We start from the raw sequence: 57,671 nt of genomic DNA, 5'->3' as shown, positions 1-57,671 counted from the left end.
ATTTCCACGGAAGGCAACTACTACGACAGCAAGGAAGGCAAGGTGTGCCCCAACAGTTCCTACGGGCTGGTGACATTCGTCGATTTGCAGCCCCATGTGCAGGTGTCCAGCCGGAACAATATCGTGCTGACCACGGTACAGGGACGGGACTATACCCGCAAGGAATACGTTTCCGGCGGCGACCTGGAAATCTCCGTGTCAGGCAAGATCACCTCCAAATACCCGGATGTCTATCCGGAAGCCGAGGTGTCGAAATTTCTGAAGCTGATGCAGTTCAAGGGTGTCCTGGACTGTGACAACACCATACTCCGCCAGTTCAACATCACCCGCCTGATCGTGCTGGGCTATACGTTCCTGCCGTCCGACTGCCGGAACATACAGCCCTACAGCCTTTCCTGCGTGGCGGTGGAGCCTTCGGAGAGCGTGGAGCTGAAACTTGCCGGGCAGGAGAAGGTGGACGAGGCAATCAAGCACACCAACAAATGGATCAAGTATGTCAAATTCGGCACGGAGGTCGTTGACCCGTCCTCCCTGCTCAAGATTACCCGCCTGTGGTTATGACAACGATGGACGTGCTCTGTTGCCGCATCACTATCGGAGACCCCGACCCCGGAAACCCGATGCGGATCATGAACGGGATTGAAATCGACGAGGTGCAGGAGTTGGAAATCAACGAGAGCTACAAGAAACTGGTCGGAACGGCACGCTTCAGGTTCCCGAAAGGGACAGTCTGTCGCGGCACCGTTATCGGCAACGGGACTCCGGAAGGCAAGGATGTCTCGCGCATCACGGCGGAGGTCATGCAGGACGGCGTCATCATCGAGAAGCGGCAGAGCCAGAATGTCCTCGACGCCACCACGTTCAAGGTCGGTCAGCGCATCAATGCCAAACTGGGCTACAACGGGGTATTGAAGAACATGTTCGACGGGTATATCACGGGGTACAACTCGGACGGCCTGCTGGAGTTGCAGTGCGAGAACATGGCGTACAAGCTGAAACTGGTGCAGGCGCCCATGTTCGAGACTCCCGTCACGGGAACGACAGTCAAGGATGTACTCGAAGGCAAGTACAATATATTGAAGGACACGGGGTTCAAGCTCCACAGCGACACGCGCAAGTATGACATACAGATCGGAAAGGTCAAGGTAACGGACAATTTCACCGTTGCCGACATCCTTTCCGAGTGGTCCCGCTACAAGGTCTATTGCTTCCTGAAATATGACGCGGAGGACGAGGGGGCCATGCCGTCCATTGCCGTGGGACGTCCGTATTCTTCCAGTAAGGGACAGCCGGTTTTCCCCGAAGACGATTCGACGGGACCGTACAAGCTGCTGTTCGATTACCATGTGGCCGGAAACGACCTGAAAGTAGTCCGGACAGACCCCAAGTTCCTCGCGGTAACGGGCAAGGCATTGGGGATCGACCAGAAATTTTTCGAGGTGACAGTACGCATGAACCCGGAATATGACCCGTCCACACCGGGAAGCAAGGAGTTCCAGACCGTCAATGCCACGCAGATTTCCAAGAAAACCCACAAGGTGACGGGCAATACTACCGCCAAAGGTGCCGATACCCGTACAAAGGTCGATTTGAGTACCTATACCATCGTGCCTTACATGTCGCCGCACATCGGCATCTCCTCCGATGACCTGGTGGCGGAAACGACCGAGTATTTCCGGAACTATAACCTGAACGGCATCACGGGGACCGTAACCATTTTCGGGGACTACGGCCTTTTCCCGGCCGTGCAGGTGGAACTGGCGGACAACCGGAACCCGTCCAAGAACGGGGTCTATCTCGTGGAAGAGGTGACGACGACGTTCGGGGTGAACGGTTACCGGCAGAAACTGTCTATTCCGTACAGGATACGGTAAGGAAGGTTTACGATTAATAGTTGAAACCGAAATGCCAGAGCGGGATGATGTTCCGGTACCCGTATTCTATGTCGTCTTTCACGATATAGGCATCGTTCATTCCCTGTATCTGCTTCTGCTGTTTGTTCTTTCCTCCTATTTCGAAAGTGTACTTGTCTATCTGAAAATCCGATTTGTCGGAAGAGAGGACCTCGTTGTTCACTTTCATCTGCGAGAGGAAGAATGTTTCCCTGATATTCCCGATATCCGGTCTGTTGTCCGAAAGCGCGTATGCCAGGTTGGTGTTGTCCAGGTATGTTTTCTCCACTTTCCCCAACTGCCGGATGCCTTCGGTCGTTCCCCTGAGTTGCGCCACGATACCGGCTTTCTCCAAATAGAAAAGAAAATCCGTCACCTGGTTGCGGTGCAGGTCGATCATCTGCCCGATTTTGGAGAAATTGGGCTTGAACGGTACGCTTTGTGCGATGACGTACAGCAGCTGGCGCATCTTCTTGGTGGAAGCCGCATTCAGGTTGGCATAAATCGGTATGTCGTTTTCCACGGTCAGGTTGACCACGTTGCGCAGCCTCATATCGTAACCGGGATCATTGAAGAACGGGTAATATCCTTTTGTCAGATATTCCTTGAACAGCACCAGCGGACGTTCCGTTCCCGGCATCTCCACCTTATGGGCCAGTACCTCCTGCAAGGAGTAAACCGGCAATCGGATGTCTTTTGCCAGAATAAGGTATTCCCTGAAAGACAATCCGGGAAGAAAATAGCTGAGTACCCGGCGGCTCAAGTCCGCATTGCCCTTATAGATTTCCAGAATGGAGGAGCCTGTAAAGACGACCTGGAAGTCGGGATAGTAGTCGTAAACCATTTTAAGCTCCTTCGACCAGTCCTGGTATTTATGAACCTCGTCGATAAACAGGTGCTTTCCCCCGTTCTTGTAGAAATCCGATGCAAGGTCGAACAGGCGGTGTTCCGCAAAATAAATGTCGTCGGCATTGACAAAAAGCGTATCGTCCGTGGAGTGATGCAGCTTGATGTGTTGCAGCAACATCGTGGTCTTTCCCACACCTCTTGCCCCCACTATCCCCACCATCCGGGCAGACCAGTCTATCTGGTCGTGCAGGTATCTGACATAAGACGTGTCGGTGATCCTGAGCAGTCTTCTGAAAAGTTCTATAAGTTGTTCCATATTCTATCTGACATTAAGTTTCTTTGAAGACAAAGATACGCAAAATGCCGAATAAAATCAGCACTTTTCCCATAAAATGCACTTTTAAATTTGCATATTCATATATTGCCTGCACTTTTAAACCGATATCTTCTTTAATCAATCCGTTTCCGCATTGCCTATTCTTGGGATATGGAAACAAAGAAACTGGCAGCAGACAACAGCCGTTACCTGATCCGGGAAGCCATCCGCAAGATAGCCCTCGGACGCAGCATGGAACGCATCAACATGGCTCCCGGCGGTATGTCCGGCATAGGAACGGCACGTATGATACATGGCTATGTGGCGAAGATACACGATGACCCCTCGGACGAGGAGTTCGGGGAATACGGCGGCACCATCGACGTGGGCGAATACCCGGATGAAACGGCATCGCCCGAGCCGGTCGTCCACAAAGGCGTGCTGCTTGCGGCGGCAGCCAGCAACGAAGGCGGCTTCCTGCTTGTCCCGACCCTGTTTTCCGATGTGACCATTTTCATGGACGCAGCAATCCGCCACGCATACGTCGTGAACTTTTCCCATGTGGGTATCCTGCAACTCTCCGCCCACAAGGAAACAAGCATCGGCGTGAGGGAAACGGAAGAACTTGATACGGAAAGTGACTCCTCGCCGGACTACGATGAACTGGAGGCGACCGGGAACGAAGCCTTTACCCGCTATACGGCAGAAGGTGTGAACACCACGGTCAGGAACAAGGACGGCAAGGAAGCCTCCGCCGTGATAGATGCGGAAAGCATCACGCAAACAGTGGACAAGTCGGAAAGCACACAGACGGCAGACAAAATCCGGCAAAAGGTAAACTCTACGAGCGTTACCGTTGCCGACAAGAAAGTGACGCTGGGCGATGAGAACGCCACCGAGCCTCTGGTGCTCGGCAACGAGCTGGCACAGCTCATGCTGGACTTTATGACCGAATGCTCCAAGATTATGACACCCACGCTGATGGGAACCATGCAGCCCCTGAACTTCCCGAACTTCATTTCCCTCAGCTCACGCATCCAGAAATTCCTGTCTAAAACCTCCTATACGAAATGAGCATACAACTGCATCCCGACATCGAGAAACTGGACAAGGACAGCCTCTGCTATTCCATTTATTCCAACCTTTACCTCACTTTCTTCAATGCCCAGGAGAAAAAGAGCGGGGACAATCCCTATGGTATTGAGGAAGGCGACGATACCAGTATCCGCCTGAAGAACACGGCCTACGGTTTCGCCTCTGCCATTGCCGGGGCGGTCGGCGGGGATGAAGGCACCGAAGGCGGCATCCTGCTGGATTACCTGAAACTTTCCGGCGGCAATATGGCCGGTATGCTCCGGGCGAACTACGGCTTTGAAGCAGGTACGGGGAATACCCGTGTGCTGGAAACTTTCTCTGAAAACATGACGGATGAGGAAGGCGTGGTGACCGCCGTCCGGTACGGCATCCGTGTAACCGGTGATCTGGAAGTCGGCGGACGGAATTTCTATTTGGGCGGGAAACGGGTATTGGCTTATGACAGCCTGTCCGATACCGTTTCATGGAATGCCTCGGTGCTGAATTTCGAGGATACTTCCCTGCGTTCTTCAGGGGAACTGCTGTTCGGCAGCGAGAGGGAGAAAGGCATCCTTATCTCCCCTTCACATCTGCTGGTACACGGGCATGAGGCTTATCACGCCGGTAACGCGAACCTTTCCACTGTCGGCTGGAGGATGAAGGATGCCGATGTCTCCGGGACACTTGCGGTACAGGGGGAAACCTCTCTGCACGGCAGACTCTCCGCGCTTTATGGCGTGCTGTTGGGGGACAAGGGGGAATGTCTGCTTTCGCTTTCCGGCGATGAAGTGATTTTAAGCGGTTTCCTGTCGTTCGGTGAAGGATACGGCATCAAGATAGGCGGCAAACCGGTGCTTTTGCGTGCCGACGACAAGCAGGTACAGTTGGGAAGTATCGGGGACGATTTGCTTTTGGGAAGCGATGCCACCCCCAAGATACGTCTGCTCTCCGGGATAGCCGATGTGGACGGGGAATATTTGCTTTTGTCCCCTTACGGGCACGCCGTGTTTCCGGGCTCCTTGTCGGTAAGGCACGATTACGGGGAAACGCTTCTTTCCTCCTATCGGGTGGACGCTTCGGACGAGGGTGTCATTATCCACAAGCGGCTCCGCATGGGAAGCGCAGACGGTTTTCTCCTTACAGGCGACAGGCAATCGGTGTCCTTTTCCGGCAAGGTGCAGTATGACAAGGACGGGACGCAGACCATCCTGAACTATTCCCTGCGGTTGGGTTTTCGGACTTCCACCAGCCATTATGCCCCGCAGAACCGCTATTCGGACACGTTCCGTATGGATACGGATGCGGATTTTATCGCTTTCGGCGTGCCGTTGGAGGCTTCGGGGCATGTGGGAATCGACGGTTCCGCCACCCGGTTGGCGGACGGTGTTCTATACTTGAATGAAGATTTGCGCCTGCAAGCCGTCACGGACGGCATCAAGCATTACGGCAACAGCGTTTTCTGCGGCAGCCTCTCGTCGGAGAACTTCTCTTCGGGACTGGCCGGAACCGGCTGGGGCATTCTTCAGAACAGGACTACGGGGAGCATTTCCGCCACCTTCGATGAACTGACCGTCCGCCGCCGTATGCGCGTCTATGAACTGGAGGTGCAGAAACAGTCGGTAACGAACGGTTCCCTTTGGGTAAGCGATTCCTGCTCCGGCGATACCGTAGAAAAACTTTGATTGCATGGCTGTATATAGATATTCCACTTATAAGATACGCATTGCTCCCGACTCGCACAAGACACAGGGTTTGCGGGCGGGAGATATTGTCCGCCGGCAGTATTTCGACCGTAACAAGGTGATTTATTCCCTGATGTGCGTGCTGGAAACGGGCGTGGACTCGATAGAAGGCAAGGATTCCGCTTATTTCACCGCCGCCCTGCTCGACGGTGACGAACCGCAGAACGGCGAACTGCTCGACTTTGCCCGTATCACCCACCTGTTCGATACCCGGCGCGGCGGGGCGTTGTATCTGACCGCGTCCGATGACGAAGCCCCCTATATGGACGTAATCGACGGTGCGGGATTCGAGCGTTCCCTCTGCTACCCGGTCATGGGAGAAGGGTCGGCGGACATTCCCGACAAGACGAAATACGCCTGTTTCGGTGGCGGGCATGTCACCGCTTTCTACAAGGACAAGGATAACGGAGCGGAACGTATCTTCCGTGTTGCCAGAAACGGTGTTCCTGCTGAAGTCAAGAGCAAATGGGGCATCAAACAGACTTTGGAAGCTCCGGTTGAACATCCTGAAAGATTACTTGTATCGTTGAAGATACGTTCTTCCAAAACTTTATCCAAGATTCCTATATCCTTCGGCTATACCAATGGAGAAAAGACAGACGCGGAAGACACCTTGTCTGCTACGCCCGAATGGTCGTACCGGCTCTGGGTGTTGACCGTGGAATACCCGAAGAAGTATAGCCGCAGCCTGACGCTTGACCTGACGGATTGCCTGAGAGCGGAAAACGACTGGTTAGAGATAGCCGACCTGAATATCGTCCGCCTTTCCGATGTGGCAGCCTTTTCCAACGCCACCAAAGGACGTGTGGGCAAGATAAGCGGTGTGACAGACCCGGTGTTCGGTCTGCTGGACGGTTACGGGGCCTATTTTCAGAATTTGTACGCCACCCGGAACGTGAACATTGCCGGAACACTGACCGCCAGGGACGAGAACGGCTTTTCCTCCACATTCTATGTGGGCAAGATACACAAGAACGTGATACCCGATTCCCTGTCCTGCCTTTTCTCCGGCGGTATGCCGGTGGAAGGAAACACGCCTGTGGGTATCGGAGAGGTGAAAGAGATTAAAGGAGATTGCCGTCTGGCCGTACAGAGTGCCGCATGGCGAAAGGAGCATTTCGGGAAGCCGCATTGCTTTTCCCTTTGGATAAAATCGGAAACGGCGGGGAACGTCGCCGTCTATCAGGACGAGTACCTCGTAGGCACATGGGAAATCACGGAAGCCGGTGTTTGGCAAAGGTACAAGACCGCTTTCCTTGTCAAGCCGTCCGATGCAGCCGATATGACGGTCGGACTGTCCACGACAAACAGCATGGAAGTGACCGCTCCCCAGTTGGAAGCAGGAAAGAACGCAACACCCTACCAGGCGACGGACAGTACACTTTCCTACACGGAGGATTACGGGGCATGGTTTAACAAGGGCGGTATCGGTGGGACCATCCAGAACCCTTTGCTACGCTTGAACGAGGACGGTTCCATCGCTTCACGGAACGGCTCTTTCGTCATCAATCCCGATGGTACGGGACATTTCGCATCCGGGCGGTTCAAATGGACGAAAGATACGATTGAACTCCGGGATGTGACTATCCGCTGGGAAGATTTCGATGAAGAAGCGAAAGAACAGCTCAAGCCCCGTTCCGTTTCCCTGACCGGAGGCACTACGTTTCGTTTTACCGACAAATGGGACACGGCAGGAGATCCCGGACAGATAGATATAGTGGCTACCGAGTACAACTTTACCGGTGAAAGACGGGCATGGGAATACCTTGCATCGGACGGAAGCTGGAAAGATGCCGGAGGACACGGCACGCTGTTTACCCTGCGGGCAGACTTTCACGGCTGGGAAGAGCGGGATGTGCTGACCTTGCGTTTCACGTCCTTTATCGGGGACAAATCTTACGCGGCAACCCATACTTTGTTCAAACTATATGACGGCGAGGCTTCCTATGCTGTCTATGTTGAATCGGATAACGGTACTGTCTTCCGTAACGGCATAATCTGTACCGTCCTTCGTGCCAGGGTGTATAAAGGCGGTACGGAGATAACCGGACGCATACCCGAAGACTGTTTCCACTGGAAACGTACCAGCAAGGATGCGGAGGGTGATTCCCTTTGGAATGCGGAAAAGCATGAAGGGAAGGAACTTACGGTTACGGAAGATGATGTCTGGCATAAGGCCGTATTCAGTTGCGAGGTTGAGATACATTGACAAATTCACTAACATTTTAAACAAGATAGATTTATGGCAATTAAAGTAGCACGCGGACAGGTCACTATCATCGACCAGAACGACGCAGTATCCATTCAGGCGTTTATCGGCTCCAACCAGCCGCTGACGCAGGTGTACAACAAGGACAACAACGCCTATGCCCCCTCGTGGACGGCTTCTCCCTACCTGGTTCTTACTCCTTCGCTGTTTGTCAGCGGCAAGGGGGCTACCGACCAGATTACTTCCGTAGGTAACGCTTCCAACCTGACACCCGGTGTGAAAGCCGGTACTGCCAAGTGGTACAAGAACGGGACGGTCATTACAAGCGGGCAAGACAGTTGCACGATCGGTGCGGCTTCCGCCAAATACGCTTTGACGGTGAAGGCCAACCACATGACGGTTTCCGCCCCGCAGGTACGTTATTCTTTCGAGGCGGTCTATATCGACTCCAACGGGCTGGAAATCCCTTTTCGTTCCGAAATCCAGTTTACCCAGCACCTGAATGCCGGTGCCATGATTGCCGCCGTGTGTTACGCGCCGGACGGCATCGTGTTCAAGAACGATGAGGTAGCCACGCTCAAGGCGCATTGCGACCTCTGGCGCGGGGCGGCCATCGACACGACCAATGTCTCCTATGCCTGGGGTATCAGGGATTCGTCCGTGTTTGCCCCCACCACACTGACAGCGGAGGCCGCACAGGGTGCGAATACCGTTACAGTGGCCTCCGTTTCCAACATGGAAGCGGGCGGAAAAATCACCATCGGCTCCGCGCAGTACACCATTTCATCCGTCAACACCTCGACCAAAGTCGTGACACTGACCTCCGCTTTGAGTGCAAAGGCAGCTTCGGGAGCGACTGTTTCCTGCCCGTACTACAATTCCATGCTGGGTATCGGCTGGGCATGTCTGACTTCTTCCAATCCGCGAGGTGTGACAGCCGGGTGGACGACCAATGAAATCACCATTACCGCCGATGCCGTGCTGAACTTCGAGACGTTCAAATGCGCCATCAAGGACACGGACACATCATCGGGAAACGCTTCCGCCAACAAGGTGGTGTGCGACATCATCTCCTTTACCGACATGTCCGACCCGATTACCGTCGATCTGGTCAGCCAGAAAGGTTTTACCATCAAGAATAACGCAAACGATGTGGACGTGAAGGCTGTCCTGTACCGTAACGGTGCGGAACTGGATGCGGCAGGAACAGCCTATACTTACACGTGGAAACTCTGGAATGCCGCCGGGACTTCCGTCGTGAAGACCTACACGGGAAAATCCATCGTGGTGGCAAAGACGGATGTAACGGGGAAAGGCGTGCTGATGTGCGAGGTCTCCAAATGAGTAGTACCAGGTTATATGCTTTTGACGGCAGTCCTTAAAACGGCTGCCGTTTTTTCCACCTATTCTTCCGATAAAGACCGTATGGAAAAGATACTGATAGCTCGAGGTCAGGCGACCATCCATGTCCAGACGGACGCGTACACGCTCACCCAGTCGCCGGGCGAATACGTGTTCCCTGCCTCCCCGGACGGGAAAATCGTTTCCGCCGTGACGCTGGTCTCCACGCTGAAAGTCACCCGTGGCGATACGGATTTTACAGGGTTCACTATCGGGACGATCAGCAAACCGGCAGGTTTCTCGTCCATCACGGCGGACAACGCGAAGAAAACCGTCACTTACCGTATAGCTGCGAACACGACCACTCTTGCCGAGCACGGCAAGGTGGACATTCCCGTCATCATTTCAGGGGTTACCTACCATCTGTCCTTTGTCTGGTCGAAAGCCAGGGCCGGCAATCCGGGTGCGGCGGGTAAACCGGGTGTCGATGCCAACCTGCTGGACTGGGTCGAAGACTGGAACACGGGCAAGACCGTCATCGACGGAAATGCCGTCATCACGCCGAAACTGTTCGCCGGGACAAAGAACGCTGACGGCACGCTGACCGGCGTTGCCATCGGTCGTTTCCCTCTCGGCACGAAGACCGCGGCAGGAACCGTCACGACCGAGACTGTGGACGGCATTTACGGTTTCAGGAACGGGTACAAGACCTTTTTTATCGACAACGGCGGAAATGTCCAGCTGGGACGGGACAGCCAGTCCATCAAATATAATGCAGCGACAGGTAAGATAGAGTTCGGTGCGGATGTCAGCCTGTTATGGAAGGGGGCGACCTATATCGACAAGGACGGCATCTTTACCGGCACACTGTCCGCCACGGTCGTCAAGACTGTCAGGCTGGATGCCTCGCAGATAACGACCGGCACGCTTTCTGCCGGCCGTATCGATGTGAACGCCCTGAAAGCCTCGCTCATCACAGCGGATAATATCGACGCGCTGACACTGAATGTGACCAAGGGCAAAATCGGCGGCTGGCAGGTAGACAGCGATTCCATCTTCCTTGGGACGAAAAACAACACGGCGGGTGCTTACACGTCGGCTTCAGGTGGCGTTACAATGGGCAGTAACGGTATTCGCGGATACAAATGGCGTCTGGACGCCACGGGTGCCGGGGCCATCGCGGGAGGAAATATCTCCTGGGATGCAGCCGGGAAAGTCACGTTCGCCGCTTCGGTCAGCGTCATGTGGACGGACCCCCTGGATTCCATTACGACCGCCCTCGGCGGTTCCGGCTATACCAGGCTGACGAAAATCGACGCGAAGGGTATTTACACGGGAACAGTCAATGCCTCGCAAATCACCGCCGGGACGATCTCGGCAGACCGTATCGCCTCGGGCAGCATCAAGGCGTCCAAACTGGACGCGGCGAGCATCAAGGCGGACATCATCAATACCGGCTATATCAACGGGCTGTCCTGCACCTTCACAAAAGGCAAGATCGGCGGCTGGACTATCGGGAGCGGTTCGCTGACCGGCACGCATATCGTGCTCGACAATGCCAACAGGAGGGTCGTTGTCTACGGGGCGAACTCCGGCGTGGCCAGCGGGCAGCGCGTCCAGCTCTATTACGGCAGCGATACGGATTTCGGTTTCTACGCCACGGATAAAAACGGGACCTGTATCGCCCGGCTGGGCTCTTCAAACCAGATAGCAGGCTGGAACATCTCCGGCACAGCCATCGGGAAAGGCAATGTGCAGTTAGGCCCGGACGGTTCCATCACCAACGGAGGGAAATGGAAGCTGAACAATGACGGCAGCGGACAGATCGCGGGCGGCAACATCTCATGGGACACGGGAGGAAAAGTCACCTTTTCCAGTGCCGTGTCATTGCAATGGAAAAACGACATAGAGGCGGCCAAGAGCACCAATTACGGTTACAGGTACTACAAGAAAATCATCATCAACGGGGAATCCGGCAAGTATTACCCGGTCGTGTTCAAGGGAGGCGACCAGACCGTAAAGCGCGATATCCTGGTACGCCGGGCATACAGCGAACAGGCCCCGTCGGACTGGGACTACAAGAGCACGACCCACAAGGGCGGGCTGATCCTGCTGCTCAAGACGAACTTCGGCGGCTGGGGCGGAGCTGCCTATTCCTGGGACATCTACGAGTTGTCCGAGCGGTACAGCCGCATGTTTGCCGGAGCCGCCCATTGCGGAAACAACTGTATGTTCGCCGTGTTCCTCCGGGGCGGGGGCACTACGGGAGCCGTGTATCATCTCTATTCGGACCAGCCGATAGAAAGTTCCTCCATGAGCCCGTCGCCCATACCGGCGGCGCCGCAGATAGCCTACAACTCCGACCTGATATTCCAAAGCGGCAGTACGAAAGCCTACGCACCGGCACCGCGTACTTTAACGGACACGGTGGAAGAAGAAATCCGCCGCCACCGCTTTATCGTGCTGGCACAGGGAAACGATACGACCTTGAAGGAACATCCCCTGACCTATATCGGCAGTACGGGTATCTATACGGGCACGCTGACCGCCAGCCAGGTCAATGCCGTCGATATCAGCGCTTCCAGCATCAAGTCGGGCACGCTCTCGGCTGACCGCATCGCCTCGGGAAGCATCAATTCCTCCAAGCTGGACGCGGCGAGCATCAAGTCGGACATCATCAATACCAGTTATATCAACGGTCTTTCACTGACGTTTACCAAGGGGAAAATCGGCGGCTGGAGCATCGGTGCCGACACCATGACGGCAGGCGGCAGTATCGGTGCAAGCGGTGGCCGCCCCATACAGATACGTTCCGCCTCAAGCGGGAGCGGATACTATTATACGGGAGCCTACAAGCCTTACGGTATCTGCATGACCTGGCGTCAGAACTCCAATGCCGGTCACCTCGTAATCGGGCAGGTGGCGGCATCCGGCTCGACCGTCAAAAGCGGCTTCATCGGGATACAGATGATGTCCTGGGATCACCTGGAATATTTCTGCCTTTCGGCGAACTACACCCGTTCCGGCAGCAAGGAGGTCTATAACCGCATAGCGGGTTGGGCATTCGACCACAACCATATCTGGAAGAACAGCGTCTCCCTCAGCTCGGACGGCTCCATCACTAATGGTACGAAGTGGAAGCTGAACAATGACGGTAGCGGGCAGATTGCCAGCGGCGGTATCTCCTGGAACTCCGCCGGGACATTGACTTTCTCATCCGGTGTTTCCGTCAACTGGACGACGGGAATCAATACCGCCCAGGAACTGGCCGCGGCGATGGCCTTCGGCAAGATGCTGTACCGCGACCCTACATTCTATAACGGGAAGAATTCGGCGGGAGTGTACAATAACTCCGGCAACGGCATGGTCACGCTAACCCGCGTTTCGGACTCGACGGCCCCCAATGACAGCAAGTACGTGCTGAAAATCCAAACCACGGGAACGGCAACTCCCGGAAATGGAGGCTTCTGCTTCCGTACGCAGTGCCAGAGGCGGAAGGTGCTGGTTGCCCGTATCATTGCCAAGATACCCGCGGGGCGCAAGCTGCTTTGGGCGACCAACAGCATCGGCACCGGGGGAAGCCACCGGTGGCTGACCACCAATGAAGGGACGGGAGACTGGAAGGAATACGTGTACAAGGTAAGCTGCGGGACAGCCAATTTCTCAACTACCCATTACTTTTACGTGGACGGGGCGCAAGGGACAAGCAGCAACCCTGTCGTGTGGTACGTGGCCTACGCGACCGTATTCGACCTGACCTCGACGGAGAAATACACGACCACCATCGATGCCAACGGCATTTATACGGGAACCGTCAAGGCCGGGCAGGTTATCGTGGACAGCGCCCTGGTCGTGGGTGGAAGCACCTACAACGGCAGTATCTCGGTCAGGGATGCCGGCAACAACGTGAAAGTCACCCTTGACCGTAACGGTATTAATGCCGTGGCGGGCAAGATCGGGGGCTGGATAATCGGGACGAGTTCCATCATGGCTTCCGCCCCCTCCTCCGGACACCGTATCGTGCTGGTTAATAACGGCTACCTGTACCATGACAACCCTTCCACAGGAAAGAAGTACTGGGCCTTGAACGCTGACGGTTCCACTACCTTCGGGACAGGCAAGATCAGTTTCGCCGCCGACGGCTCGGGATATGTCGCCAACCAAAATATCAAGTGGGACGTGAACGGCAACGTGACCATGACCGGGACAATCAACGCCAATGCCGGAACCATAGGAGGCTTCAGCATCGGCCAGGGGCGTATCGGCTCCACGGCTACAGGCAGCGGGTCGGGAGGCGGCCTTGCCATCTACAACGACCTTTTCCGGGTAGGCAATACCAGTTCATACGTGCTTTGGGGTGCGAATACGTTTCCAGCGTCATCGGGAGGCACGAGGTCTGCCGGGCGTGTGGTGAACACGGCAAGCAATTCGTACATGAACAATTACGGCATATACATCGATGTCCGCAACGGCCACAGGAACTTCGGCATCTGGTCGAACGCAGCGGTTGTCGCCAGTGCCTGCATCGGCTGCAAGCTGAAGACCGTCTATTTCTCGGGCAGCGGGTATTCGATCGATTTCTCCCAGGCCAATATCTTCATGGTCTATGCCAACCAGAAATACAATATCAACCTGCCTACCGCCTCGTCGGTAGCATCGATGTTCGGCTATTCCTCCCTGCCTTCGGATTTCGCCTACGTGTTCACCTTGGTGTACCGCTCCGGGTACGGGAATACCATTTACATCCAGAATGTCCGCAACCATAACGGAAGCACCGCGTCATACGGGATGGCATCGGGGGACTCACTGACCCTGCTCTGTACCAATTACCCGAGTTTCCACTACCAGGTCCTGAACTATTCGTCCTGACGTGTGAAACCGTTTTTTTTAAGGAATGCCAACCATTCACGCCTCGACGGCCTATACTTGTAATAAAACGGAAAAAGCATGAAAGTAACCAACACGATCCTGACCAAGATTGCGGAAACCAGCACGGAAAACGCTTTCTACCGCATTGAATACAATATCACGAACGCCGAGCTGGAACGGGTGCAGGCTACGGTCTGTCTTCCGGGAGGTGACAGCACGGAAGCCATTGCCGGGGATATTTACTATGACCGTGGCAGCGTGTCCCTGAGCATGCCGTTCTCCGAGAAAATCGCCCTTTACCTCTCCGACTTCCTCGGGATTGTCAGGGATATCCTCGGCAGCCTGGATCGTGAGATAGCGGAAGCCACGCTCAAACCCGTCCCGGAAGCAGAATAACCAACCAATCAAATAAAGAATATGGAACTCAGTATCAAAGACCGCCTTTACTTGCCGTCGTTCCTTCCCCAGAAGGGTAATTTCAGCCAGTTCAACCTTAAAAAGGAAATCCTGCGCAAGATAGCCGTCCCGGATGGGGAAAGGGAGCGGATCAACCTGCACGAGAACGCGGATACGCAGCGTATCGAATGGGATGTCGAGAAAGAGGAACCGCTCCAGGTCGTTTTTTCCGAAGAGGAAATGAGATACCTGCAGCAGGCATGCGAGAAAATCTCCGACGAGGAACTGCCGGACGACATGTGGGGAACGGTTTCGAAGATTTACGATGCCCTGAACGAGGAGATGTAGGTCTGACAATGAGGAATGCCCATCGGTTTGATAACCGGGCATTCCTTTTTTATCAATACGGGTTACCAACGGACAAATCACGCGGAAAGTCCCTGCCTGGTTTGTCCGTTGTCCTTACCATAAACCCGGACAGGAAAATCCGGCTACTCTTATAACGGATACTGCAAACTATATGGGAAGACAAGATATACTGATGGATGCCCGCTACGGGGAAATGGAGACGACGGACAACCTCGCCTCCAAGCCGTTCTATGCCTTCCGTTTCCTCGGGGACATGGAAGGGATGGACAATGACCGTTTCCTATACGCGGAGATTTCCGTACCGGAAGGGTTCGGGCAGAAACTCGACGGGAACGCCGGCATCCACGTATCCATTCCCTATACTCCCGTGTACAAGTCCCTGTCCGTCCGTTTCCTCATGGACACGGGCAACGGGAACAAGGAGTATACAGTCAACCGCAAGGACAACGGGATATGGTTTCCGGTGCGTGCCGGGAAGGACTCGGGGAGAGCGGATATCCGCCTGTCCGAATTCCTTGCACTCAACGTGAAGGGCAACTTCCGCCTCGTGCCGGAAGACGGGATACTGTCGGTTTACAGCGCCGACGAAACGGACCTTAGAATAGGCGTATCCAAAAGCCAGAACGAGGTGTTTCTCCTGAAAGCCGCACCGGGCAACCTTTACCAGCATCCCACCACCGGCGTGGGGCTGATCGACTTTCTCCATTCCAACCTGGAGAACAACGGCCTTGCCGCCCGTCTCCAGTCGGAATTCTTGGCGGACGGTATGATCGTGAAGAACGCCTACATGGATTCATCGACGGGGGAACTGCTTTTGGAGGTAGAAGAAAAGGAGGCCACGAATGGGTAGATACAAAGTCATAGCCGGGCAGAACATATACGACGTGGCCCTGCACCTGTACGGGTCGGTGGAAGGAATCGTCGATTTGCTGATGAACAATACCTCGCTTTCCATAGATGACGACCTGCAACCCGGAGACGAGCTTGCCTACACGGACGGTTTCGTCATCAATGCCGATGTCTTGGCCTACAACACCCGGCATAACATCGTACCGGCAGGCGGGGAAAGGAATGTATATCCCAAATATTTCTCGTTCCCCCTTGCCGCCCGTTTCCAGCTCCCCGGGAAGGCAGCGTCCGCGGCGTTCAGCGTCTCGGGTACCGGTACGCTGGAGGTGGACTGGGGAGACAACTCGCCGGTGGAGACGATTCTCCTGACAGGGACAGGAAAAAGATACAGCCACCTCTTCGACAACGACATCAGGGGGGTACGGGGAATACGCTGGTTTTCCGATGCCTCTTTCCGGATAGCGGACTGGAGCGGCCTGAAACCGGAACGGGTTTTCCTGTACAGGCCTCTGCCTGTCGAGGAACTGACATTGCGGGGGTGCATGTCCGGCATAGAGGCATTCCCCCTGCTGGAAGGCGTATACCGTATCGACCTGCAAGGCTCTGCCGTGGGCAGCCTTGTACCGCTCGCATCGCTGCCCGCACTGATGCTGCTGGACTTGTCCGGGGCATCCGTCAAGCCGGAACAGGAAGACCTCTACCTGAAACTCCTCGTGGAGAAATACGGGAGCCGGCGCAGCTGCGAGGTCCGCCTGCCCGTCATGCCCACGGGGGAATACCGTGAACCGGAGCGGGACGGGAATGGGAGATACCGGATTGTCTGCGGCATGGAGGCTGTCTGGGTTATCCTGCATGAGCCCGCCTGGAACGAAGGCGGGGCGTGGAAATTCATCATCGAAGATAAAACCTATACCGTAGAGGAATGAGCCGTACAATCAAGGACATATACAATGAAGCGGTCGCGGAACGGAACAGGCGCATGGAGCTCCGGGAGTTCGCCAGCGACTCCAAACTGAGCGTGATGAACGGCATCCTGTGGGTCGTCGCAGCTGCCATACACAGCTTCGAGACCCTGCTGGACGTGTTTGCCGTGGATGTATCCGCCGCGATCAACAACCGTATCAACGGCACGCCGGACTATTACGCCAACGCCCTGCTCCAGTACCAGAAAGGCGATGAGCTCATCGTCCGGGAAGACGGGCTGGCTTTCGGGTACGCCGCCGTGGACGAGGCCAAGCGTATCATCACGCAGGTCTCCTACACGGAGAGCACCGATGAGGTGAACCTGGACAGCAAGCTCGTCCTCAAGGTGGCGACCGGTACGAAAGGAAACCTCTCGGCCATTTCCCGGGAAGACCTCATACCCATCAACGCCTACATAAACAAGATGAAATTCGCCGGGACAAGGCTCGAGGTCATCTCCGCCAAGGGGGATGTGCTTATCCCGCGCCTGACCGTCTATTACGACGGGGCTGTTCCCGAGACCGCCATGTACGACGCCATCGAGGAACGGCTGAACAACTATATGATGGACATCGATTTCGACGCGGCGGTCTATGTCACCCGGATCATGGATGCCCTGCGGGGAGCGGAGCACGTGACGGATGTTTATATCGACGAGGACGCCGTGCCCGGACAGGGCATTTTCCTGGCATGCTATGACGGGGACGGCAGGCTGCAGCCGGAAAAACGCATCGGGCGCATGGCCTATACCGTCTCGGGTTACCTGAAGGAGTCTTCCGGGGAGGGCGAGGAAGCCGGCCTGCCCGGTTTCAGGGAAGCGATTATCCTAAAAGTGGAAAACCATGAGGTATAGGCTCTCCATCGACAAGGCCGTCAACCGGCTGGTGCCGCATTACCTGTCGGGACGCGGGTTCATCCTGTTCATCCAGAGCTGCCTCTACCCGTTGCAGTCCCTGAATGACAAGTTCCGCCTCTTTGCCCGGGAGAAACACATAGAAGCCCGCATGACCTCGCAGGTAATCTATTTCGAGTGGTATCTGAACTACAGGTTCGGACAGTACCTGCGGGACAGCCGGGACCGCATCTTCATCAAGGACAGCCAGAGCCTCGGCGTGGACCTGTATCACGAAGGAGCCGAGAACGCCCGCCCGTGTACCGTATGGTACAACGGCGAGGAAATCACCGCCACCCGCCAGGAGGAGCAGCCGCGGCCGTTCTACCATCTCTCCGAGGAGAAGATGGTGAACAAGGTCAGCTTCATGGTCTGTGTCCCGCCCGTGCGTATCGACGTGCGGGAGTTCGTCTATATGCTCTCCTACGTGGTCAATACCTACAAGATCGCGGGTAAGACTTACCTTATCCGTGTCGACAGCGAAGAATACATACCCAATACCAACACGAAGCAATGAAAGAATACATCGCCGAGACAGGCGGACGCTACACGTACAGCGACGACATACTGAACCTTCAGGAGCTGGCCCTCAGCCTGTCATCCGTTTTCGAAGGCTGCACGGACTTCATCATCTCCGGCTGCGAACCGGACGGGCCGCGCATCTCCCCCGGCTATGTATGGCTGGGTGGAAAGGTCCGGTATTTCGAGGGATGTGCGGATGCCGTGTATCCTTACTACATCTACGAGGTCAACCGGCACGAGTCGGTGGTCTACGCGGGGGACGTGGACAAGCTCGGCCGCACCTGCTACCTTTGTGCCGGAGGGGCGGAAGTCCCGTCCACCGAAGACGGCGTGACGGGACAACTTCCCCGTTTCATCGAGATGACAGCCGGCTATGCCCCGCGTTTCATCGACAAGTTCATGGGACGCTATGCCGTGCTGCTCGACACGCCGTTCACCCGCCAGACGATAAAGAAGGACCTGGTGCTGACCGGTTCGTTTTCAGGGGAAAAGGAAATATCGTCCCGGACGGCGGTATCGGTCACGGGTGCGGATGGCTACCAGCTCAAGGGAATCATACGGACGGACGGGAACGCCTCGGTGGGCGCCTACCTGAACGGGCTGCTCGTCAACGAGATTGTCTTCCATACCGACGGTTCCGTCAGCTTCATGAAGCAGGGAAAGGAGATGGCGAGGATGACCGAACAGGGGCTGTCCTGCGACACGGTCTCCGGAAAGAGCGTCCGTGCCGGGTCCGTCATCCTGCATGGAAACCACCTGTACAACGCGGACGATGCCAGCGATGAGGGCTCCGTAACGGTCAACCGCTACGGGCTGGACGGCGGCGGGAGCAGGTTCCGCGACTTTGCCGTGTATGACGGCAAGCAGGGAACGCTGCCCCTGCTCCATGTCATCGGAAAGGAGAATCTCGTCCGCATCAATGCCGCCTTTTCCGTCCGCAACGCGGGCGCGGGCATGGACCTGTGGAACACGGCCTACACGAAAGACAACCCGAAGCTGGTGGGCCTGCTCTCCTGGAAGGACAGCAACGGGGCCGTGCTGGCACATGCCGGTTTCGATACGGCCGACGGCTTCCGCTTTGCCCTGAAAAACCTTCTCGGCGACATCGTGCTTGTCCCGAAAGGGGCGGTGGATATCCAGGGAACCTTGAAAATAAACGGGAAACCGTCGGGCGAAATCTATGTCTCCATAGACGATTTCAATGCCGCCATGAAAAAGAAGGTGGATGCCACTGACGGCAAGGGGCTTTCCACCGAGGACTTCACCACGGAGCTCAAGCGTAAGCTGGAGGCCATATCGACGGGCAGCCTGGAAGACGGGGGAGACGGCTATGTGACCGCCTCGGTCATGCGTACCGCCCTCGGCATGAAACTCTCCGCCAATGAAAACCTACGGGACATCATGGACAAGGGTGCTGCACGGGACAACCTGGACGTGTATTCCAGGGAGGAAGCCGGCGGGGTCTTTCTGAAAATATCCTCCGGGCTGGGCGAGCTGGTGGAACTGACGGCGGAAGAAATCGAGGGGCTTCCCGTGGAGGAGATAACCGCCCTCAAGGAAAGAAAGGAAGCGGCTGTACGCGCCACGATAAAGGCCGAGAAAGCCGGTACCGGAGAGCTGAAACTGGCGAAAGTCTCCAACCTTTCCGACGTGTCCGACAAGGCCAAAGCCCGCCAGAACATCAGCGTGTATTCCATCGCCGAGGTGGACAGGCTGCTGGAGGGCAAGCTGGGGACGGATTCCGCCTACACGGGCATCGTATTTACCCCGGAAATGAGGGACAAGCTGCTGGCCATCAAGGACGGCAGCTTCGCCTATACCGACGCCTCCGGCTCCCATGCCCAGGTGGAGGGATACCTGAAGACCTCCCAGGTGGAAAAGGAACTGAAAAAGAAGGCCGAAAGGCTGATGGAGGGATACGGTACTTCGGAAAAGAGCACCATTGCCACCAACCTCGGGCTGTACACCAGAAGCGAGTCGGACGGACGTTTTGCCACGCTGGAAAGCCTGTTCCAGGACTACATCTCCTACCTGGCCAGGCAAGGGAAAACGACGGAAGAGGCACAGAAAATCCTTCGTGACAAGCTGGACCTGCTCTCCAAGGAAGAAATCGTGAAGGACTACCTGCGCAAGGACGGCAAGCTCTCCGACCTCGTCCTTGCGACAACGGAATCCAAAAGGCAGGCATGCCGCACGCTCGGCGCCGCCTTTGCCGATGACTACCAGCCACTGATGCAGGACACGGGATGGCTCCAGATGGCGAACAGCGGCCTCGGCACGGACACGAGCGGTTTCTTCGTGCGCCAGATAGGGAATATCGTATCCATACAGGGGTACGTCAACACGGCAAAAAGGGACGGGAGCAACGAGGGAGGTGTCGTGGCCATGATACCGAACAAGATCCAGCCCCCGAAATACAGCGTGCGCTGCACGGCGGCCAACTGGAACAGCAACCACAAGTACAACCGGGGGACCACCTTCGTCATCTACGGCGGTTCCCGGCACGTACAGCTCTTCGAGCAGGGCATGTACAATGTAAATGTAGAACTCAATTTCACTTATTTCGTATGAAACGGAAACTCAACGTCAGCGGCGACATAGAAAGCCGCAGGAGGATCGCGGCAAGGGGCATTCCCGTCCCCGCCGCACCGGTACAACAGGCGGAACACGGACATGGAACGGAAGAGAAAGGAACGGAAGAGGCAGACCAGGACGGTATCCCGTCCGGCTCCGCGAAAACGCGAAGAAGGAAGGCCAAGGGGGACGCTGAAACGGTTTCCCTTTGAACAGACCCGGCTGGGGTTCATGCTCAGGTATGAGATGCCGGTGGTTTATTTCCTGCTCCACAGGCTCTGCCCCGCGCAGCCGTTCGAGCCGGACTGGCGCGTGGTGGAGGCCGTGGCAAGGTCGGCAGCGGATACATCCTGCGACAAGCCCAAGTTCCGGCGTTACCTCGAGGAGTATGCACGCGACGGGGTCTATTGCCGTCGCGGGAAACTGCTCACGCCCGAAAGGAAAGCCTACTACGAGCATATCCGCAGCGTAAAAATGGAGGAATACATCAGGCGGAACAGGAAACGGCTGCAAATGTCCGGGACAAGCGGGGAGTCTCCCGAGAAAAGGCTGAACGAACTAAAAAGCATACTTAAAAATATCATATAATAAATTGGCAAACAGCGTATTGAGAAAAATCTAAACGAATATATGGTCTTGTGCCCCCGATTCCCTATTTTTGCGGGTAGTCGCTTCAAGACCTTTTCCAGATTGTCAAATGAGTACCCTTTCCAGGGTACGGTCAGCGAGACACGTCTTGCAATATTCCTGTCAGTTGAAGCAAGCGGAGAAACCGAACCCGTTTGCCATGTCTTCCAGTTTCTTCGGGCATCTTTAACCCATAAAGCATTTCAGTTATGCAAGAAGAAAACACGGGGAACATGTCGGTCGAAGACCTGTTCCTTGCCAGTCAGGAATCCTACGCAGAAGCCCAGCAGCGGGCTATCGAGGAAAACAAATCATTCGCCAAAACGGAATTCTTCCGCATGGACAAGCTGGGCACCTACCGGCTGCGCGTCCTTCCGCTTGCCCCGAACGCGGATGGCACGGCGGCACGTCCCGGGTATGAGTTCCCCATCCACCAGCTCCTGCTGGAACTGGAGAAACCCGCCTCAGGCGGCAACAAGCCCGCCAAGATGTACGTGACTGTCCCACGGGCCACGGACGCGGGCTACAGCCTGGACATCATCGACACCTACCGGAAGCTGGCGGTAGCCTGCGCCAGGGATGCGGGCGACGACAAGCTGGCGGAGAAAATCGACGGGGGCTCTTTCGGCGGCGGGCTGCGTTTCAGCTACGGGCACGCCATGTATGTCATCGACATGAACGAAAAGGCCAAGGGTATCCAGCTGCTGACCCTTTCCCACGCCCAGTTCAAGGACCTGGACGAAAAGAAATTCAAGCTGTGGCAGAAGAAACTGCAGAAAAATCCGGACTATCCGTGCCCCGTCTCCTCCATTAACAATGCCTACCCGGTGGAAATCGAGAAGCGGAAGAACGGGGCCAAGACGGAGTACGTGATCAGTATCGACAACGAGTCCGATGTGGAGGTGCTCGGAAAAGAGGAGCTGACCGCGCTCATGGCGGCAGCCCGTATTCCGGAAATCGTCTGCCGTTATTCCAGGTACCATCTCGGGGCTACCGTGGAGTTCCTCAAGCAGTGCGACGGCCTGTACGGGCTGAACATCATGGACACGGACGAGATGCAGGAGGCCATCGACCTGCTGAACGGGGAACTGCCCAAGGAGGATACTTCCGAGTTCTCCTTCGACCGCCGTACGAAAGACAGCCGGGAGAACGGGAACAGGACGGGAGGCATCTCCCTGGACGACCTTTTCGACCGTTACGAGGAGCTGCAGGAACAGGGCATCGGGGACAAAACCGAGGAGGGTCAGGAACTGCGCGGCCTGATACGCACCTACATCGAGCAGGAAAAGCTGCCGGTACGGGTAACCCGTTCCACTTCCAACAAGGACCTGCTCGACCTGATAGAAGAAGCGTTGGGGAATGCCCCGGATACGGCCGGCGGCGAGGAATACGGGGAAGAGGAGAACCGTACCCGGGATACCGGACAAGAGGATACGGGCGGCCCGGAGAACGCCCCGGAGGATATGCCGGAAGAACGTCCGGAACGTCAGCGACGCAGGAGATAAAACCTTTCATGAGAACAGAAAACAGTATGAACGGCGGGAGGCCGCAAGGTTTCCCGCCCTTTTACACAATCGCTTATGAAAGGAAATAATCCCTGCCTGCTGCTATTGAACGACATCCATGTCTCAAAGGACAATATCCCCGCATTCCGCGCCAACTGGCAGGAGGCGCTTGACATCTGCAGGGAACACGGGGTGAAGGAAATCGCCGTCGGCGGAGACCTTTTCTTTTCCCGTGCCGCACAGACACTGGACGTGCTGCTTGCCGTACATGACATCCTGCTCGATGCCGCCGCCCAGGGGGTGCATGTCACCCTGGCGGAAGGCAACCATGACAAGGTAAACCAGGAATCCGTACGGGGCTATTGCCACGTGTTCGACCGCTTCCCCGGCGTGTCCGTGGTGGACGAGTATTCCAGGATAGAAAATCCCGGATGGTCTTTTGTCATGCACCTGATGGGATATTTTCCGGAAGACGGCTCCTTCACGGAAAAACTCGCCCGGCTGAAAAAGGAGGCCCTCGATCAGGAACGGCTGAACTTTCTCTATGTACACGAAGGCATCAACGGGGCGCTTGCCCAGCCTTCGGAAAAGGAACTGCCTGTAAAGATATTCGGGGAGTTCGACCGGGTCTTTGTCGGCCATTACCATAACCGGACGGTCATCCCCCGCACACGTATCGAATACATAGGTTCTTCACGCCAGCATAATTTCGGGGAGGACGAGGAGAAAGGCTACACGCTTCTCCACGCGGACGGCTCGCATGAATTCATCAAGAACAGGGTGAATGTCCGCTACCGGGTACTGGATGTGCCCGTGGAGTGTGCCGGGCTGCATCTGGCGGACGAGCTGAGGGAAATGGAGGCGGACGGCAGGTACAAGGTCAAGGTACGTGTACATGCCCCGGCTGCCGCGATGAAGACCGTGGACAAGAACGCCCTGCTGGAAGCGGGTGCCGCCAAGGTGGAGCTGGTGGCGGACGACGAGCAGGCGGTGGAAGCGGCCTCTTCTTCCCTCTTTGAGAAGTTCGACAGCCACCGTATCAGGGAGGCTTACGAGACATTCTGCCGGGAGAAGCGGATCGAGGACGTGGAGACCGGACTGGAATATTTATCTAAAATCAAATCGAGGACAGACCATGTGGAAACTGAAACTTATAGAAGCGGAAAACCTGTGCGCTTTCCGCTCGCTGGCATACACGCCGCACCAGGGGGTGACCACCCTGATTTTCGGGGATAATCGGGACAACGATTCCCAGCAGTCGAACGGGGCCGGGAAATCCGCCCTGCTGGAATGCATTGCCGTGGGCATCACGGGCAGCCCGCTAAGGAAAATCCGCTCGGAGGAAATTATCAACGACACGGCGGAGGAATGCCGCATCAGGCTGCATTTCGTCAATGATGCCGATGAGGAGGAGATGGAAATACGGCGCCGTATCCCGAGAAAGGGGGCATCGTCCGTCGCCTGTATCCTGTACCGTGGAGGAAAGGAAGTAACGACGGATGAAGCCGTACAGCCCTCTGTCGATGCGTACAACAGGTATATCCTGGAAAAACTCGGCATCACGAGGGACGAGCTACTGAACAATTTCATCCTCTCCAAATACCGCTACGAGGATTTCCTTTCCTCCTCGGACAAGGAGAAGAAGGAAATCATCAACCGTTTCTCCAACGGTATCCTGGTGGATGAAGCCATTGCCCGCGTGGAAGCGGACATGGAGCCGTTGTCCGGGGAACAGCGGGAGGCGGCATTGGAACTGGCCGGAATGGACGGACGGGTGGAGATGCTGCTGGAGCAGATCCGCAAGGAGGAAGAGGCAGGAGCCGAACGCGGGCGTACCCGCGAGAACCGCATCCGGGAGCTGGAAGCGTCCATCGCGTCAAAACGTGCCCTGATGCGTGACAGGACCGGGACTGTTGCCGCCTGTGAACGGCAGGCCGAGGAGATACGCCGGGCGGATGAAGCCTTGCAGGAACTGGAGGGCGGCGACGCCCCGCTGGAAGAGTGCCTGAAAGGCATCGGAAAATTCATGCCGCTCTTCCCGGGGGCCGGACAGACGGACTGGAACGGGGCGGTAGCCGCCAAAAAGGAAAGCCTTCGGGCGGCCGAGGCACGGCTGGATGAGCATGACCGCGTCTTGTGCTCTCTCGAAAAGGAACTCGAAGGAAAGCGGAAAGCCTGGGAACTGTTCAAAGCCGGGTTCGCCGCGTTCCATGAGGACTACCGGGAGAAATCCGCGGCAACCGCCGGGGCTTTGCAGGAAATGGATAACCGGTTGCGGGACCTTGCCTCGCGCATAGAGGAACTGCGGCACAAAAGACGCGTCGTTTCCGCCGGTATCGACGAGTTGTCCAACAAGCTGGCCGGGTCTATCAAATGCCCTTCCTGCGGGCATGAGTTTTTGGTGGCGCATCCCGGGTTCGACATCGCGGAAGGGATGAAGGAGCTCGGGCTGCGGCAGCGGCAGCTGGGGGAAATCAATGCCGGTATCGACACCCGTCAGAAGGAGAACGAGGAGATGGAACGCCGGCAGGCGCGACTGAACAATGACCGCAGAATGTTGGACGGTGAGCGGGACCGCATGGAACGGCAACTGGCGGAACACGAGCGGGATGTACGCAACACCTCTCTGCGGGTGGAGAATGCCGGGCATGATCGGGGACGCATCGCGGCCGGAATCGCCACCCTCCGGAACGACATCGAGGGCATACGCCGCAAGGTGTTCGACGAGGTGTTCGGGTTTGTGGATGACCGCCATGCCGCCATAGACAGGGAGATACGCGCGGCAAAAGAAGATATACGCGCCGCGGAATGTGCCATAGAAACCTTGCAGGCGACAATCAGGGAAGTGAACGAATCATCGGGAAACGACATGGTCATTTCCTTGAAGGCGGCACTCAGGGAGACACGTGTGAAAGCGAACGCGGCAGCGGAACGCAAGCTCGGCATAGATGCCCGTATCCGGGCGTTGGAAATACAGAAGGAGCGTTTCGTGCAGTTCAAGACCTACCTGGCCAACACGAAGATAGAAGCGCTGGGACGGGTTACCAACGAGTTCCTGGCGGGCATAGGCAGTGATATCCGTATCCGTTTCGACGGGTATACCGTCCTCAAAAGTGGGAAGGTACGGGAGAAGATCTCCATTTCGCTCCTGCGGGACGGCATGGACTGCGGCTCTTTCGGGAAGTTCTCTGCCGGAGAGGCGGCCCGTGTGAACCTGGCCACCATCCTGGCCATGCAGAAACTCGTGAACGCCAATTGCGAGGAGGGCAAGGGACTCGACCTGCTGGTGCTGGACGAGATTCTGGAAGCCGTGGACGAGGCGGGACTGGCCTCGATGTTCGAAGCCCTGAATGCCCTTGGCGGTACCGTGATGGTCGTCTCCCACGGCAACGTGGCGGAGGGCTATCCGCACAGGCTGGTCGTGACGAAGGAGAACGGAGAGTCGAGGATAGAGAGCTGAGGGACAGGCTGAAAAACGCTGCCGTACATGATGAAACCGTAAGATTGTAAAATGATGCTCACCGTAGCTGACAGATTAGGACACCAGATTCAGTATCAATCTTTTCAGTCAGTGAAAGTGTGGAAAAGAAAAACATCTTAGGGGCGGACTCCTCATCGGAGGAGTCCGTAAGGCGGAGGGCGGCACTCCTGGAAAAACATGTGATGCCGCACAGGAACCTGATATACAGTATCTGTATCAAGTACACCTATAACCGGGAGGACATCGAGGACAACTATATAGAGGCTCTCGCGAACTTTTTCAAGTACATGGACAGCTACAACCCGGAGCGTCCCGTGAAGACATGGATATATGCCGTGACGAAACGGCTCATAGCCGACCTGAACAACCGGAACAGGAACCGCCTGCCGGCAGACGAGAACGTGGACATACGGGAGGTGTCCTCCTCGCTGCTCGACGAGACGGAACCTTCGGGAAACAGGATGGGGATGGACAATTACCGGGAGTTCTACAACGACGCTATCCTGTGGGCGCTCGACCGTCTGAAACCTATCTACCGCGAAGCCTTCCTGCTCCAGCAGGCCGGCTACAAGATCGGGGAAATCATGGAAATCACGTACCGTAACGGCACGCTCCGGACACTGAACATCGAGACGGTCAAGAGCCGCCTGTTCCTGGCCAAGGCGCAGCTGCGTAAACTTCTGACAGAGGATGGAGAGAAAAGAGTGGATTGACGGTTGCCGCAGGCTCTTTGCCCGGCTTGTCCGCGCTGCCGTGTGGGCGGATTTCACTTTTCCCGCCGGGGGACGGGGCGGGAGGCAGTTGGGGACATGCTTCGACCTCCTGTGCCGGGAGGTCGTGTCCGTCAGCGGGGAACGCCTGGCGGATTTCTGTATCTGCCAGGCATATACCCTGTCCGGATACGGGACGTCTTACCGCCGGCGGTGGAATGTCTCGCATTCCTTCGGGGAAAAGGCTGTCCGCCGTTATCTGTGTTCCGGAAAGGGACGCAGGTACCATGAAGACCGCTGGCTTGAAAGCCACGGGCTTTCAAGGCCCGCCCTGGCGGGCATGGTCATCGACCGGAGCCGTCATCCGCTCGACCGTTTCATCTATCCCGAATACGAGGAAAGGACCAAGCGCCGCCTGCTCTCCACCGAGGCAGGCTATGTCGTTTGTGCCCTTTCCACGTTGCTCTGGACACCCTTTTCTCCCTCATGCGGCAAGTGCCGGAGGTCCGGAGAATGCCGCCGGCGGACGGAGGCCATCTACCCGGAACTGTTCCGCCTGCGGTGTGAAGCCTGGCTGAAAAAGGAGGCACGGCCATGAGCACGACCAACCCGCTTAGCGCCGAGTTCCTGTACGAGCTCTACGCCACGGCACTCAGGCAGGAGCCTCTGTGTGCCGTCCTCTCCCGCCACATGCGCAAGGAGTACCTTCCGGACCGTTCCTTCCAGCGGGTACAGGAGGCTATCGCCGTCCATTTCCGCACCTACAAGTCCCCTCCGTCATACGCTGTCCTTACACAGACTTTCCAGGAGGATTACGATGCCATCGAGCTGATCGACACGTTCAGGGAATACGACGAGGGGCAGAGCGCCGAAGTGATGACCGACATGCTGGAATCCTACATCAAGAGAGTCCGGCTGCAGGCGGTCTATGCCGAGGTCGGCAGGCTGTATAACGAGAACCGGCAGGACAAGGCGGAAAAGACGCTCAGGGAGTATGCCGAATGGCTGTCGGGATTCACGCTGAAAAGCTCGTCTTTCATCGATGTGGCAGAGACCTTCACGGAGCGCTTCGAACGGAACAGGCGCAGGGAGGAGGAAGAGGAACGCTCCGCCTCGCCCCGAGTGTCCCGTTTCTATATCCCGTACCTGGATGCACTCAATGCGGGAAGGAACCTGCGGGGACAGCTGACCTGCTTCCTGGCCTCCACGGGAGTGGGAAAATCCCATATCGCCAAATGGATAGGGGTACGTGCGAACATCGATGACGGGCTGCATGTGCTGCATTTCCAGTTGGAGGGTTCGGAGGACGAGGCGCTGAACGCCTATTCGGGAGGGCTGATTTCCCGGAACGCCTACTATTTCGAGAGAGGAAAGATTTCGGACACGGAAATGCGGCACCTTGAAAAGCTGGTCGCCTCCTACGCGGGAAGCATCACCGTGCGTAGCTATCCGCGTTTCAACGCGCAGGTGTCCACCCTCGACATCAAGAACGGGATTTCGGAATACCGCAAGCTCAAAGGGCATAACCCGGACATCGTGATCGTGGATTCGATGGACCTGCTGACGGATGCCAACCGCCGTTCATGGGGAGCGGACCATGAACGGGCGAAACGTATTGCCGTGGCCAATGACCTGAAAGACCTCGCCGCTGACGAGAAAGTATGGATCGTGGTTACATACCAGTCCACCATCGAGGACAGGGAGTGGCTCAATGACGAGAGGAACGTGCTGACCGAGTACAACTGTTCGGAGGCGAAAGGGCTGGCACGGCCGTGTACCCACCTGATTTCGCTCAACCAGTCATCGGCGGAACGGAAAGAGAACGTGATGCGGCTGCACGTGGCCAAGAGCCGTTTCTTCAAGAAGGGGGACACCATCAAGATTGCCACGGACTATGACAACGAGGTCTTCTACGACGGGAAGCGGTCATTGGGACTGAACAGGGAATGACCGGCAAATTTTTGCGGGTAAATCTTCCTTTTTTGCGGGATATGACAAATTTTTGCGACTAATCTCGTCGAAATGACAAATTTCTGCGATTATAATTTATTAATAGTCCTGTCTATGATTTCCAGTTTTGCCTGCGAAGGCTCATCATAGGCATTGCAGGCTGCAAGGTATTCCATCAGTTCCTTGAAATCGGTTCCGTACAGGTTGTCACTGAAATGTTGTAATTTGGTCATTACAATATATGCAGACGGGTCTTTCTGACGGGTCAACTTGCGCAATGACAGTATGTAGTCTTCCCTGAAAACAGTGGGGACGATAATTCTTGTCTGGTCTGCTTTCACAAGTTCCGCATTCATCATTATTCTTGAGAGCCGTCCGTTCCTCAAATAAAAAGGATGGGCTTCACTGACCATGAACATTATGTATATGATTTATAAAAAACGACCCGCCGATTTGAGCATTGTTAAGAGGCTTGGCAGGTTCTAATGTTGCAAAGGTAGTAAAAGATTCTAAGTACCAAAATATTCTGTGTCTTTATTCTTTACAGTTACTTTGCTATTATTCGCATTATTTTCATAGGTAGGTATCGGTTTAGACCAGATTATTTGAATAAGAGGTTGTATCGCTACAACCTTTTCGTTATTTTCTGAAAAAGAGGAAATGGGCATCAGCGTGACTGCTATACAGAAACTTATCGGTTCAGCTGATTTCCAAGAGGTATGTAGAGCGCGGAGAGAAGAATGGAAGCTGGAGGGTGTTCGTGACACAATAAAGAAGAAGGCATATTGAAAACGGATGCTTTCAGCATTCCTGCACAAATGTTTCTAAAATACACAAAGGCTGCCTGCTTGTAAATACAGGAACCTTTGTATCATCCTGTCCGCAGTTTCACCAGTAACCACGCCGCAAATTCCGATATCTTCATTTGCAGGAGGCGGTCATCGGGTCTGAACAGGGATGAAAAGATACCGGACCGGCACGTTCTTTACCGTGCGCCCCTTGTATTCCGTAACCTCGTCCGTATCCCAAGTAATCAGCTTGTACTGCATAAAAACACGACCTTTTATTCACTACGACAATTAAATTGAATAAAAAGCCCGTTTTTCCGGCTCTCCTTTGCCAGTCCCGTACCGGTCTTCCGTGGAGTCCCTCATTTTTTCGGACCTTTCTCAAACCTTGCTGCAGGAACCGGCACTATACCTTAGTATGGAACTGTCATTACAGGAACACAGGTATCTGGTTTCGGAGATAGCCCGGGAAACGGGAGCGAAACAGGACGGCGGGGGCAAAAACCTGATTGTGCCCCGCTGCCCGTTCTGCGGCAAGACGGGAGGCAAGTTCGGTATCTACATCGGAAAGGGAACCTCCCGCCGCACTCCTTTCATGTCACACTGCTTTTCCTGCGGGGCTTCCACCCGCACGCTCGAACAGCTGCTGGAAGCCATCGGCCGGATGGACCTGATGGTCACACGGACCGCAGATATCTCCGCCCCTTTGGAGCTGCATCTGACTGGACAGCAGGAAGCGGAGGAACTGGACGACTCCCTGACCGCCGTTTCCCTGCCGGATTTCTATAAGCGGATTTTCCTGCACCCGTACCTGCAAAAAAGAGGTTTCTGCTTCGATGACTACGAGTATTTTCCTGTCGGGACGACCGGCAAGCTCAATCCACGCTATGCCGACTATGTACTGTTTCCTGTCATGGATGAAGGAGAAACCGTCGGTTATGTCGCTCGCCATACGTGGCCAAAGGAAGATATCGACGCCTATAACCGGAAAGCCAGGCACAACGGGGAGTACAAGATTCTCCGGTACAGGAACTCGACCGGCAACGACTTTTCCAAACTGCTTTATAACTACGATGCCATCCACATGGGAGAAACCGGCACGGTTATCCTTACAGAAGGCATTTTCGATACCATCGCCCTGACCCGCAAGCTGGAACTCTACGACAACCCGCATGTGGCGGCCATAGCCACTTTCGGAAAGAAGATTTCGGACGTCCAGATATACAAGCTGCAGTGCAAAGGCGTCGGGACGGTGGTCGTCGGTTACGACGGGGATGCCGTGACAGCCGTCAAACAGACAGCGGAACGGCTGAAACCCTATTTTGACGTGCTTGTCGCGGACATGGCGGACGCGCGCAGGGACTGGGATGAACTGACAGGGGAAGAAATTCAGGAAATTTTCTCCCGCAGGCTCCAGACCGTCCTCGAATACAAACTCAACAAGGTACAGGAAAAATGATGATGAACGAACTGCTGGCCTGGCTCGACAGCCAGTCCATTTCATATATGCCCGTGGACACGGAGGTAGTGGACATCCCGGAATTCGGACGGCTGTTCCTGGCCGACCTCTCCGGCGTGGACTCCGTTTTCAGGAATGAAGGCGGCAGGCCCGTGTTCAACCTGATGGAAACCCCGGAGGTACTGCTGGAAGAAGGTATCCGCCATGTGGCATTCCCCTTCGGAAAGAACTGGTACTACTACGACCTGCGGGAGGATTTCAGGTTCAATATCCTGAAACATATCGGACGTCCGAAACCTCCCGTGCACGACATCCCTTTCGTAAACCTCGGCATCCATACCCCGTACGAGCTGCTGAACGCTTCCGGGGCTCTGGAAGAGTGGTGCCGCAAGGCCCGGTGGCTGGGACACACGGCCATCGGTATCTGCGACCGCAACACGATGGCCGCCACGCTCAACTTCCAGAAGGAATGCGCCAAGGCGGGACTGAAGCACGTGTTCGGGTATTCCCTCGACATGGCACACCCGGACGGGAAAGTCGGGTTGAAAGTCTATGCCCTCGGCAATGACGGTCTCCGCAACCTGCTCCGCATACAGCGTGCCGTCATGGTGGGCTCGGAGGACAGGACGCTCCGATATGAGCAGCTGCTGGCGTATGCCGCCGGATGCGTGTTGATCTTCTCCACCCGTTCCTCCTACTGGATGCTCTCCCATCCCCGGCAGGTCGCACGGCTGCGGCAGGGTTTCGAGGCGGTCTATTACCAGGTGGATGCCTGCGAGTACAAGGCCGACCGTATAGACCGGGAAAACCTCGAAGCCCTCCGGTACTATTTCGAAAGCCATGACGACCGGACGGATTCTTTTCCCGTGGCTCCCATTCTCATTGCGGACTGCCATTACCCGGACAAGGACGATGCCTTCTCGAAGACCGTCCTGAACAAGATAGCTTCGGGGGCGGCGCACGAGCAGAGCGATGACCAGTACTACAAGAGCGTGGACGAGCATTACGAGACGTTACGCCCCCTGTTTTCCGACAAGTGGGATTTCGACAGGCTGTTCAGGCGCATGTGCCGCCCGACGGTCGAGATCGCGGAAAAAGCGACAGCCGCCTTCGAGACGGGACGCATGTTCATGCCCGAATACAGGATGCGGGACGGGGAACGGGAACGGTACGGGAACCGACGGACGATGTTCCTCCGCCTGCTCGATGAGGGAATGCGTGAGAAAGTCCCGGAACAGGAAAGGGAACGCTATGGGGAACGGCTGGACGAGGAGGTCTATATCATCGAATCGACGGACAACGTGGACTATTTCCTCGTGCAGTGGGACATGGTGCGGGAAGCAAGGCGCCGGGGCATTGCCACCGGCATCGGGCGCGGCTCCGCGGGAGGCTCCCTGGTGTCATACCTGCTCGGTATCACCTCCATCGACCCGCTGAAATACGGGCTTATCTTCTCGCGTTTCCTTGTGCCGGAACGCTGCGGGCTGAGCTGGAAAGACGAGCTGACGGTACTGGCTCCGGATCTCCTGCTTGAAAAAGGGGAACGCTATGTAGAGATAAAGTCCGGGGACAAGACCTACCGCATCAGTCCGGATGCCCGGCTGCGGATAATCCGCAAGGATGCGGAAAAGACAATATATGCCGATGAATTGATTTGTGGCGATGAAATCCTTTTCGACCGCCGAGATTGCCTGTGGAACTTAAAGGAACTTGAAGCCGATGAATCAGAACTGCGAACACCTGCGTCCCTATGAGGGATGCGACCTTTACCGGGGAGATGCCCTGGAGGTACTGCCCCGGCTTGCCGCCAGCGGCATCATTGCCGACATGGTACTGTCCGACCCGCCTTACGGGACGACGCACTGCCGGTGGGATTCCGTGATAGATATCCCCCGCATGTGGAAGGCCGTCCGGGAGGTTTCCGGACAGAAGACACCCGTGCTGCTTTTCTGCCAGCAGCCGTTTACCAGCGTCCTGGGAGGCTCAAACCTCGGCAGGCTGCGCTACGCCTGGGTCTGGGAGAAGACGCAGGCGACCGGATTCCTGAACGCGAAACGCATGCCGATGAAGGCGCACGAGGACATCCTCGTCTTCTATGACAGGCTTCCCAAATACAACCCGATCAAGACCGACGGGCACAAGCGGAAGGTCATCCTTGCCGTACACCAGCACAAATGCGACGCGGGGGAAATCTACCGGAAACATGACAAGTACCGGGACTATATCTCCACGGAACGCTATCCGCGCAGCGTGCTGAAATTCAAGACGGACAAGCAGCTTTCCTGCCTGCACGCCACGCAGAAACCCGTGGCCCTGCTGGAATACCTGATAAGGACATACACCGATGAAGGGGACCTCGTCCTCGACTTCGCCATGGGCAGCGGGAGTACCGCCATCGCGTGCAGGAATACGGGACGGCGCTTCATAGGGATAGAGATAGACCGCGAAATCTTCCGCACGGCAGGAGAAAGGATAACCAACCATGTATTATAGACAATGGCAGACACCCTGGAAACATGGGTGGACATCAAAGGATATGAAGGGAAATACAAAATCAGCGACAAGGGGCGTGTCAAGAGCCTCGAAAGGAAGGTGTCGCATGACGGCATCACCTATACGCAGCCCGAACGCATCATGTCGCCCTGGTGCGGCACCACTTCCTGCTACGACCGGGTACGGCTCTACCGCAACGGTGTCGGGACGAAATTCTCCGTACACCGCCTTGTCGCCAGCCATTTCCTGCCGGACTGGGACCCCGCTTTGGAGGTAAACCACATCGACGGGAACAAGGGCAACAACGAAGCCGCCAACCTGGAGATGTGTACCCGCCAGCGGAACATGGAACACGCCATCGCGAACGACCTCAAGCGCGACTACGGGGAGAAAAGCGTGAATGCCAAACTGAGCAACGCGCAGGCGGAGGAAATACGTATCAGGTATGCCGCCGGGGGTGTCTCCCAGGAGACGCTTGCACGGCGATACGGTGTCTGCCGGCAGACGGTAAGCTCCATTGTACGACATAAAAAATACATCAGATGAAAGTTACACATGTAAAGATAAAGACTACGGACCGGCCCCTGAAGGTGATGGACTCCTTCGTGGACCGGGGGCTGGCGGAAGGCGGGCATGCATCGCTTCCGGACATAGATGTCGATTACGCCTCGGACCGGAGGCAGGAAATCAAGGACTATCTGGAGGAACGCTACAACGTGGGCGGGCGACAGCGGGTCTTCTCCGCCGGGACATTCACCACGATGAAGCTGAAAGCCGCGCTGAAGGATGTCGCCCGCGTACACCGCGTACCCCATTCCACCGTGAACTATGTCACTGCCATGATAGAGGACGGGACGGACTGGACCGGGCTTTTCATGGCAGCATCGGCAAACCGCAGACTCCGGGACTTCATACAGGCGTATCCCGAAGTCATCGAGGAGGTCCGGGTGCTTTTGGGACAGCCCAGGTCGGCATCCGTCCATGCCTCCGCCATCATCGTCACTCCCGAGACACGGGACGGCGTGCCGACGGAATGTTTCGACTACCTGCCCATCCGCAAGACGGACGGCGCGTTGGTCTCGGAGTTCGACGGCTATTCAGTGGACGAGATCGGGCTGCTCAAGGAGGACGTGCTCGCGACCAAGGAACTCGCCAAACTCAGCGCGGTCATCTCCTTGGCCAACGAGCATTTCGGGGAGAGGCTTTCCATCGAATGTATCACGCGGGATAAACTGGAGGATGAAAAGACCTACCGTCTGCTCTCCGAGGGCAACACGCAGAACGTTTTCCAGTTCTCGTCTCCCGGCATTACCCGTTTCATACAGGACGTGCAGCCGGAGAATATCGAGGACCTGATAGCCGTCAACGCCCTTTACCGCCCCGCCACGCTGGATATCGGGGCGACGGATAACTATATTCGCTTCCGTCGTGGCGAGATAGCCCCGGTCTATAACTACGGGTGCCATGAAGCGACGAGGAATACCTTCGGCATCATGGTCTACCAGGAGCAGTTCATGTCCGTGGCACACACGCTCGGGGGCTTTGATCTCGGGAAGACCGACCTGCTGCGCAAGGCGATAGGCAAGAAAAAGGCGGACCTGATGGCCACGCTCAAAGCGGATTTCATTTCCGGGGCGGTCGGGAACGGGTGTCCGGAGTACGAAGCCGAGGAGATATGGCACAAGATTGAGGTTGCAGGCAAGTACTCGTTCAACCGCAGCCATGCCGCCGCGTATGCGCTGACCGCCTATTGCGGGGCATGGCTCAAGGCGAATTTCCCGTCGGCGTTCTATACGGTGGCGCTGCAATGGGCGGACGACAGGGAAATACCGCCCCTGATGTCGGAGATGGAGCGCTGTTCCGCGGCCCGGATCGTCCCGCCGGACATCAACCGCTCCGGAGCGGAGTTCTTCACCGACTATGCCGCCGGTGAAATATTCTGGTCGCTGACCCGTATCAGGCAGGTCGGTGTGAAGACCGTGGAGCATATCGTCGCGGAGCGGACAAGGGGCGGAGATTATGACAGCATCGAGAATTTCATCCACCGGGTCTTCCGGTACAAGCTGAAGAAATACCGCTACTGGGACGACCCGGACAACCCGGACGAGGCGGTGAAGGTGCCGGTGAATGCACGCCACGTGAGGAACATGATCCTGGCAGGCTGTTTCGACAGGATAGAGAAAGTCGGGGCAATCACCCAGAGGTACGCCCTGCTGGAACGTGCCGCACGGGAGCTCGGGTTTACGCTTTCCGAGAAGGACTTTCCCGGGGAGATGCGCGGCAGGCATTACTTCTGGGCACAGCAGCAGATAGCCGTGTCCGGTATCGGTTCCATCGACTACCGGAGGATTTTCGACAGTTCGGACGCGCGGCAGAAAGTCAAGGGAAAGGCTTCCTACCTTTCGTTGGAGGAGGTGTCCAAGGACGAGAACGACGGGCGCAGGGTAACCGTATGCGCAACGGTCGTGGACGTGTCGGAACATACCTATAAGGACCGGGAGACCGGCGGCAGCAGACGGTTTGCGAAGCTGTCGCTTTCCCAGAACAACCGGCTGGCGGAATGCGTCTGCTGGAATGACTGGTACATGGAGCACCGCGCCGAGGTACAGTCGCTCAAGGACAAGGTCGTCATTCTCACGGCAGTCATACGTTACAGCGACTATAACGGCTGCAACACTTTGCAGACCTACAAGAATTCCCTTTTATTCATTCAATCCTGAAATTATGGCAACGAACACAGAACAGAAGATTTTTACGGGTATCGGGATGGATTTCGAGACCGGAGGGCTGGACTGCCGGGAATGTGCCTGCACCCAGATCGCGTTGCAGGCGGTCCGTTTCGACACGTGGCAGGTATTCGACCGCTACCAGTCGTATATAGCGCCGTACTGCAGGCAGAATGCCGACACCGTGCACCGCAAGGTGCTCCGTACCCGGCACGAACAGGCAAGGATGGAACAGGCACCCATGAAATACGAGCAGGCGGCCTTGGACTATTCGGGCATCACGATGGAACTGCTGGATGCCAAGGGCGCGGATATACGGAAAGTGGCGGAAGAGGTCATCGGGTTTGCCAGGGGGAGCACGCTGTCGAAAGGCAGCCGGTACAAGCCGGTGCTCATCGGGCAGAATGCCCCCTTCGATATCGGATTCCTGCAGCAGATGATGAACCATGCCGGGTTAGTCACGGAATTCGAGAAGATCTTTGCCGGGACAAGGGACTATTACGGGAATTTCCAGCCGCACTATATCGACACGCTTTTCCTGGGACGGCTTGCCTTTGCGGACGATACGGAAGTGACATCCTACAAGTTGGAACTGGTCGCCTCCCGGTTGGGAGTGGAACTGGACGATGCCCATGACGCGGATGCGGACGTGACCGCCACGCTCGACATATTGGGCGTCTACACGTCCAGGCTGCGGAACATGGAGGGGAAAAGCGGGATGATACAGAAGAAAGAAAAGACCCGCAACCATTTCAAAATATGACAACGGGATAATAAAATGGCACAGGAGACACAGAAACAAATTCCGGAAACCATCACTTTCAAGACGGCAGACCGGATGACCTACGGGGCTTTGGGGTATGACGGGAACGAGCTGATGGCGGTCATATCGGGATATGACCTCGAAATCAAGTTCAACCTGCGGCTTATCAATTCATTGGCGGATGCGGAGGCGTGTGCCAACGCCCTTGCCGATGTGTTCTATGAAGCGCTCGTCGAACAGCTTATCGCGGAGAAATCGGAATTCATAAAACCTCCGGGGGAAAAACAGGCTACTCTTTCACAAAAGGAGGAATGAACGTGTCCGGAAAGGAAAAGAACATATCGGAGAAGCAGCTTACCGAACAGGAAATGCAGTTCTGCGAACTGTACGTGAACGGGGGATTGGAGTTTGCCGGGCGTGCCGGGAAATGCTATGAAGAGGCATTCAAGGGAAAATCCGTCAAGAATCCCGGTTCCTCCGCCAACTATCTGATGGGCAAACCTCATGTGGCCGCCCATATCAAGGCGCTGCTCTCGTCCGAGCGGTTTGAAATGGAGACCATGGCCGTGAAACTGCAGGTCACGGAAACCCTAAAAGCCGTCATGGACGAGACCGCCACGTCCGACTATACCGACCGCTTCGGCGTCCCGCTTTCCCCGGCCCCGCTGCGTGCCGTGTCGGTCAATGCTGCCAAGGCGCTCATGGAGATTTTCCCCATCCGGCACAAGGAGGAGAACAGGCTGCGCATCGAGGGCAGCGACGGGAACGTGATATTCAATGTAATCGTACCGCAGACACAGGAAAGGAATGAAGAAGAAAAAGAAATTTGAGAAGAAAGATGTAGCGTGGTGGGTCTATCTTGTCCTGCTGGTCATGCTGACCGTCTTCGGGTTGTGGAACAGCGAGGGGGCGGGAAGCCTAATCCGGATCATAGGAGAAGCATTTTCAATCTTAATCGAATAATACACCTGATATGGAACAACTGAAAGAATTCGGAATCAAGTACTTCAAGATAATCATCGTGCTGCTTTCGTTCGTGCTGACACTGTACATCCAGCACGTGAACAACACGGCGCAGATCGCCGAGCTGGAAAGCAAATGCACCACGTTGGAACTGAGACTCAAGGAGCAGTACGACAACATCAACGCCATGAAACTGGACAAGTCCGTCTTCGAGGCTACCATGAAGCAACTCAATACCGTGCAGAACGACCTGCACGAGATACGGGCGGACATCCGGGAGCTGCTGAAATGCCAATCCCAGCACAGGTAAGCCGTCATAAACCCGAAATGAAATAAATTATGAAGAAGAACGCATACGTAACCATTACGGCCTCGCCGGAGCTGTCCGAACTGAGGCTCGACGAACTTGCAGGACGCAGGGGAATTGTCGTGGAAGACCTCTCTTTCATGGGAAAAAGCCCCAAAGGCGGCATGGTACTGCTTGAGGAGGCGTACCTGGACGAATTCATCTGGTTCATTCCCGAAACGGCCGTGATATATGAGTAAGGCAATATCCAAATACCTGATTGTCGCCGTGCTTCTGTTGTGCGGCGTCATCTATGTACAACACCGCCGTACCCTCCGGCTGACGGACGAGAGAGACCGTTACCGGTCGAACAACACGGCACTGCTGTCGGACGTGAAACGTATGCGGATCGACTCGACGACCCTTGCAGCCGATGCGGAAGGGCTGCGTCTGACGGTCGCCGAGTACAGGCGTTTCCGGGCGGAGGATGCCGAGACCATCAAACGGCTGGGCGTAAAGGTCAAGAACCTGGAAGCGGCGGCAAGGCATGAAATCGAGGTGGCGGGACCGATAGACGCTGCAGTGAAGGATACGGTCGTCATCCGCGACACGCTGCCGCAGGTAAGGCAGAAGGTCGAGATGATAACGCCGCATATCCGGCTGACGGGGCTGATCGAGAATAACCGGCTGAAAGGGGAAATCCGGGTGCCTGTCACGTTAAACCAGGCCGTATGGGTGGAGTACAGGGGGTGGTGGCTGTGGAAACGGGTCAAGGCCATCCACCAGACCGTTTCGAGCGACAACCCTTACGTGGATATCAAATACAGTGAATATATACAGATTACCGGGAAATAGAAAGGTTCTCGTTTGATATTATACGACATGTGGAGTTAAAGGAATATTAATCCGAAAACAGAGGTGGGTACATTGAAAATGACGAAACCCGCTTGAAACGTTTTGATTCTTGGAAACGGATTTCATAATCCTTGCGATAAGCGTCCGGTGTTCTGTCCGGTAATCCTCCAACAAAAATTAGTGAAAATCGGGGGGAAGATTTTCTCTTGACCTGACCCGTAAAAAAAGAATGGATTGCGATGGCTTTTACCGTAATCCATTTTACGTTCCACTGCTATCCGAGATGGTTCTCGATATATCTACTCTTATCCCTGGTCGTCCATCAATGTATTTCTTTGATCGAAATGGCATAGCCGCCACCTACTGCGGCTTTCATTTTCAGTTTGGTTTTGTTTGTCACTATCTTACGGGTAATCGTGTAAGACTCTGGATTGGTCTCCCAATGGGCGTCTTCCGTATCCACATAGATAACGGCTTCATATTTCTTGGTTGTAGGAAGCCCAGCCCGTCATCGAACAGGCGGAAACGGATTGCCACTTGACGGTCGGAGTGAACAAGCGTGCGAAAATACTGGAAGAAAACCTGCTTCACCTGAACCATAAGCTGCTACAAGAAATCGTATCTTGGACGGGGACTACCGGCAGACCGGCAAATATACAGGCGAGAAAACCTTCTTCTACTTCGATCCTTCCTACAAGCCGGTCAACGAGCTGCCTTTTTACGATTATTAAAGAGGAATATAAATGACAATAATTTGTATATAGTTTACCGCCTCCTTTGGAAAGAGCAGACTTTATAGCAAGTATTAAATTAAGGTATTGTTATCTGTATAATAATTTTATTTTTTTTGAAAATTAGAATGTTATAACAATTAAAAGTTTTTAAAACCTACTAATTATTACATGAATTAATATTTTATTTCACCTCTTTTTATAATTTTGCCCCCGATTTAGAAAATATGATAACCCCCTTTTAATCAGTAAGCAGTGAACATTATTATTTCTTGAGGTAAGGTATTATTGCAAGTTATTAAATGGCATGAAAACAATAGTAAAGGCATTTTGGCTTAGTTTGTTACTGATACTTACTTGCAGTATCAGTGGAAAGGCTGTTGACTTTACTGGAGCCGGTATAAAGTTGGCTGAGACGTACAAGGATTCTGTTGCCTTACTTTCATGTTCACCTACATCATTCGAACAAAAAAAATCAAAGTTTGCAGATACCCGGTATTCGACAGCAGATATGGAATTAGATACCAAGTCTGTTACCGAAATTTACACTTTTGGCCAGCAGCGCATGCGCCGGGTTGCAGAAGACAATAATATATTGCTTAGAAATATATTTATTATATTATCCAATTATGAGAGCCTGCTTGTACATGGCAGGACTAAACGATTCTTCTCGGATAAAGCCCCGTACTATGCAGTGACGGGTAATGACTACTGTATTTACGTGCTCCGGCGGATTCTAATTTAGCCGCAGATTTTCTCTTTCCTTTTTAAACTTTCCCCCATTCTTTTTTTCACTCCTCACAAGAAAGAGAGTGAGAGCAGGCGACGCATGTTTGCATATGTGTGTGCTGAATGAAAGTGCAAGGGTGATTTATGCCTTATTGGTTTATAATAGGGGATTTGTACAATTGTGCCTTATTCTTATAAATTAATTTAATACCAACAATTAAACATTTAATTAATCATGGAAACAACTCATCAAAAAAAAGTAACCTCTTTTAAAGGTATCAAATCTGCCGGTTGGGTAATCGTAATCTGCTTTATCATTGCCTTACTTATTTTTCAATTTGTATTGGGAAATCCCTCCAACTTCATGAACAATGACCCGAACAACCATCCGTTGCCGGGCAACTTCCTGGGCACCATCTATAAAGGAGGATTCATCGTTCCTGTCATCCAGACCTTGCTGCTCACCGTCATCGCCCTGAGTATCGAGCGCTACATCGCCATCCGTGCCGCTTTCGGCAAAGGCTCGCTGGTGAAGTTCGTATCCAACATCAAGGCTGCCTTGGCTGCGGGTGACATGAAGAAGGCGCAGGAGATTTGCGACGCACAGCGCGGTTCCGTGGCCAATGTGGTAAACGCCACCTTGAAAAAGTATGCCGAAATGGAGAACGACAAAGATTTGTCCAAAGACCAGAAACTGCTCGCCATCCAGAAAGAACTGGAAGAAGCCACTGCGCTGGAACTGCCGATGATGGAACAAAACCTGCCTATTATCGGTACCATCACCACTCTGGGAACCTTGATGGGATTGCTGGGGACGGTTATCGGTATGATCCGTTCATTCGCCGCCCTGGCTGCCGGGGGCAGTGCAGACTCCATGGCTTTGTCACAAGGAATCTCCGAGGCATTGATCAATACCGCCTTCGGTATCCTGACCGGTGCTTTGGCTGTTATCTCCTATAACTATTACACCAATAAAATCGACAAACTGACATACAGCCTCGACGAAGTCGGCTTTTCCATTGTACAGACGTTTGCTGCCACTCATAAATAATTGGGGAATTAAAGTGATATTCCATATATCCTTGGTTCTTTTATTTCTTAAATTATCAATTTAGCAATTATGGGTAGAGCGAAAATCAAAAAGAAAAGCACGTTCATCGACATGACCGCCATGAGCGACGTGACCGTATTGCTGCTCACTTTCTTCATGCTGACTTCTACGTTCGTGAAGAAAGAACCGGTACAGGTAACCACTCCGGCATCCGTTTCTGAGATTAAGATTCCGGAAACGGACATCCTCCAGATACTGGTCGACCCGAACGGAAAAGTGTTTATGAGTATGGACAAGCAGTCCGACTTGCGCAATGTGCTGGAAGCCATGGGACAAGAATACGGGGTGACCTTCACTTCCGAGGAAACGAAGAAGTTCATGCTGGCACCCACTTTCGGAGTGCCGATGAAAAACATGAAGAAATTTCTCAGCTTGCCACAAGACCAGCAGGACGCTGTATTAAAGAATGAGGGAATACCGACTGACAGTATAGACAACCAGTTCAAGGCTTGGGTGCGCAATGCCCGTGCCGTGAATGCCGACTTGCGCATTGCTATCAAGGCGGATGCCAAGACCCCTTATTCCGTAATCAAGAATGTTATGAACTCACTTCAGGATTTAAGAGAGAACCGGTATAACCTGATAACCTCTCTGAAGACTACTTCTGAAGATTAATGAAAGGAGAATAAGTATGGCCGAAATACAGGAAAGCGGAAATAAGAAAGGCGGGAAAAGCAAGCAGAAGAAGATGACCGTTAGGGTGGACTTCACTCCGATGGTGGACATGAACATGCTGCTGATTACCTTCTTCATGCTGTGTACTTCACTGAGCAAGCCTCAGACCATGGAGATAAGCATGCCGAGCAATGACAAGAACATCACCGAAGAGCAGCAGAGCAAAGTGAAAGCCTCGCAGGCTATCACACTTCTCTTGGGCGATGAAGACAAATTGTATTATTACGAAGGAGAGCCCAACTATAAGGACTACACCTCACTGAAAGAGACTACTTATCAGGCGGATGGTCTGCGGGCAATGCTCTTGAGGCGCAACAGGGCTGCTGTGAACGAAGTGAACAAGCTGAAGCAGCAGAAACTGGAACTGAAGATATCAGAGGAAGACTACCGCAAGCAACTCTCCGAAATAAAAAGCGGGAAGGACACGCCGACAGTCATCATCAAGGCTACCGACGAAGCCTCGTACAAGAATCTGATTGACGCCCTCGATGAAATGCAGATATGTAATATAGGCAAATATGTGATAACGGACATTGCCGAAGCCGACGAGTTCTTGATGAAGAACTACGAAAGCAAAGGGGAGCTGTCGCAGAACATTGCCGAATAAGTAACACCTATAAAAGAAAGAAGAATATGGCTAAAGTAGATTTAAGCTCTTTGGAATGGTGCGACCTTATATTCAACGGCAAAAATAAAGCGTATGGCGCCTATAAGATGCGTGAAGGCTCTCCGCGCCGCCACAACATAGCCGTGGTGCTGGTAATAGTGATAGCCTTGGTAGGCTTCAGTATTCCCACCTTGATAAAAATGGCGACGCCGAAACAAAAGGAGGTGATGACCGAGGTCACTACCCTCTCCCAACTGGAAGAACCGGAGGTGAAGCAGGAGGAGATGAAGCGGGTGGAACCGGTCGCTCCGCCGCCACCGGCATTGAAGAGTTCCATCAAATTCACCGCCCCTGTCATCAAAAAAGACGAGGAAGTGAATGATGAGGATGAAATCAAGAGCCAGACCGAACTGACAGAGACGAAGGTTGCCATCTCCATTGCCGATGTGCAAGGCAATGACGAAGTAAACGGTCAGGACATTGCCGACTTGAAGGAAGTGGTGACACAAGAGGAAAAGGAGGAAAAGGTGTTCGACATGGTGGAACAGATGCCGACATTCCCTGGTGGAGCCGGTGAACTGATGAAATACATCGCCGACCATTTGAAGTATCCGACGATTGCACAGGAAAACGGTATACAGGGACGGGTAGTCTGCCAGTTCGTGGTAGGCAGTGACGGCAGCGTGAGAGATGTCAATATCGTGAAAAGCCTGGACCCCTACTGTGACAAAGAGGCTGTGCGGGTAATCATGTCGATGCCCAAGTGGATACCCGGCAAGCAGAACGGCAAGGCGGTATCTGTAAAGTATACGGTCCCCATTGTCTTCAGATTACAATAAACAGTGTGTGTATCATGAGAGTAGTGAAACAGTTTCGACTTTCGGGCTTGATAGTAATGTCGGCATTATTGTCTGCCTGCCAACATAAGCCAAAAGACGGGCTGACGGACACCTACACTTCCGGTGTCATAGCGATTGCCGCCGATGAAAGTTTCCGGCCGATTGTACAGGAAGAAATAGATGTGTTCGAGGGTTTGTATCCTTTGGCGGGCATTGTGCCCCGTTATGTGACGGAAGTGGAAGCCGTCAACCTCCTGCTCAAGGACAGTTTGCGGCTGGCAATCACCAGCCGCAGGCTGACACCGGAAGAGATGAACTCCTTCAACAGCCGCAAATTCTTCCCGCAAGAGATAAAGATTGCAACGGACGGACTGGCGTTAATCACCAATCTGAGCAATCCGGACACTTTGATTAGCGTGAACGACTTCTACCGTATTCTCACCGGAGAAGCGAAACGGTGGAAAGATATTTATCCGTCTTCTCCTTTGGGATGCATCACTTTGGTGTTCGACAACAAAAACTCCGGCACCGTACGTTTTGCAATGGACTCCATTGCAAAAGGAGCGCAGCTCTCGGAGCAGGTGAAAGCACTGAAAACAAACAAGGAAGTCATAGATTACGTTACACGCACACCGGACGCAATGGGTGTAATCGGGGTGAACTGGCTGAGTGACCGCAACGACAGTACGGGACTTTCTTTCAGCAAGGAAGTACACGTGATGTCTGTCAGTGCTGCCGACGAGGCCACGCCGGCAAACAGTTACAAGCCCTATCAGGCATACCTGTTCTATGGTGATTATCCGTTGGCACGCAGCATTTATGCGCTCTTGAACGATCCGCGGAACGCACTCCCGTGGGGGTTTGCCTCTTTCCTCGCTTCCGACCGGGGACAACGGATTATATTGAAGTCGGGATTGGTACCTGCCACCCAACCGGTGCGTGTGGTAAACATTAAAGATGAATAACTAAAATGAATGCTGATATGAAACATAAATTATTATTCTGCGCGGGAGCGTTGCTGTTGTCCGGTACGCTTGCCGCACAAACGTCTGTGCCCGAATGGCAGGCTGGGGTAGATAAAGTAAAAAGCCTGATAACGACGAATCCCGAACAGGCATCCGAAACAGCGGGTGAATTACTGAAAGGGAAAAACAAAAAAAATATATCGCTCGTTGTTTCTGTGGCCTGTGCCTATTTGAATGCAGGCAAACTGACAGAAGCGGAAAATTATCTGAAAATGGCCCAGAAGGCAGATAAGAAAGCTGCAAGTGTGTCCGTATTGGAAGGAGATATCGCACTTGCCCGAAAAGATGTGGGACGTGCTTGCCAGCTTTATGAACAGGCAATCTATTTTGATCCCAATTACAAGGAAGCCTATCTGAAGTATGCTCGGGCCTATAAGTCGGCCAGCCCTTCACAGGCCATCGACAAACTGAGACAGTTGAAGGAAATGGCTCCGGAGTATCTGGAAGCGGACAAGGAACTTGCCGGGATATATTATGCCACCAACCGTTTCGGCGAGGCGGTAGAAACATATGCCAAGTTCATAGACACTCCCGTTGCCACGGAAGACGACATATTGAAGTATGCTTTTGCCCTGTTCCTGAACCATGACTTCGAGAAATCGCTGGCAGTGGTTCAGAAGGGTTTGCAGAAAAACGGACGCCATGCGGCATTCAACCGCCTGGCTATGTATAACTATACCGACCTGAAACGTTATAATGAAGCGGAACAGGCTGCCGATGCTTTCTTCAATGCTTCGGACAATGCCGACTATTCATCTCTGGACTACCGCTATCACGGCTCTTTATTGAATGCCTTGAAAAAGTATGACCAAGCGATTGATGCGTATGGCAAGGCACTTGAAAAGGACAGTACCCAGACCGATATCTGGCGGGAAATGGCTGATGTCTATGAATCGGGCAATAATTATTCCCAAGCCATTGCCGCCTATCGTAAGTATTATGACATCTTAAGTCAGGATAAAAAGACGGTCGAATCTCTATTCCGGTTCGGACGTCTCTACTACGGTCAGGGCACATCCCCGGACACGCTTTCCATCCAGCCTGCCGACCGTATGGCGGCTCTGCAGGCTGCAGACTCTGTGTTCGCACAGGTTACCCAACAAGCTCCTGACAGCTATCTGGGTAATATGTGGCGCGCCCGTACCAATTCCGCTATGGACCCGGAAACAACCGAGGGATTGGCAAAACCTTACTATGAGAAAGTGGCTGAAATGTTACTGGAAAAAAACGAGCCGAGATATAACTCTGCACTGATTGAGTGTTACAGCTATCTGGGCTATTACTATCTGCTGAAGAGCGATTATCCGGCTTCAAAAGAATATTGGAATAAAATTTTGGCTATCGACCCCACCAACGCTATTGCAAAAAAGGCGTTGGACGGCATTAAATTGTAATAATTTTAGTTGTTTGTCGTGTCGGGAGGAGTGGAGAGTGATTCTTAGCTCCTCTCTTTTTTGCCGTATAGCGGGCAAGAATATTGAAACCAGATCCGTCTGGCTGAGTTCTGCAGGGAGATAGGAAGCAGCAAATGAATGCTTTCCAACCCCGATCCTTGCGAGAAGAATCCCCTTAATACCTTTTCTTCGATGATTTGTACAACAGCTTCCATATCCAGCGGCTGAATATCTTCCGCTCGATCTGCTCCATCGCCGAGAAACGGAAATCGGTCAACGAGCTGCTGATAAGGAACTATCAATGCGGGCCAATAGCCTGATAAAATGAAACGAGGTTGTGTCAAAATTTGGCACAACCTCGTTATTATATGATTCCACGATAGAAACAAATCAGATATAGACATTCAACATGAGATATAGACATGCCTTTTGGTCTTTGGCGTTATGGTTTAAAAACTCTACTTGAATTTTATCTTCACGGGCCAGCCACCCGATAGCGCTGTCTAACTCCAAGTCGTTAAAACCCGTTTCTTTTTTTAGTTCCTGCAAATTCCATTTGCGCTGATGATCCTGGTTCATCAGTCTCCAAAGTATTCCGGCGTTTTCACCGATAATGTATTTATCCATGATTTAAGCCTGATTTGCGACATACAACACCCCGTTTTTTCTCTCGATACGTACTTTGCCTTCACGGGCAAGCCATCCGGCCGCAAGAGCTGTGTCGTCTGCGCCCAAATTCAATTTTCTCGCGAGTTCCGCGATGGCCACGAATCCGGTCTCTCCGAGTTTCTGTAAAACCGTCCCGGCATTGTAGCCTATATTTATCTTTTCCATAAAAAATTGTATTAAAATCATATCAAAAATATATATTCTTTTAATTGGTTGGTTTGACTTTTCGAACACTTTGTCATTTACCCCCCCTCATTGATATTATTTAACATAAAAATAGTGTAAAACAGGAGTGTTTTACCCTGTTTTCGCCCTGTTCAAGGGGGATACAAGCAGGTTAAACAGTAAAAATGAGAAACGGACCTGAAAGATGAATGATGGCTTCTCTTATAACTTTTTTGCGTTATTCCGGTACTCCGACGGCGGCACCCCAATCCGTTTCTGCACGTAACGGCTGAAATAGGAAACGGACGAGAAATTCATCCGTTCGGCAATCGTTGTCAGTGGCAATTCCCTTTGCCGCAGCAGGCGGGTGATTTCCTGAATGGTAAAACGGTCTATCCAGTAAGTAGCCGGGCGACCGCTCACCTTCCGGCATATTTCCGACAGGTAGTGTGGGGTAATACAGAGACGGGAAGCGTAAAAATCAAGGTCACGGTTTCGCATATATTCACCGTTGTATAACAATTCGATGAATTTACGCAACTGCGAAGCGATATGTTCCGAGAGTTGCGAGGTGTCCCGGCTACGTGCGTGGATGTCGTAAAGGTCGAGGATATGAGCTGTCAACAGGCTGCCTAACAATTCTTCACGAAACAGATGGCCCTTTTCTTCCATGCGCATACGGAGGTATTGCAGGGCGGCCTCGCATGTCCGAAAATCATGGGCAGAGAGTTTCATCACGGGGTTCTGCAGGAGCGACAGATGCCCGATGATGCCGTAATTGCTGCGGATGGCAATGGAGGCGACGAATGCTTCCGAAAGGGCCATCATAATACCACGGAAATCGTCGGATACCGAGAATCCGGAACCGAGTTCCGCGTTGGGCAGGATGACATAATCGCCTGCCGCAATATTATAGCGTGTATTCTGGAAAGTGAATCCCATATTACCATCGAGACAGAGGATATGTATTACCTGCCCTGCATAGCGCAAGGCATTGAAATCCTGCAAACTGTCTGCAAATACGATCCCGTCGAAATCTGTCTGTTCCATAACTGTCCTCCTTTTATTGCAAAAGTAATCAAAAGCCACGAATAGTGAAAATTCCTCCTCGATTTATGTAACAACTGAATAATAGGTATCGCGTAATTTTGCATCAGAAATCAAACTGTAAAAGATATGAAAGATGTAAGACTGAACAACGGGGTGATGATGCCGGCCATCGGGTTCGGCGTTTTCCAGATCCCTGAAAACGAAACGGAACGGGTCGTGACCGATGCCATCGAAACGGGCTACCGGCTGATAGACACGGCAGCCGCCTACTTCAACGAGGAACAGGTGGGCAACGCTATCCGGCATAGCGGTATCAAGCGTGAGGAGTTCTTCATCACCACAAAACTGTGGGTGCAGGACTATGAGTACGACGACGCGCTGCGTGCGTTCGACCTCTCGATGAAGAAACTCGGACTGGACTACCTCGACCTCTATCTGATGCACAAGCCATACGGGAATTACTATGCCGCATGGCGGGCTATGGAGCGGCTCTACAAGGAGGGACGCATCCGCGCCATCGGTGTAACGAGTTTCTCTAATGAGAGGTTGCAAGACCTCTTTCTGCACAACGAGGTGAAGCCTGCCGTGAACCAGTTGGAGACGCATCCGTTCTTCCAGCAACAGGCAGCCAATGTATTCTTGCAGCAAGAGGCTATCCAGCACGAGGCATGGGCGCCTTTCGCCGAGGGACAGAACGACATTTTCAACCATCCGGTACTGAAAGAAATCGCCACACGGCATGGCAAAGGCGTGGGGGCAGTCATCCTCCGCTGGCTCAACCAGCGTAACATCGTGGTTATACCCAAGACCGTGCGCAAGGAACGGATGGCAGAGAACTTCAACATCCTCGACTTTACGCTGTCCAAAGAGGAAATGGATGCCATTGCCCTGATGGAGACGGGGAAAAGCCCCATCTACGACGATATGGACTTGCCTACCGTGAAAGGGATAGGACTGCATAAAATCCATTAATAAATAATAACAGAACCGGTAAAATAGAAGAATATGTTACGTCATGTATTTATCATCGACGTCAAGGAAGGAATCTCCGATGACGTGGTAGAACGGAAAATGGCCGAAATGCGTGCCATGAAAGAGAAGGAAACGGTTATTGATAGCATCATGGTAGGCCGCACGCGCGGGCTGTTCGGACGGCCCGATGCCGTGATGATGGTCATCGACCTTAAAGACAAGGCCGCTTTCGATGTATTGATCCGGAGCCGGACACACACCGACATCGCGGAAAAAGCGGAAGAGGCTTTCGACATGCAGAGTGCCGACATTGCCCAAATAGAATATTAATCCTTAACATTGAGAATTATGTCGGTTGGTTATAAAACATATCTCATCATGTTTTGCCTGTTGCTGAGATCGTTCGGTGTATGTGCAGAGCGAAACTACCAGACAGAAAAGAATATGAAAACATCGAATTTAACTGAAGAATGGGACAAAACATTCCCTAAAAGCGAAAAGGTAAACCATAGCAAAGTAACATTCGGAAACCGTTATGGTATCACGTTGGCTGCTGATGTATACATACCCAAAAACACATCGGGCAAACTGCCCGCCATTATCGTCTGCGGCCCTTATGGAGCTGTAAAGGAACAATGCTCCGGCCTCTATGCCCAGACGATGGCTGAACGGGGGTTTCTCACGATGGCATTCGATCCCTCTTATTGCGGAGAAAGCGGCGGAGAACCCCGTTTCGTATCATCCCCTGATATAAATACCGAAGATTACAGTGCGGCGGTGGATTACCTTATCCTGCGTGATGATGTCGACGCGGAACGAGTCGGAATCATCGGTATTTGCGGCTGGGGCGGACTGGCCATCAGTGCAGCCGTCATGGATACACGCATCAAGGCCACCATATCTTCCACGATGGGAGCGTTCGATACCTTCACGCCCGAAGAACGCTATGAAGCACGCCGGCGACTAAATGAACAACGGACTATGGACGCGAAAAATGGCAGTCGCACAATGGCCGGCGGTGTTCCTGCCCAACTGCCCGATGACGCGCCGCAGTTTATGAAAGACTACCACGCCTACTACAAGACTTCGCGCGGTTATCATCCCCGTTCGTTGAACTCCAATGACGGTTGGCAGGCCATTACAAGCCTGCCCTTCCTGACTTTTCCGCTGATGGCTTACGCTGACGAAATAAAAAGCGCGGTGCTTATCGTTCATGGCGACAAGGCTTATTCACTCGGTGCAAGCCAGGATGCTTTCAGACAGTTGAAAGGCGGAAACAAGGAATTGATGATTATTCCGGATGCTACACATGTCGATCTGTATGACCGTATGGATGTCATTCCTTTCGATAAGTTTGTTGAATTTTTCAAGACACATTTCAAATAAAAAAAGGGAATAATAAATGAATAAGCTAATTATATTGATTATGACATTATTCGGTATCTCGTCCTGTGTACTTGCACAAGATGGTAAAGTGGACATAAAAGGGAAAAAGGTATTGGTCGCCTATTATTCATGGGGCGGCAACACGAAAGCTGTGGGTGACTACATCGCGCAGAAAACCGGTGCGGATGTCTGCCGGATAGAATCTGCCAAGGCATATCCCACGGACTATGAGGCTTGCGTGAATGAGGTCAACCGGCACGGCAGTACCTACGAGCCCGAACTGAAACCCATTCAGGCGAATGTGGCAGAATACGATGTGATCTTTGTAGGGGCGCCCTGCTGGTGGGGAACCATTGCGAACCCGCTGCGTACCTTTCTGCACCGCAACTCGTTCAAAGGTAAAACGGTCATTCCTTTTATGACCAACGGGACAAGCGGAAAACGGTTGCAGGATGTAAAGAAACTTTGCACGGGCGCTACCGTACTCGACGGCCTCTCCATCTACAACCGCTACCAGGTGGAAACGAAAGTCAACACTCCCGACAATATGGGAGACTGGAAGACTGCGGCGGACGAATGGTTGAAGAGCGTGATTAAGTAAACGGATTATCAAACAACAAAAACAATAATTATGTACGAATCCTTAAACAACAAAGTAGCCCTTGTTACCGGTGCCGGAACTGGTATCGGGCGGGCCATAGCCCGGCGTCTGGCAGACGAAGGCGCACACGTGATGATTGTAGGCCGCACGGAAAACACCTTGAAGGAAACCGCTGCCTGCAACGAAAGAATAACTTATCTGACAGCCGACCTCGAATCGGAAGCCGGAATAGAATCTATCATTCAGACTATCGGAGAGCGATACGGTCGTCTCGACATTCTCGTCAATAATGCGGGATGGGCACCCGTCACCCCATTTGCAACGATGAAAATCGATGAATACGACAAAGTATTTGCCATCAACGTGCGTGCCGTGGTCATGCTTACCCAAGCCTGCCTGCCAATGTTAAAAAAGACGAAAGGCAATATCCTGAATATTACCACTACCATGACGACTAATCCCATCGCGACGATGGCGAACTACGCCGCCTCGAAAGCTGCCGTCTATACCATGACACGTGCATGGGCAAAAGAGTTGGCTAAAGATGGCGTGCGTGTCAATTCACTCGGCGTAGGGCCTATCGAAACCCCTATCTACGGCAAGACCGAGCTTTCGGACGAAGCCGCGAAAGCCCACAAGGATATGGTAACTAAAAGCGTACCTCTCGGTCGAATGGGGTGGCCCGAAGAGGTTGCCGCTGTCGTCGCTTTCCTGACGAGTGACGAAGCCAGCTTCGTAACCGGAGCCGACTATAAAGTGGACGGCGGTGTGGGTGCATAAATAAAAAATGATATAAATAAAAAGTAAATATGAAAAATGTATTGATTGTTAGCGGCCACACGAATCTGGCCGCATCGGTAGCCAACAGGACGATTCTCGACACCCTGCAGACGCATCTGCCGGAGGCGGAAATTGTCCGGCTCGACGAGCTTTACCCTGACTTCAAAATCAATGTGGAAACCGAACAGGAACGGTTGCTCTGCGCCGACATCATCGTGTTGCAGTTTCCCGTGTTCTGGTATTCCGCACCTTCGATACTGGAACGCTGGATGGAAGAGACTTTTCAGCACGGATTCTCGCACGGCAGTACGGGTGACAAACTGAAAGGCAAGAAACTCGTTCTGTCCTTCACGACGGGAGCGCCCGAAGATATGTATAGCCACGAGGGTGCGATGGGCTATGACATTGAAGAGTTCCTGCCCTGCTACAAGGCGACCTGCCGGCTTTGCCAGATGGAGTTCGCCGGGTATGTGTGGACAGGCGGCGTGAGCTACGGCAACCGTACTTCGCCCGAACTTGTCGAGCAGCAGAACACCGTATCGGTGGAACATGCGGATCGCCTTATCAAATTGCTGGAAACGCTCTGATTCCCGATAACGGATTTCATAGCCCTTGAGATAAGAGTTGGGGGATTTTCTCTTGACCTGACCCGTAAAAAAGAATGAACCGCATCGAAAGCCAACGCGATTCATTCTTTTCTATTGTTATCAATGATTATCCTGAATTCGAAATGATAACAGGAGCTAACAGACAACTGTTCCGGAAGAACTCCAAAGAAAGGCTAAAAGATGTATTGTATTCCGACCTGGTAACCTATGTATATCTGCTGCAATCGGTCATTGCTTTTCTTCTTCCAAAGGTCATGGTCGGGAAGCAATGCTTCCGCGTCCACGGACTTGGATGTAAAGTAGTTCAGGCTGACGCCGCCGAAAAGGTTATAATGTGTCTTTATCCTGAATGACGGGGCAAGCAGATAGCCCACGTTGATAGAAGAATTGTCGGAGGTGGAGCCTATTGTCGTGGCCTTTATCTCGTTATTGATGAAAAACCATTTGCAGACGGGGATATGGGCACCATAACCCGCCTCCGTTACCATCTTGCCGTCCTCCCCGCTCTTGTGGTTGAAACCTACACCCAGGATTCCGTAGGTGTATTTTCCCCCGGAACGAAACGATACGATCGTGTTTCCCAGCACGTCATAAGTGACCGCGATTCCTTTCTCGCCATTCTTTATCAGGTTTATCAAGCCTATCGGGAAATCGCCCTCCTCGGCGATGTTGATTAAAGTCGCGAACTGTACGCCGTTCACTTTTTTTGCGATGTTCAACAACCCGGCGAATTGTACGCCCTTGACATCTTCCGCCTTGTTCACCAACCCTGCAAATTGCACGCCTCGATAGTCCGAGGTGATATTCGTTATACCGGCAAAGGCCAATCCCTTGCCCTCCTTGCCGATATGGTTGGATATGCCGGCGAACTGCACACCTTTGGCCGTACCGGATACGACATTGCTGAATCCGGCCAGCGTGAAATTGTTCTCGTTTTTTGAAATGCCTACCAACAGGTTGACCGATGCACCGTTGGTATATTCATCCGCTTTCGTACCGTTCGTACTCAAAGGGTATGTAAGACCAAACTGAAAGGGACTGAACAGTGGTTTTTCTTGAGCGGATAACTGAAAACTATATAGCAAATAAAATATCGTAATAAAAAAGTATTTCTTCATAAAAATTCAACTTATTGTTTTGCGTTTATTCTTATTTTTCTGCACGACCGCAAAGATAATCCATTTTCATTTGTCCCTTATGGCGAACATTACCGGGATAACATTTTTTGTGTTTCTTCCATGCAGCAGTGTGGACAAAATCGTAAGCGCCCGGTGTTATCTTTTCATTTACTTTTCAATACATCTCATGACAGAAAAACACTGGATTACGCGGTGCAGTCTCTACCGCCGGGAACCGCATATTCCTCACTATATTCGGGCATAAAGAAGTAACATATAGTCTGTTACATCGAAAAATCCGCAACGGCAGCGAGAGCCGAGCCGGAACTTTTTATTATTTTTGCACCTCAATATTAGTATATCCTCAAAAACGGGGAACAAAGAATACAAACAAAGAAGAGGGAAAGGCTACCCGAAAGCTGTTTCCCCGCTATTCGAAACTATATGAGAAAATTGAAAAAACTTTTTTACCTGCTCCGCAGGGCAGTGCTGCCCGGAGCACTGGCGGCCCTCGGGGCCTGCCAGCAGACCGACAACCTTCTCCCGAACACCTCGCCGGAGGATCTGGTCGAGTTCCGTTTCGGCCGCGAGGCGTTTTCCGCGGAAAACGAGACCGCCGGACCGTCCTCGCGGGCATCCATCGGTGAAGACGGCAGCGGGACCTTTCAGGAAGGAGACCGCATAGGTCTTTACGTGGGCGAAAAACCCGCCCGCCATTATATCCTGACCCTGCGGGATGGAACGTGGCAGCCGCGCTTTACACGTCAGGAGTTGGGCGAGGGGCTGGTGACGGTCAATGCCTACTATCCCGCAGACGACGAGGCTCCCGCAGAGACGATGGTCTACACTCATACCCTCTCCGACGACCAGTATGCGGAGGGATACGGGGCATCGGACATCCTGTGGGTGAACAGGACGGTGAACCTCTCATCGCCCGGTTCGGGAAGCATAGAGCTGACGCTCCGGCATGCCATGCACCGTGTGATGGTACATGTCTCCGCCGCAGAGGGCGCCCTGCCGTCCGACCTGCAAGTCAGCGTATCGGCACCCTTGCAGACGACCTTCGACCTCTTCACCGGCAAGGCGACGCCTTCTGACGACGCCCCGAAACAATGGATTGCCGCACACAGCCTTTCGGAAGGCCGTTACTGCGCCGTGGTTCCGCCCGGAAAGCTCTCCGACATAAAGAAGTGGGTACGTCTCGAAAGTTCCGGGAAGCAGGCTTTCTACGACGCTCCGGCATTCGTCGGGGGAAGTTCCTCGCTCGAATCCGGACATCAGACGACACTCTCGCTGACCATAAAGGCCGCTTCGGAACCTGTTCCCGACACGCCCGACCCCCAGTGGGCAGGACGCAAGCAGTGGGTATATGGCGTAACGTCGCCCGTGTATCCGGACGATGACTCCTCGGTCAGGGTGTACCAGCCGGGGACACCCGAAAAGTTCCCTGACGGAGAGTGGTTCAAGATAAACGGATATTCCAGAGAGTACATACAGTGGACACCCGGATGCGGGTGGTACGACGCCAAGAAGATAGACGCATTGGAAGGAGGCCGGGACGGGAACATGTGCTGGGCCGCATCCTCCTCCTGCGTGCTCCACTGGTGGCTACATCACAACAAGCCCTATGTCGATGCCTACATCGAAAAATACGGGAACACATTCGGGGCCGACCCCGAAGTGCCCCTTCCCTCCGAGGAGTTCTACGGCTGGGCAGACTTCTCGAAAGGCGAGACCGACAGTCCCATCTTCGACTTCTTCCGCAAGATATGCAACAACAGGGCGGGGAACGACCGCTATGCCATCAACTGGTTCATACGCGGGGGTGTAGCCATAAACGTGCCCCGCAAGGAGGAGTATATCGACAAAAACGGATTCTTCGACAAGGTTTTCGCCAAGGATGCGGAGATAGCCACCGAGACGAGGGCGCCCTACAAGGAGGAGTTCAACCGCATCGTCAAGGATGTCCTGGCGAACAACAAGGCATTGAGCTTCTCTGTGACGCATTCCCCCACGCAACATATCATGACGATATGGGGTGCGGAGTTCGACCAGAACGGTTACGTCTCGGCGGTGTATTTCGTCAACAACAACGACTACGATGAGTTCGAAGTAGTGGGCGGGAAGAACGATTTCCAGCGCCACCGCTGCTACAGGGTACAGGTCGAGTACACCGATGAAGGAGTGTGGATCTCCAAGGGGATGATGATAACGGCCCTGGTACCCGTGGATCTGGCCCGCGACACATGGAAGAAAGCCTTCCCCGAAGTACAGATACAGGAATAAGAACAATAATAGATATTATTTACATGGATTTTATGAAAGACTTTCAGAAAAGAACAATGTGGGTGTTGCTGGCCGCCGCGATGCTGACCGCCTGCGGTAAGGACGACGACACGAATTACGACAACGGGCGTATCGAACTCCGGACGGGTATCGAGGCCCTGACGCGCTCCCCGCAGCTCGACGGAACGGGAGCCGGGAATTTTCAGGCGGGAGATGTCTTCACGCTGACCCTCTCGGACGGTTCGAAGAGCGTGCAGAAAACCTATACCGTGGGTTCCACGACCCTTTACTGGCAGGAGCTCGAGGTAACGGGCGACGAGGTGGCATTTGCGGGTTGCTATCCCAACTATGCAGCCGACGGGGGTGCGACCTTCTCCTTCGATGTCACGAAAGCCCTCAACGAGGACCTGCTGCTGGCGCCTGCCGTGTCGGCAACAAGGGGCGCTACAAAGGTTACGATGCCGTTCCGCCATGCCATGCACAAGCTCGTGGTGCAATACACCTCCGACGGCTCCTATACCGAGGAACGGCTGAACGGGATTCAAACGAGGCTGAACGCATGTACGGTCTGCACGGTGGACATGCTACGGGGAGCCGTCACGGACAATTCCGCTGTAGCACCCGCGGACTACGAGACCCGCACCGGCACGGAAGCCGCATGGCTCGTGGTACCCCAGAATGTGCAGGGCGTGAAGCTCTCGGTCGCGCTCGACGGACAGAGCCGGGAGTTCACGCTCCCGGAGACGACATCCGAGGGGAAACCCCTGACGGCTCTCGACGGCGGAAAGACGCTCACCGTGATGCTCCGCATAACCAAGGACGGAATATCCGTCGAGGGGACCGACATCAGTGGGTGGGAGGACCAGGGTTTCATCGAGGACGAGATAGAGATGTAAGGTATTCATGCGGCGGGTTCCGGTTCGGAACCCGCCGAGTTACCTCCGGAGGAAGCGATACCTATGTCGATGTTCTTGATGGCACCGCCGAAACCGTCCATCGGGGCCCCTTGAAAACGGACAGTACGACCGTAAAGTCGTAATCCAGGTAGTTTTCCCGACGAAATCCTCTTTCAGGAGCTTTCCTCCCTTGACCGGCAGGCCACGATAGTTAATAGGCGACACTCGGCGCCATACCGTAGGTTTCCTTGTAGATTTTCGAGAAATGCGACATGTTCTTGGGGACATTCAGTAAATAATATAAAATCAGCCAACTAATTCATACACAAAATATTGCGAATTAGCTGGCTTTTTTGTATCTTTAGGTATTCCCCCGCAAATAAGGTTTGAAGGCCAAAACGGGGGAAATTCCCCGACTAAGATATGGCTAAGATACAAAATATTTCCGAAATTCACCCAACTTTGGGCTTCACAGAATTTGATGTTCTGGAAAAATACCGCAAAAGTTTTAATGAGAGTGAGCTTGGCAGGCTTCACTCAGTGTTCCCGTTTGAACGCATGGCAAA

General features: G+C 53.7%; 55 protein-coding genes and 3 pseudogenes (1 of these 58 running past the window's edge). 49 read left to right on the top strand and 9 right to left on the bottom strand.

Annotated elements, in window-relative coordinates:
* Nucleotides 1-561, top strand: partial view of a DUF6046 domain-containing protein gene (locus C233_RS0108440; RefSeq protein WP_018667163.1) — the 3' portion only. The gene continues 417 nt to the left of window position 1, outside the view; 561 of the gene's 978 nt are visible here — the last part of the coding sequence; its start codon lies beyond the left edge, outside the window; its stop codon occupies nucleotides 559-561.
* Nucleotides 558-1,874 (top strand): hypothetical protein, encoded by a 1,317-nt coding sequence (locus C233_RS0108435; protein WP_018667162.1) that lies wholly within the window; start codon nucleotides 558-560, stop codon nucleotides 1,872-1,874. The genes C233_RS0108440 and C233_RS0108435 overlap by 4 nt, the downstream gene beginning before the upstream one ends.
* A gap of 13 nt (nucleotides 1,875-1,887) precedes the next feature.
* Here the strand turns inward: C233_RS0108435 and C233_RS0108430 are convergent, their stop codons facing one another.
* Nucleotides 1,888-3,057: an ATP-binding protein gene (locus C233_RS0108430; RefSeq protein ID WP_018667161.1), complete on the bottom strand. Its 1,170-nt coding sequence runs from the start codon at nucleotides 3,055-3,057 to the stop codon at nucleotides 1,888-1,890.
* A 171-nt stretch (nucleotides 3,058-3,228) separates the two neighbouring features.
* Between C233_RS0108430 and C233_RS0108420 the strand changes: the two genes are divergently transcribed.
* The 19 genes from C233_RS0108420 (at nucleotide 3,229) to C233_RS0108330 (ending at nucleotide 29,130) form a co-directional block, all read left to right on the top strand.
* Nucleotides 3,229-4,131 carry a hypothetical protein gene (locus C233_RS0108420; RefSeq protein ID WP_018667159.1) on the top strand — a complete coding sequence of 301 codons (903 nt, stop codon included), beginning with the start codon at nucleotides 3,229-3,231 and terminating at the stop codon, nucleotides 4,129-4,131.
* Nucleotides 4,128-5,813, top strand: a complete 1,686-nt coding sequence (locus C233_RS0108415; protein ID WP_018667158.1) for a hypothetical protein — start codon at nucleotides 4,128-4,130, stop codon at nucleotides 5,811-5,813. The genes C233_RS0108420 and C233_RS0108415 overlap by 4 nt, the downstream gene beginning before the upstream one ends.
* A 4-nt stretch (nucleotides 5,814-5,817) precedes the next feature.
* Complete coding sequence (locus C233_RS0108410) at nucleotides 5,818-8,082, top strand: hypothetical protein (RefSeq protein ID WP_018667157.1); 2,265 nt, start codon at nucleotides 5,818-5,820, stop codon at nucleotides 8,080-8,082.
* 33 nt (nucleotides 8,083-8,115) lie between these two features.
* A complete protein-coding gene (locus C233_RS0108405; protein WP_018667156.1) occupies nucleotides 8,116-9,426 on the top strand; it encodes a hypothetical protein in 1,311 nt (436 codons plus the stop codon).
* Nucleotides 9,427-9,507: 81 nt separating this feature from the next.
* Complete coding sequence (locus tag C233_RS0108400; protein ID WP_026314793.1) at nucleotides 9,508-14,292, top strand: hypothetical protein; 4,785 nt, start codon at nucleotides 9,508-9,510, stop codon at nucleotides 14,290-14,292.
* Between the two features lie 78 nt (nucleotides 14,293-14,370).
* The gene (locus tag C233_RS0108395; protein WP_018667154.1) at nucleotides 14,371-14,688 is read left to right on the top strand and encodes a hypothetical protein; all 318 of its coding nucleotides are present in this window, start codon (nucleotides 14,371-14,373) and stop codon (nucleotides 14,686-14,688) included.
* Nucleotides 14,689-14,709: 21 nt separating this feature from the next.
* Nucleotides 14,710-15,036, top strand: a complete 327-nt coding sequence (locus tag C233_RS0108390) for a hypothetical protein (RefSeq protein WP_018667153.1) — start codon at nucleotides 14,710-14,712, stop codon at nucleotides 15,034-15,036.
* Nucleotides 15,037-15,208: 172 nt separating this feature from the next.
* Nucleotides 15,209-15,907 (top strand): hypothetical protein, encoded by a 699-nt coding sequence (locus C233_RS0108385; RefSeq protein WP_018667152.1) that lies wholly within the window; start codon nucleotides 15,209-15,211, stop codon nucleotides 15,905-15,907.
* The gene (locus C233_RS0108380) at nucleotides 15,900-16,832 is read left to right on the top strand and encodes a hypothetical protein (RefSeq protein ID WP_018667151.1); all 933 of its coding nucleotides are present in this window, start codon (nucleotides 15,900-15,902) and stop codon (nucleotides 16,830-16,832) included. The genes C233_RS0108385 and C233_RS0108380 overlap by 8 nt, the downstream gene beginning before the upstream one ends.
* The gene (locus C233_RS0108375; protein ID WP_018667150.1) at nucleotides 16,829-17,722 is read left to right on the top strand and encodes a hypothetical protein; all 894 of its coding nucleotides are present in this window, start codon (nucleotides 16,829-16,831) and stop codon (nucleotides 17,720-17,722) included. The genes C233_RS0108380 and C233_RS0108375 overlap by 4 nt, the downstream gene beginning before the upstream one ends.
* Complete coding sequence (locus C233_RS0108370; protein WP_018667149.1) at nucleotides 17,712-18,278, top strand: hypothetical protein; 567 nt, start codon at nucleotides 17,712-17,714, stop codon at nucleotides 18,276-18,278. The genes C233_RS0108375 and C233_RS0108370 overlap by 11 nt, the downstream gene beginning before the upstream one ends.
* Nucleotides 18,275-20,854 (top strand): hypothetical protein, encoded by a 2,580-nt coding sequence (locus C233_RS0108365; protein WP_018667148.1) that lies wholly within the window; start codon nucleotides 18,275-18,277, stop codon nucleotides 20,852-20,854. Before C233_RS0108370 ends, C233_RS0108365 begins: the two co-directional genes overlap by 4 nt.
* 102 nt (nucleotides 20,855-20,956) lie before the next feature.
* Nucleotides 20,957-21,445: a hypothetical protein gene (locus C233_RS0108360; protein WP_025068694.1), complete on the top strand. Its 489-nt coding sequence runs from the start codon at nucleotides 20,957-20,959 to the stop codon at nucleotides 21,443-21,445.
* Nucleotides 21,446-21,693: 248 nt separating this feature from the next.
* On the top strand, nucleotides 21,694-22,989 hold the full coding sequence (locus C233_RS0108355; protein WP_018667145.1) for a hypothetical protein: 1,296 nt from the start codon (nucleotides 21,694-21,696) through the stop codon (nucleotides 22,987-22,989).
* A 75-nt stretch (nucleotides 22,990-23,064) separates the two neighbouring features.
* The gene (locus tag C233_RS0108350) at nucleotides 23,065-24,225 is read left to right on the top strand and encodes a metallophosphoesterase family protein (protein WP_018667144.1); all 1,161 of its coding nucleotides are present in this window, start codon (nucleotides 23,065-23,067) and stop codon (nucleotides 24,223-24,225) included.
* Nucleotides 24,125-26,449, top strand: a complete 2,325-nt coding sequence (locus tag C233_RS0108345) for an AAA family ATPase (protein WP_018667143.1) — start codon at nucleotides 24,125-24,127, stop codon at nucleotides 26,447-26,449. The genes C233_RS0108350 and C233_RS0108345 overlap by 101 nt, the downstream gene beginning before the upstream one ends.
* A gap of 119 nt (nucleotides 26,450-26,568) precedes the next feature.
* A complete protein-coding gene (locus C233_RS0108340) occupies nucleotides 26,569-27,183 on the top strand; it encodes an RNA polymerase sigma factor (protein ID WP_018667142.1) in 615 nt (204 codons plus the stop codon).
* Nucleotides 27,161-27,778, top strand: a complete 618-nt coding sequence (locus tag C233_RS0108335; RefSeq protein ID WP_018667141.1) for a hypothetical protein — start codon at nucleotides 27,161-27,163, stop codon at nucleotides 27,776-27,778. The genes C233_RS0108340 and C233_RS0108335 overlap by 23 nt, the downstream gene beginning before the upstream one ends.
* A complete protein-coding gene (locus tag C233_RS0108330) occupies nucleotides 27,775-29,130 on the top strand; it encodes a DnaB-like helicase C-terminal domain-containing protein (RefSeq protein WP_018667140.1) in 1,356 nt (451 codons plus the stop codon). Before C233_RS0108335 ends, C233_RS0108330 begins: the two co-directional genes overlap by 4 nt.
* Nucleotides 29,131-29,219: 89 nt before the next feature.
* Here C233_RS0108330 and C233_RS0108325 read toward each other — a convergent pair whose 3' ends face one another.
* A complete protein-coding gene (locus C233_RS0108325; RefSeq protein WP_018667139.1) occupies nucleotides 29,220-29,489 on the bottom strand; it encodes a hypothetical protein in 270 nt (89 codons plus the stop codon).
* An 847-nt stretch (nucleotides 29,490-30,336) separates the two neighbouring features.
* Here C233_RS0108325 and C233_RS0108310 point away from each other — a divergent pair.
* The 12 genes from C233_RS0108310 to C233_RS0108255 are packed head-to-tail and all read left to right on the top strand — an operon-like array spanning nucleotide 30,337 to nucleotide 39,463.
* Complete coding sequence (locus tag C233_RS0108310; protein WP_018667135.1) at nucleotides 30,337-31,377, top strand: toprim domain-containing protein; 1,041 nt, start codon at nucleotides 30,337-30,339, stop codon at nucleotides 31,375-31,377.
* Between the two features lie 2 nt (nucleotides 31,378-31,379).
* Nucleotides 31,380-33,131, top strand: a complete 1,752-nt coding sequence (locus tag C233_RS0108305; RefSeq protein ID WP_244149059.1) for a PHP domain-containing protein — start codon at nucleotides 31,380-31,382, stop codon at nucleotides 33,129-33,131.
* Nucleotides 33,097-33,870 carry a DNA-methyltransferase gene (locus tag C233_RS0108300; RefSeq protein WP_018667133.1) on the top strand — a complete coding sequence of 258 codons (774 nt, stop codon included), beginning with the start codon at nucleotides 33,097-33,099 and terminating at the stop codon, nucleotides 33,868-33,870. The genes C233_RS0108305 and C233_RS0108300 overlap by 35 nt, the downstream gene beginning before the upstream one ends.
* A gap of 3 nt (nucleotides 33,871-33,873) precedes the next feature.
* Entirely contained in the window at nucleotides 33,874-34,416 is a 543-nt protein-coding gene (locus tag C233_RS0108295) for an NUMOD4 domain-containing protein (RefSeq protein WP_018667132.1), read from the top strand.
* The gene (locus tag C233_RS0108290) at nucleotides 34,413-36,590 is read left to right on the top strand and encodes a helix-hairpin-helix domain-containing protein (RefSeq protein ID WP_018667131.1); all 2,178 of its coding nucleotides are present in this window, start codon (nucleotides 34,413-34,415) and stop codon (nucleotides 36,588-36,590) included. Before C233_RS0108295 ends, C233_RS0108290 begins: the two co-directional genes overlap by 4 nt.
* A 4-nt stretch (nucleotides 36,591-36,594) precedes the next feature.
* Complete coding sequence (locus C233_RS0108285) at nucleotides 36,595-37,359, top strand: 3'-5' exonuclease (RefSeq protein WP_018667130.1); 765 nt, start codon at nucleotides 36,595-36,597, stop codon at nucleotides 37,357-37,359.
* 15 nt (nucleotides 37,360-37,374) lie between these two features.
* The gene (locus tag C233_RS22470) at nucleotides 37,375-37,674 is read left to right on the top strand and encodes a hypothetical protein (protein WP_018667129.1); all 300 of its coding nucleotides are present in this window, start codon (nucleotides 37,375-37,377) and stop codon (nucleotides 37,672-37,674) included.
* Nucleotides 37,671-38,189, top strand: a complete 519-nt coding sequence (locus tag C233_RS0108275; protein ID WP_018667128.1) for a hypothetical protein — start codon at nucleotides 37,671-37,673, stop codon at nucleotides 38,187-38,189. Before C233_RS22470 ends, C233_RS0108275 begins: the two co-directional genes overlap by 4 nt.
* The gene (locus tag C233_RS24070) at nucleotides 38,167-38,322 is read left to right on the top strand and encodes a hypothetical protein (RefSeq protein WP_018667127.1); all 156 of its coding nucleotides are present in this window, start codon (nucleotides 38,167-38,169) and stop codon (nucleotides 38,320-38,322) included. Before C233_RS0108275 ends, C233_RS24070 begins: the two co-directional genes overlap by 23 nt.
* A 10-nt stretch (nucleotides 38,323-38,332) precedes the next feature.
* Nucleotides 38,333-38,632 (top strand): hypothetical protein, encoded by a 300-nt coding sequence (locus C233_RS0108265; RefSeq protein WP_018667126.1) that lies wholly within the window; start codon nucleotides 38,333-38,335, stop codon nucleotides 38,630-38,632.
* A 29-nt stretch (nucleotides 38,633-38,661) separates the two neighbouring features.
* Complete coding sequence (locus C233_RS0108260) at nucleotides 38,662-38,868, top strand: hypothetical protein (RefSeq protein WP_018667125.1); 207 nt, start codon at nucleotides 38,662-38,664, stop codon at nucleotides 38,866-38,868.
* Nucleotides 38,861-39,463, top strand: a complete 603-nt coding sequence (locus C233_RS0108255) for a DUF6549 family protein (RefSeq protein ID WP_018667124.1) — start codon at nucleotides 38,861-38,863, stop codon at nucleotides 39,461-39,463. The genes C233_RS0108260 and C233_RS0108255 overlap by 8 nt, the downstream gene beginning before the upstream one ends.
* A gap of 322 nt (nucleotides 39,464-39,785) precedes the next feature.
* On the opposite strand, the pseudogene C233_RS23565 reads toward C233_RS0108255, so the two are convergent.
* Nucleotides 39,786-39,947: pseudogene (locus tag C233_RS23565) on the bottom strand (glycoside hydrolase family 97 C-terminal domain-containing protein); the annotation flags it as partial.
* Between the two features lie 554 nt (nucleotides 39,948-40,501).
* Here C233_RS23565 and C233_RS0108240 point away from each other — a divergent pair.
* The 7 genes from C233_RS0108240 to C233_RS0108210 all read left to right on the top strand — a co-directional run bounded on the left by C233_RS0108240 (nucleotide 40,502) and on the right by C233_RS0108210 (nucleotide 46,574).
* Nucleotides 40,502-40,939 (top strand): hypothetical protein, encoded by a 438-nt coding sequence (locus C233_RS0108240; RefSeq protein ID WP_018667121.1) that lies wholly within the window; start codon nucleotides 40,502-40,504, stop codon nucleotides 40,937-40,939.
* Nucleotides 40,940-41,158: 219 nt separating this feature from the next.
* Nucleotides 41,159-41,974 carry a MotA/TolQ/ExbB proton channel family protein gene (locus C233_RS0108235; protein WP_018667120.1) on the top strand — a complete coding sequence of 272 codons (816 nt, stop codon included), beginning with the start codon at nucleotides 41,159-41,161 and terminating at the stop codon, nucleotides 41,972-41,974.
* A gap of 69 nt (nucleotides 41,975-42,043) precedes the next feature.
* The gene (locus C233_RS0108230) at nucleotides 42,044-42,649 is read left to right on the top strand and encodes an ExbD/TolR family protein (RefSeq protein ID WP_018667119.1); all 606 of its coding nucleotides are present in this window, start codon (nucleotides 42,044-42,046) and stop codon (nucleotides 42,647-42,649) included.
* Between the two features lie 16 nt (nucleotides 42,650-42,665).
* A complete protein-coding gene (locus tag C233_RS0108225) occupies nucleotides 42,666-43,316 on the top strand; it encodes an ExbD/TolR family protein (protein WP_018667118.1) in 651 nt (216 codons plus the stop codon).
* 26 nt (nucleotides 43,317-43,342) lie between these two features.
* Nucleotides 43,343-44,155, top strand: coding sequence for an energy transducer TonB (locus C233_RS0108220; protein ID WP_018667117.1), 813 nt, complete (start codon nucleotides 43,343-43,345; stop codon nucleotides 44,153-44,155).
* Nucleotides 44,156-44,169: 14 nt separating this feature from the next.
* On the top strand, nucleotides 44,170-45,120 hold the full coding sequence (locus C233_RS0108215; RefSeq protein ID WP_026314790.1) for a PstS family phosphate ABC transporter substrate-binding protein: 951 nt from the start codon (nucleotides 44,170-44,172) through the stop codon (nucleotides 45,118-45,120).
* Between the two features lie 5 nt (nucleotides 45,121-45,125).
* Nucleotides 45,126-46,574: a tetratricopeptide repeat protein gene (locus C233_RS0108210; protein ID WP_018667115.1), complete on the top strand. Its 1,449-nt coding sequence runs from the start codon at nucleotides 45,126-45,128 to the stop codon at nucleotides 46,572-46,574.
* Between the two features lie 44 nt (nucleotides 46,575-46,618).
* On the opposite strand, the gene C233_RS24065 is transcribed toward C233_RS0108210, so the two are convergent.
* From C233_RS24065 to C233_RS0108190, 4 genes are all read right to left on the bottom strand, one after another.
* A complete protein-coding gene (locus C233_RS24065) occupies nucleotides 46,619-46,918 on the bottom strand; it encodes a hypothetical protein (RefSeq protein WP_025068692.1) in 300 nt (99 codons plus the stop codon).
* Between the two features lie 46 nt (nucleotides 46,919-46,964).
* Nucleotides 46,965-47,201: a winged helix-turn-helix domain-containing protein gene (locus C233_RS0108200; RefSeq protein ID WP_018667113.1), complete on the bottom strand. Its 237-nt coding sequence runs from the start codon at nucleotides 47,199-47,201 to the stop codon at nucleotides 46,965-46,967.
* Between the two features lie 3 nt (nucleotides 47,202-47,204).
* Nucleotides 47,205-47,408 carry a winged helix-turn-helix domain-containing protein gene (locus C233_RS0108195; protein WP_004325200.1) on the bottom strand — a complete coding sequence of 68 codons (204 nt, stop codon included), beginning with the start codon at nucleotides 47,406-47,408 and terminating at the stop codon, nucleotides 47,205-47,207.
* Nucleotides 47,409-47,630: 222 nt separating this feature from the next.
* Entirely contained in the window at nucleotides 47,631-48,458 is an 828-nt protein-coding gene (locus tag C233_RS0108190; protein WP_018667112.1) for a helix-turn-helix domain-containing protein, read from the bottom strand.
* Nucleotides 48,459-48,584: 126 nt separating this feature from the next.
* On the opposite strand from C233_RS0108190, the gene C233_RS0108185 reads away from it, so the two are divergent.
* Genes C233_RS0108185 through C233_RS0108160 form a run of 6 tightly spaced genes read left to right on the top strand, consistent with a single transcriptional unit; the run spans nucleotide 48,585 to nucleotide 52,784 of the window.
* Nucleotides 48,585-49,430: an aldo/keto reductase gene (locus tag C233_RS0108185; RefSeq protein ID WP_018667111.1), complete on the top strand. Its 846-nt coding sequence runs from the start codon at nucleotides 48,585-48,587 to the stop codon at nucleotides 49,428-49,430.
* Between the two features lie 33 nt (nucleotides 49,431-49,463).
* Nucleotides 49,464-49,760 (top strand): hypothetical protein, encoded by a 297-nt coding sequence (locus tag C233_RS0108180; RefSeq protein WP_018667110.1) that lies wholly within the window; start codon nucleotides 49,464-49,466, stop codon nucleotides 49,758-49,760.
* 18 nt (nucleotides 49,761-49,778) lie between these two features.
* On the top strand, nucleotides 49,779-50,816 hold the full coding sequence (locus C233_RS0108175) for an alpha/beta hydrolase (protein ID WP_373278733.1): 1,038 nt from the start codon (nucleotides 49,779-49,781) through the stop codon (nucleotides 50,814-50,816).
* A gap of 16 nt (nucleotides 50,817-50,832) precedes the next feature.
* Complete coding sequence (locus C233_RS0108170) at nucleotides 50,833-51,417, top strand: flavodoxin (protein ID WP_018667108.1); 585 nt, start codon at nucleotides 50,833-50,835, stop codon at nucleotides 51,415-51,417.
* A gap of 30 nt (nucleotides 51,418-51,447) precedes the next feature.
* Nucleotides 51,448-52,197 carry an SDR family NAD(P)-dependent oxidoreductase gene (locus C233_RS0108165; protein WP_018667107.1) on the top strand — a complete coding sequence of 250 codons (750 nt, stop codon included), beginning with the start codon at nucleotides 51,448-51,450 and terminating at the stop codon, nucleotides 52,195-52,197.
* Between the two features lie 29 nt (nucleotides 52,198-52,226).
* Nucleotides 52,227-52,784, top strand: coding sequence for an NAD(P)H-dependent oxidoreductase (locus C233_RS0108160; RefSeq protein ID WP_018667106.1), 558 nt, complete (start codon nucleotides 52,227-52,229; stop codon nucleotides 52,782-52,784).
* Nucleotides 52,785-52,978: 194 nt separating this feature from the next.
* On the opposite strand, the gene C233_RS0108155 is transcribed toward C233_RS0108160, so the two are convergent.
* Nucleotides 52,979-53,815, bottom strand: a complete 837-nt coding sequence (locus C233_RS0108155) for a hypothetical protein (RefSeq protein ID WP_018667105.1) — start codon at nucleotides 53,813-53,815, stop codon at nucleotides 52,979-52,981.
* Between the two features lie 552 nt (nucleotides 53,816-54,367).
* Between C233_RS0108155 and C233_RS0108150 the strand changes: the two genes are divergently transcribed.
* Nucleotides 54,368-56,209, top strand: coding sequence for a fimbrillin family protein (locus C233_RS0108150; protein WP_018667104.1), 1,842 nt, complete (start codon nucleotides 54,368-54,370; stop codon nucleotides 56,207-56,209).
* A 32-nt stretch (nucleotides 56,210-56,241) separates the two neighbouring features.
* Nucleotides 56,242-57,105: a fimbrillin family protein gene (locus tag C233_RS0108145; RefSeq protein ID WP_241217426.1), complete on the top strand. Its 864-nt coding sequence runs from the start codon at nucleotides 56,242-56,244 to the stop codon at nucleotides 57,103-57,105.
* A gap of 35 nt (nucleotides 57,106-57,140) precedes the next feature.
* Here C233_RS0108145 and C233_RS23555 read toward each other — a convergent pair.
* Nucleotides 57,141-57,306 (bottom strand): annotated as a pseudogene (locus C233_RS23555) (DUF362 domain-containing protein); the annotation flags it as partial.
* Nucleotides 57,307-57,528: 222 nt separating this feature from the next.
* Between C233_RS23555 and C233_RS25150 the strand changes: the two are divergent.
* Nucleotides 57,529-57,671 (top strand): annotated as a pseudogene (locus C233_RS25150) (DDE transposase); the annotation flags it as partial.

Origin of the sequence: Bacteroides gallinarum DSM 18171 = JCM 13658 (genome assembly GCF_000374365.1) — a bacterium.
In the GTDB taxonomy this organism is placed as follows: Bacteria; Bacteroidota; Bacteroidia; order Bacteroidales; family Bacteroidaceae; genus Bacteroides; species Bacteroides gallinarum.
Note: the sequence above shows the minus strand (reverse complement) of the source record. Positions and strands in the feature narration are given on the sequence as shown.

Excerpts from the sequence above, each read along its gene's own strand:
- C233_RS0108195 (WP_004325200.1), bottom strand. The coding sequence starts at position 47,408 with ATGGAAAAGATAAATATAGGCTACAATGCCGGGACGGTTTTACAGAAA.
- C233_RS0108395 (WP_018667154.1), top strand. The coding sequence starts at position 14,371 with ATGAAAGTAACCAACACGATCCTGACCAAGATTGCGGAAACCAGCACG.
- C233_RS0108215 (WP_026314790.1), top strand. The coding sequence starts at position 44,170 with ATGAGAGTAGTGAAACAGTTTCGACTTTCGGGCTTGATAGTAATGTCG.
- C233_RS0108285 (WP_018667130.1), top strand. The coding sequence starts at position 36,595 with ATGGCAACGAACACAGAACAGAAGATTTTTACGGGTATCGGGATGGAT.
- C233_RS0108360 (WP_025068694.1), top strand. The coding sequence starts at position 20,957 with ATGGAACGGAAGAGAAAGGAACGGAAGAGGCAGACCAGGACGGTATCC.
- C233_RS24070 (WP_018667127.1), top strand. The coding sequence starts at position 38,167 with ATGAAGAAGAAAAAGAAATTTGAGAAGAAAGATGTAGCGTGGTGGGTC.
- C233_RS0108375 (WP_018667150.1), top strand. The coding sequence starts at position 16,829 with ATGAGCCGTACAATCAAGGACATATACAATGAAGCGGTCGCGGAACGG.
- C233_RS0108200 (WP_018667113.1), bottom strand. The coding sequence starts at position 47,201 with ATGGATAAATACATTATCGGTGAAAACGCCGGAATACTTTGGAGACTG.
- C233_RS0108310 (WP_018667135.1), top strand. The coding sequence starts at position 30,337 with ATGGAACTGTCATTACAGGAACACAGGTATCTGGTTTCGGAGATAGCC.
- C233_RS0108175 (WP_373278733.1), top strand. The coding sequence starts at position 49,779 with ATGTCGGTTGGTTATAAAACATATCTCATCATGTTTTGCCTGTTGCTG.
- C233_RS0108255 (WP_018667124.1), top strand. The coding sequence starts at position 38,861 with ATGAGTAAGGCAATATCCAAATACCTGATTGTCGCCGTGCTTCTGTTG.
- C233_RS0108170 (WP_018667108.1), top strand. The coding sequence starts at position 50,833 with ATGAATAAGCTAATTATATTGATTATGACATTATTCGGTATCTCGTCC.
- C233_RS0108260 (WP_018667125.1), top strand. The coding sequence starts at position 38,662 with ATGAAGAAGAACGCATACGTAACCATTACGGCCTCGCCGGAGCTGTCC.
- C233_RS0108330 (WP_018667140.1), top strand. The coding sequence starts at position 27,775 with ATGAGCACGACCAACCCGCTTAGCGCCGAGTTCCTGTACGAGCTCTAC.
- C233_RS0108275 (WP_018667128.1), top strand. The coding sequence starts at position 37,671 with ATGAACGTGTCCGGAAAGGAAAAGAACATATCGGAGAAGCAGCTTACC.
- C233_RS0108185 (WP_018667111.1), top strand. The coding sequence starts at position 48,585 with ATGAAAGATGTAAGACTGAACAACGGGGTGATGATGCCGGCCATCGGG.
- C233_RS0108335 (WP_018667141.1), top strand. The coding sequence starts at position 27,161 with ATGGAGAGAAAAGAGTGGATTGACGGTTGCCGCAGGCTCTTTGCCCGG.
- C233_RS0108235 (WP_018667120.1), top strand. The coding sequence starts at position 41,159 with ATGGAAACAACTCATCAAAAAAAAGTAACCTCTTTTAAAGGTATCAAA.
- C233_RS0108150 (WP_018667104.1), top strand. The coding sequence starts at position 54,368 with ATGAGAAAATTGAAAAAACTTTTTTACCTGCTCCGCAGGGCAGTGCTG.
- C233_RS22470 (WP_018667129.1), top strand. The coding sequence starts at position 37,375 with ATGGCACAGGAGACACAGAAACAAATTCCGGAAACCATCACTTTCAAG.
- C233_RS0108410 (WP_018667157.1), top strand. The coding sequence starts at position 5,818 with ATGGCTGTATATAGATATTCCACTTATAAGATACGCATTGCTCCCGAC.
- C233_RS0108365 (WP_018667148.1), top strand. The coding sequence starts at position 18,275 with ATGAAAGAATACATCGCCGAGACAGGCGGACGCTACACGTACAGCGAC.
- C233_RS0108220 (WP_018667117.1), top strand. The coding sequence starts at position 43,343 with ATGGCTAAAGTAGATTTAAGCTCTTTGGAATGGTGCGACCTTATATTC.
- C233_RS0108265 (WP_018667126.1), top strand. The coding sequence starts at position 38,333 with ATGGAACAACTGAAAGAATTCGGAATCAAGTACTTCAAGATAATCATC.
- C233_RS0108385 (WP_018667152.1), top strand. The coding sequence starts at position 15,209 with ATGGGAAGACAAGATATACTGATGGATGCCCGCTACGGGGAAATGGAG.
- C233_RS0108325 (WP_018667139.1), bottom strand. The coding sequence starts at position 29,489 with ATGATGAATGCGGAACTTGTGAAAGCAGACCAGACAAGAATTATCGTC.
- C233_RS0108145 (WP_241217426.1), top strand. The coding sequence starts at position 56,242 with ATGAAAGACTTTCAGAAAAGAACAATGTGGGTGTTGCTGGCCGCCGCG.
- C233_RS0108415 (WP_018667158.1), top strand. The coding sequence starts at position 4,128 with ATGAGCATACAACTGCATCCCGACATCGAGAAACTGGACAAGGACAGC.
- C233_RS0108380 (WP_018667151.1), top strand. The coding sequence starts at position 15,900 with ATGGGTAGATACAAAGTCATAGCCGGGCAGAACATATACGACGTGGCC.
- C233_RS0108305 (WP_244149059.1), top strand. The coding sequence starts at position 31,380 with ATGAACGAACTGCTGGCCTGGCTCGACAGCCAGTCCATTTCATATATG.
- C233_RS0108405 (WP_018667156.1), top strand. The coding sequence starts at position 8,116 with ATGGCAATTAAAGTAGCACGCGGACAGGTCACTATCATCGACCAGAAC.
- C233_RS0108290 (WP_018667131.1), top strand. The coding sequence starts at position 34,413 with ATGAAAGTTACACATGTAAAGATAAAGACTACGGACCGGCCCCTGAAG.
- C233_RS0108160 (WP_018667106.1), top strand. The coding sequence starts at position 52,227 with ATGAAAAATGTATTGATTGTTAGCGGCCACACGAATCTGGCCGCATCG.
- C233_RS0108430 (WP_018667161.1), bottom strand. The coding sequence starts at position 3,057 with ATGGAACAACTTATAGAACTTTTCAGAAGACTGCTCAGGATCACCGAC.
- C233_RS0108400 (WP_026314793.1), top strand. The coding sequence starts at position 9,508 with ATGGAAAAGATACTGATAGCTCGAGGTCAGGCGACCATCCATGTCCAG.
- C233_RS0108355 (WP_018667145.1), top strand. The coding sequence starts at position 21,694 with ATGCAAGAAGAAAACACGGGGAACATGTCGGTCGAAGACCTGTTCCTT.
- C233_RS0108190 (WP_018667112.1), bottom strand. The coding sequence starts at position 48,458 with ATGGAACAGACAGATTTCGACGGGATCGTATTTGCAGACAGTTTGCAG.
- C233_RS0108180 (WP_018667110.1), top strand. The coding sequence starts at position 49,464 with ATGTTACGTCATGTATTTATCATCGACGTCAAGGAAGGAATCTCCGAT.
- C233_RS0108390 (WP_018667153.1), top strand. The coding sequence starts at position 14,710 with ATGGAACTCAGTATCAAAGACCGCCTTTACTTGCCGTCGTTCCTTCCC.
- C233_RS0108350 (WP_018667144.1), top strand. The coding sequence starts at position 23,065 with ATGAAAGGAAATAATCCCTGCCTGCTGCTATTGAACGACATCCATGTC.
- C233_RS0108165 (WP_018667107.1), top strand. The coding sequence starts at position 51,448 with ATGTACGAATCCTTAAACAACAAAGTAGCCCTTGTTACCGGTGCCGGA.
- C233_RS0108230 (WP_018667119.1), top strand. The coding sequence starts at position 42,044 with ATGGGTAGAGCGAAAATCAAAAAGAAAAGCACGTTCATCGACATGACC.
- C233_RS0108420 (WP_018667159.1), top strand. The coding sequence starts at position 3,229 with ATGGAAACAAAGAAACTGGCAGCAGACAACAGCCGTTACCTGATCCGG.
- C233_RS0108345 (WP_018667143.1), top strand. The coding sequence starts at position 24,125 with ATGTGGAAACTGAAACTTATAGAAGCGGAAAACCTGTGCGCTTTCCGC.
- C233_RS0108435 (WP_018667162.1), top strand. The coding sequence starts at position 558 with ATGACAACGATGGACGTGCTCTGTTGCCGCATCACTATCGGAGACCCC.
- C233_RS0108240 (WP_018667121.1), top strand. The coding sequence starts at position 40,502 with ATGAAAACAATAGTAAAGGCATTTTGGCTTAGTTTGTTACTGATACTT.
- C233_RS0108210 (WP_018667115.1), top strand. The coding sequence starts at position 45,126 with ATGAATGCTGATATGAAACATAAATTATTATTCTGCGCGGGAGCGTTG.
- C233_RS0108295 (WP_018667132.1), top strand. The coding sequence starts at position 33,874 with ATGGCAGACACCCTGGAAACATGGGTGGACATCAAAGGATATGAAGGG.
- C233_RS0108225 (WP_018667118.1), top strand. The coding sequence starts at position 42,666 with ATGGCCGAAATACAGGAAAGCGGAAATAAGAAAGGCGGGAAAAGCAAG.
- C233_RS0108370 (WP_018667149.1), top strand. The coding sequence starts at position 17,712 with ATGAGGTATAGGCTCTCCATCGACAAGGCCGTCAACCGGCTGGTGCCG.
- C233_RS0108300 (WP_018667133.1), top strand. The coding sequence starts at position 33,097 with ATGAATCAGAACTGCGAACACCTGCGTCCCTATGAGGGATGCGACCTT.